Below are 56,515 nucleotides of genomic sequence, written 5' to 3'. Positions count from 1 at the left end.
CCATCTTCGCCGTGCTGCGCGGCTACGGGCTCACCGACGACGACTCGGTGGACGCGACCCGGGCGCTGCGCAGCGCTCTGCACGGGTTCGTCTCCCTGGAGGCTGCCGGCGGCTTCGGCCTGCCCCGCGACGTCGACCGCTCGTACCACCAACTCATCGCTGGCTTGGACGTCGCGTTCCGCTCCTGGCCCCGCGTTCGCGGCATCGTCGATCAGGCGGACCAGCCATGATCCGGGCGTTCGGGCTGTTCCTGGTCTTCCTGCTGGAGCTGGCCGTCCTGGCCATCGGCGCTCGGTGGGGCTGGTCCCTGGACGTGCCCACCGCCGTCCGACTGCTCGCCGCTGTCGGTGTGCCGCTGCTGCTCGCCGGGCTCTGGGGCGTCCTCGGCTCACCTCGTGCCCGGGTCCCGCTGCGCCCACCGGCCAAGCACGCCTTCCAGGCCGGCTGGTTCGTGCTGGGCGGCGGGATGCTCGCCCTGCTCGGGCAGCCGTGGCTCGGCCTCGCCCTGGTCGTCGTCTGGGCGGTCGTCACCATCCTGCTCCGCCGCGCTGGCCGCCAGGCCTGAGTGGCACCCCCCGGGCCCCGGCGGCGTCCCTGGCCGTGGTCCGCGGAGTGGGTCGGGGTCGTGCCGGCCTCGCCCGATCGGCCGGCAGGTCGTACCCTTCGCCGGGTGACCGACGGGGTGCATCAGCCATCACTACGGCGGCTCTGGCCACTGTGGACCGGGCTCGTGGTGATCGTCCTCCTGCTGGGCTGCGGCCTGCCGGCGTTGCTCGTCGCCGGAGTGATACGGGAGAGCGGCGCCCGGACCACGATCAGCCGGGCCGGTGCCTTGACGTCCGACGACCCCGCCACCGTGGCGGCCCGAGAGCTGACCGACCGGATGACCGCCCAGCTCGACCGGCAGTCCGCGGCGCTGCTCGGCGGCGATCGCGCCGGCTTCCTCGCGATCGCCGAACCCGCCGTGCACACCGAGCTGCGCCGACGCTTCGCCGCACTACGCGCGCTGAAGGTGACCGTCTGGCGGGCCGAACCGAGCGGCCTGCCCGCGCCGATCATCGGTAAGCCGGGGGAGTGGCGGCTCCTGGTGCGCTTCCAGTACTGCTTCGTCGCGCCGAACTGCCGACCCAGCCCGGTGCTGATCGGCACCCGCTGGCGGGAGAACGGCGACCAGCCCCGACTGGTCGCCATGGAGGAATCCAAGTCGGTGGAGACCGGCACCCGACCGTGGGAGATCAGCGACCTGGCCGTGGCGATCGGCGCGCGGACCATCGTCGCCACCACCCCGGCGCTGCGCGGCAAACTGCCCGGCCTGCTCGCCCAGGCCGAGGCGGCGGCCAAGGTCGCCGACGGGTACGTGGTCGCCGGCTCCCCGCCGGACCGCTACCGGATCTTCTACGCCGGCCGCGCCGAATGGAAGCGCTGGTACGGCGGCGACCGGCCAGGGTGGACCGGCGGTTACGCGGTGACCGTGGGCGGCGGCCACCACGAGGTGGTGCTCAACGCCGACGGGCTCCCCAGCAGCGGCACCGACGACCTGCTCCGGCACGAGTTGACCCACGCGGCCTCACTTCCGGAACGCGGCTACCCGGGCAAGACCACCTGGTGGCTGGTGGAAGGGCTGGCCGAGTTCGCCGGCACCGGCGGCCAGGCGGTCGACAGGTACGAAGGGCTCGCCGAGGTGCGCAAACTGGTCCGGGCCAAATGGGATGGCCAGTTGTCGGGCGTCAACCCGGCCGACGACGCCTCCGCCGAGCAGGTCGCCGGCAGCTACGGCGTCGGCTACCTGGCCGTCCGGCACCTCGTCGACAGGTACGGGCCACAGCGGTTGCTCACCTTCTTCAAGGCCGTGGTGCACGAGCGCAAGACCCTTGAGGTGGCCGCCGAGGAGGCGTTCGGCGAGCAGTGGTCGACGCTTCACGACGAGTGCGTCGCGTATGTCCGCGCCGCCACCGCCTGACGTGCTCGCGGGCGGCGCGACGGTGCGCCGTACCATCGATGGGTGCGCCGCCCTCAGTCACTTCGGCCGGGCAGCACCGTCCGGCCTCGCCTGCTCGCCGCCCTGACCGCCGTCGCCGTCCTCACCGCCACCACCGCCGCCTCGTGCGGCGACGACGGCCCCGACCTCGCGCTGGCGTCGGCGGCCCGTAACCCGGTGAGCGAGCTGATCGACGCCCCGGCGACAGTCACCGCCCGCGCCGCCGCGACCCTCACCGCTCCCGCCGACGGCACCCTGGCGAGCCTGCGTGTCCAACCCGGACAGCGGGTCAGGGCCGGTCAGGTCCTCGCCGTGGTCGACTCGCCGTCGGCTCGGCAGCGGCTGCGGCAGGCGAAGGAGGCGTTGGACGCGGCGAAGCGCGCCGGTCGGGGTGTCTCCACGGGCGACCTGACCGGCAGTCGACGCGGCACCGACAAGGCCGCCGACGAGGCGTTCGACGCCGCCCGCAAGGCCGCCGAGAAGATCGCCAACCCGCAGGTGCGTGACGCCCTGCTGACCCAGGTGACGTCGGCGCAGCGGCAGTATGCTGCCGCCGCGCGCAGCGCCGACCAGGCGGTCCGCGCGGTGCAGCGGGGGTTCAACGGGCTGAGTTCGGCCGTCGGCGCGCTCTCCGCGGCGCAACGGCTACAGGCCCAGCAGGCGTACGACCTGGCGAAGGCGACAGTCGACGCGCTGACCCTGCGCGCCCCGATCGCCGGCATCGTCCAGCCGGGCGGCACCCGGGCCGGCGGTGGCTCGACAGGTGGCCTCGCGGGGCTGTTGGAGCAGGCCGGTGGCGCCCAGGCGGCCGGCATCGACCCGTCCGCGTTGACGCCCAGCCAGGGCGGGACGCCCGCCGGGGTGGACGACGCGGTCGCGGTCGGCGGTCAGGTCACCGCCGGCACCCCGGTGCTGACAGTGGTGGACACCGGGCAGTTGGGGTTGCTCGCCGAGGTGGACGAGACCGACGTGCTGCTGGTCAAGGCCGGCGTGACCGCCACCGTCGAGTTGGACGCCGTCGGCGGGGCCAGCTACGACGCGACGGTCCGCTCGGTGGACGTGCTGCCCACCAACTCCGCCCAGGGCGGGGTGACCTACCGGGTGCGCCTCGCACTGGGCGTCGGGAAGATGGCCGAGGGCGAGCCGGCACCGAACCCCCGGCCGGGCATGAACGCGATAGTGCGCCTGCGGGTACGCGAGGCCGCCGACGCGGTGACCGTACCCGCCTCGGCGGTGTTCTCCGCCGACGGCCGGGACGCGGTCTGGGTGGTCCGCGACGGCCGGGCCGACCGGGCGGCGGTCACCGTTGGCGTACAGGGGTCGGATCTGGTGCAGATCCTCAACGGTGTGCAGCCCGGCGACCGGATCGTGGTGCGCGGCACCGACCAGGTGCGCGACGGCCAGGAGGTGCGGTGACCGGCACCCCGCCGGCGATCGAGGCGGTGGAGGTTTCCCGGACGTACCACCTGGACGGGGTGTCCGTCGAGGCGCTGCGCGGGGTGTCGCTCGTCGTGCAACCGGGTGACTACGTGGCCCTGGTCGGTCCGTCCGGCTCGGGCAAGTCCACCCTCATGCACCTCCTCGGCGGGCTGGACCGGCCGACCGGTGGCCGGTTGGTGATCGGCGGTCGGGACGTCAACGCTCTCGCGCCGCCGGAGATGGCCGCCCTGCGCAACGAGACGATCGGTTTCGTCTTCCAGGCGTTCCATCTGCTGCCGCGTACCTCGGCGGTGGAGAACGTGGCCCTGCCGCTCGTCTACCGGGGCGTGCCGGCGCGGCAGCGTCGGGCGCGGGCGGCGGCGATGCTCGGCCGGGTCGGCCTCGGGCACCGCCTGGACCACCGGCCCAACCAGATGTCCGGCGGGGAGCAGCAACGGGTGGCGATCGCCCGCGCGCTGGTCACCGAGCCGACGGTGCTGCTCGCCGACGAACCGACAGGCAACCTGGACAGCGTCACCGGCGCGGCGGTGCTGGAGTTGTTGGAGCAGTTGAACGTGGAGTCCGGGGTGGCGCTGGTGATGGTGACCCACGACCAGGAGGTGGCGGCCCGAGCCCAGCGCCGGATCACGATGCGCGACGGGGTGGTCGTGGCGGACAGCGACAACCCCCATGATCGACCGCCGTTCGTTGATCTCGGTCGACCTGCGACACTGGTCTCCGCTCCCAGCGCGGAGCCCCGGTCCGCGTCCGGAAGCGGCCCGGGGCACCCGTCCGGTGGCTCCGGTGGCGCCGCCGGAGCCACCGGGCGCCTTCCGCTCGAGCCCGACCCGGGCCGGCCCGAGGTCGAGCGCCCGGGGGGCGCGGCGTGAGGGTCGCCGAGGCGTGGCGGGTGGCGCTCGACGCCCTGCGGGCCAACCGGCTGCGCAGCGCGCTGACCATGCTCGGGGTGATCATCGGGGTCGCCTCGGTGGTCCTGCTGGTGGCCATCGGCACCGGCACCAAACAGAAGGTCGAACAGCAGGTCGAGGGCCTCGGCTCCAACCTGCTTCTTGTCGTCCCCGGCCGGATCGAGGTGGGCAACGCGCCGGTGGTCTCGCCGCTGACCCTGAAGGACGTCGACGCCGTCACCCGGGTGGTCGGCGACCCCGATCGGGTGGCGGTCACCATCGCCTCCGGGGCGACCGCGCGGGCCGGGTCCCGGACCGACTTCACCACCGTGCAGGGGGTGCTGGAGACCACCCCGACGGTGTTCACGCGGTCGCTTGCCCGGGGCCGCTACCTCACCGGCACCGACGTGGACACCAGCCGGCGGGTGGCGGTGCTCGGCGACTCGGTGGCCCGCACGCTCTTCCCCGACCGTGACCCGCTCGGCCAGCAGGTGACGCTGGCCGGGGTGCGGTTCCGGGTGATCGGCGTCTTCGCGCCACTCGGGCAGAGCCTCGGCGTCGACCGGGACGACGAGGTGCACGTGCCGGTCACCGCCGCGCAGCGGCTCTGGGGCACCCAGCGGGTGGACGGCATCGCCGTGAAGGCCCCGGACCGGGAACGCATCGACGAGTTGGGCGAACGGATCGTCGCCGAGCTGAGCCGCCGGCACCCGGACACCGAGTTCAGCGCGGTCACCCAGCAGCAGATCCTCGGTGTGCTCGGCGACATCCTCGGCGTTCTCACCGGCGTACTGGCGGCCATCGCCGGCATCTCCCTGCTCGTCGGCGGTGTCGGGGTCTCCAACATCATGCTGGTGAGCGTGCGGGAGCGGACCCGGGAGATCGGGCTGCGCAAGGCCGTCGGGGCCCGCCCCCGCGACATCGGTGTGCAGTTCCTGCTGGAGGCGGTGCTGCTCACCACGATCGGTGGGCTGACCGGGATGGCGCTGGGCGTGGGCACCGCCCTGCTTGTCGACGGGCTGTCGCCGATCCCGGCCGCGATCACCTGGTGGTCGTTGGCGCTCGCCTTCGGGGTGTCCGCGGTGGTGGGCATCGTCTTCGGGGTCGTCCCCGCGCAGCGCGCCGGCCGACTCGACCCGGTGGTCGCGCTGCGCGCCGAGTGAACAGCGTCGGAGCAACCGGGACGCCGGGCGCGGGCGGGGAGATTCCGGGAGTGTGGATCGGGTGAACGGCGAGAAGAAACATGATCAGTTGTACGAAGGGATCGCGCCGGTCACAGCCGCCCCGCTACCGTACTGGTAACACGCGCGTCGCCGCCCGGCCCGGAGCATCCGTCGGGTTGGCACGCGCCGGGCATGGGATGGGTTGGTGAGCCATGGCCGGGTCACAGTCCGACGGGCGGCTGTCGGAGGTCAGGTTCCTGACCGTCGCGGAGGTGGCGACGGTGATGCGGGTCTCGAAGATGACTGTCTATCGCCTGGTGCACAGCGGTGAACTCACCGCCGTCCGGGTCGGCCGGTCATTCCGGGTGCCTGAGCATGCGGTGCACGAATATCTCCGGGGCGCTTTCCAGGAGACCGCCTGAGCCACCGCTCGGCCTTCGGGGCGCCGCCCAACCGGCATCGACGGGGGCGCGTTGGTCCGGCTGAGGCCCTCCGGCTACCCTGGAGCCCGACCGAGACCCCACCGGTGCGCCCCGCCGCCCAGACTGGTCCGGTCCGTTGTCCGCAAGCGGTCGCCGTCGCCACCTGAGTGGTGTCATCCGGTCCGCCCCGCACGTTGTATCGAAAGGCTGTCGTATGGGCTCGGTGGTCAAGAAGCGCCGTAAGCGCATGGCTAAGAAGAAGCACCGCAAGCTGCTGCGTAAGACCCGCGTCCAGCGTCGCCGTCTCGGCAAGTGATCGCCGCCGGGCGTTGAGCCCGGCATTCGGCGGCACTTGCCAAACTGTCGACCCCCGGAGGCTCAGGTGATCAGGCCGTGGTCGTCCCGGCTCGGTCCTTCCTGCCGGGGTAGGTGCGTCAGATGACCCCCGGTGGCACCTCAGGTGCTCCGGGGGTCGTCCTCGTCACCGGGGTGGGCCGCTACCTGGGTGCCCACGTGGCGGCCCGACTGGCGGCCGACCCGCGTATCGAGCGGGTCATCGGCGTCGACGCACCGGATTCCGGCACCGAGTTCACCGACCTGCTGGACCGGGTCGAACGGATCCGCATCGACCCGGGTGCGCTCGGTGGCCTCCTCGCCGACCTGGACGTCGACGCCGTCGTGCACCTCGCCCTGGTCAGTTCCCCCGACCCGCAGCACGGTGGCCGGTCCGCGATGAAGGACCAGAACGTCATCGGCACCATGCAGTTGCTCGCCGCCTGCCAACGGGCACCCCGGCTGCGCAAGCTCGTGGTCCGTTCGTCGACAGCCGCGTACGGGGTGTCGTTCCGGGACCCGGCGGTCTTCACCGAGGAGACCGAGCCCCGCGAGGTGCCGCGCGGCGGTTTCGGCCGCGACATCCTCGACCTTGAGGGGTACGTCCGTGGCTTCCGGCGCCGCCGGTCCGACGTCACCGCGACGGTGCTGCGCTTCGCCCCGTTCATCGGCTCGACCGCCGACACCACGTTGACCCGCTACTTCGCGCAGCCGTTCGTGCCGACCGTCTTCGGCCGTGATCCCCGTCTGCAGTTCCTGCACTTCGACGACGCGTTGGAGGTGCTGCACCGGTCGATCGTGGAAGACCATCCCGGCACCTACAACGTCGCCGGTCCGGGGGTGCTGTCACTGTCGCAGGCGATCCGGCGGGCCGGTCGGGTCGCCGTACCGGTGCTGGAGCCTGGTCTCTCCGGTGCCGCCGCGCTGGCCCGCAGCATGGGCTTCGGCCGTTACGGCCTGGACCAGGTCGACCTCTTCGTGCACGGCCGGGTGGTCGACACCACCCGACTTGAGCAGGAGTACCACTTCACCCCCCGCTCCACAGCCGAGGCGTTCGAGGACTTCATTCGCGCCCACCACGGCGGGGTGGTGGTCACCCGGGGGCAGTTGGCCGCCGCCGAGCAACTCGTCCTGGACGGCATCCGGCAGGTCCGCTCCGCGGTTCGGGATCGGTCGTCGTGAGCGCGAGGAGTGAGCGGGGTTTGCGAGCCCCGCAGTCGCGAACCGAGGTGATGCCGTGAGCGGGCCGGGGGAGGGGCGCGACCCGCAGGGGGTCGGGCGTTTCGACGTACCGCAGCCGCCCGCGGCGGACGTGGAGCCGGCGCGGCGTAACGGACATCGACCGGCCGCCCAGGTCGCGCCGACCCCGACCCCGACGCCGACCGAGGAGATCGACACCGCGGCCACCGACGAGCCCGCGGGCGACCTGGTGGACGCTCCGCCGTCGGGTGGCACCGAGCCGGCGGTGCCGGACCGGCCGGGCGACCACTGGGATCGCAAGGTCGCGAACGGTCTGGCCTTCCTGCGCCGGCGTCTCTCCGGCGACTACGAGGTCGACGAGTTCGGCTTCGACCCGGAGTTGACCGACGCGGTCTTCCACCCCCTGCTGCGGCTGCTCTACCGGGACTGGTTCCGCACCGAGGTCAGCGGCGTCGAGCACGTGCCCGTCGACGGACCCGCCCTGGTGGTCGGCAACCACTCGGGGACGGTCGCGCTGGACGCGTTGATCCTCTCGGCGGCGCTGCACGACAAGCATCCCGCCCACCGCTACCTTCGGCTGCTCGGCGCCGACCTGGTCTTCCGGATGCCTGTGGTCTCCGAGCTCGCCCGCAAGACCGGTGGCACGGTGGCCTGCAACCCGGACGCGGAGCGGCTGCTCGGCGGCGGCGACCTGGTCGGGGTGTTTCCCGAGGGTTTCAAGGGCATCGGCAAGCTCTACGCCGACAGGTACAAGCTGCAACGGTTCGGTCGGGGCGGTTTCGTCTCGGCGGCGCTGCGCACCGGCACCCCGATCGTGCCGGTCGCCATCGTCGGCGGCGAGGAGATCTACCCGATGCTCGCCGACATCAAGCCCCTGGCGCGGCTGCTCAAACTGCCCTACTTCCCGGTCACGCCGACCTTCCCGTGGCTCGGGCCGTTGGGCATGGTGCCGCTGCCCAGCAAGTGGCTCATCGAGTTCTGCCCGCCGATTCCCACCGCGCACCTGACCGACTCGGCGGACGACCCGCTTGTGGTCTTCAACCTCGCCGACCAGGTGCGGGAGACCATCCAGCAGACCCTGCACACACTGCTGGAGCGACGGCCCGACCCGTTCGGCCCCTGACGCGTCTCAGCCGGCGCGGCGGCGGCGCTGCAACGCCAGCCCGGCGGTGACCGCGCCGACGACCAGCCCGGCCGCCGCGGTGGACGGTACGGCGATCTTGACCGCTCGACGACCGGTGCGGAAGTCCCGTACCTCCCAGCCGTGCTGGCGGGCCTGCCGCAGCAGGGCGCCGTCCGGGTTGACCGCCACCGCCCGGCCCACCGCGGAGAGCAGCGGCAGGTCGTTTGCCGAGTCGCTGTACGCCGCGCAGCGGACCAGGTCGAGCCCTTCCACCGCGGCGAGCTGGCTGACCGCCTCGGCCTTCGCCGGCCCGTGCATCAGGTCACCCACCAACCGCCCGGTGTACGCCCCGTCCCTCACCTCGGCCACCGTGCCGATGGCACCGGTCAGGCCGAGCCGGGCGGCGATCACCCGGCCGATCTCCACCGGGGCGGCGCTGACCAGCCACACCCGCTGGCCGGCTGCCAGGTGCCGTTGCGCGAGTTGGTGGGTGCCGGCCCAGATCCGGGGAGCCATCATCTCGTCGAAGATCTCCTCCGCGAGGTGCTCCACGTCGTCGACCCGCCAGCCCTGGACGAAGGCCAGCGCGGCCTCCTTGGCCAGGGACATGTCACCGGCGTGCTCCCGGGCCATCAGCCGGAACCGGAGTTGCTGCCAGGCGAAGCGGGCCAGGTCGGCGGTGGTGACGTAGTTGCGGGAGGCGAGCCCACGGGCGAACCAGTAGATCGAGGCGCCCTGCATCATGGTGTTGTCCACGTCGAAGAACGCCGCGGCCGTCGAATCCGGTGCGGTGGCGGGGGCCAGGTCGGTCTCCGCCCAGCCCGCTGTGTGCCCCGCGGCGTCGGTACTGACCGTCACCTTACGGCTGCGCGCCACGCGACTCCCTTCCTCACCGGTACGACGGATGCCCTAGCGAGGGTAGCCGCCGCGCACGGTCGACCGGCCGGGCACAGAACGAACTGCGGCGCGGCCGGTCGGACGTGCGGTATAGGGGGTGGGACGTCAGCGAGCGCCGGGGCAGGTGCTCGGGTGCGGGCCGAGGGTGTCGCTGGCGGTCGGGGCCGGCAGGCCGCAGGCGATCGCCGCGCGCAGCGTGTCCGAGCGTTCCCGGATGCTGTCCAGCAGGCGCAGGGACCGCTGGGTCCGTTCCCGGTCGACGCGGGTGCTTCCGTCGAGCAGACCGCTCACCGCCCGGCGTTGGCCGGTGACGAACGCGTTGAGCGTGTCCAGGCTGCCCGGCTCTGCCCGCTGCGCCGCGGCGGTGGTCAGCAGGCGAACACCCTGCCGGGTGTCGGCGTCCATGTCGTCGAGGACGGCGCTGTAGCCGATCCGGTCGCCGCGCAGCTCGGCGGCCTCGCCGAGTCTGGTCCGGGCGAAGTCCAGGAAGAGTTGACCGCGGCTGATGTCGGAGCTGGCCAGGGCGAGTTGAGCGCGTTCGGTCGAGCGCTTCATGCCGTACAGCGCGTCGCCGGGTACCGCGTTCTCGCTGGCGGCGGAGATGCCGGAGACGGCGATGGCACCGGCGGCGATGCCGACCAGGATCGCGCCCCGGGCTCGGGCCCGCCGGGCGGTGACCGCCGGCAGTAGCCGTCCCCGGGCGGTCGTGGCCGGACCCGTGGCGGCTGGTTCGCCGGCCGCCGGTGTGGTGCCCAGTCCTTCGCGTTCGGCGGTGGCGAGCAGCATCGCCCGCAGGCCGGTACGGAAGTCCTGGTCCACCTCGACAGTCGGGGGGTCGGTGCTGATCCGTTGGCCCACTGCGACGAGGGGCGCGAGTTGACCGTCCACCCGGGCTCGTACGTGGTGTCGCCGAGCGCCGTTGGCCTCGTCGAGAAGCTGCGCGAAGCGCTCGGCGCGCCGGCGGGAGAAGAGGATGTCGTCCACCGCAGGCACCTCCTCTCGCTGGTCACGGCCGGTCGGCCGCCGTCGTTGCCGGAGACCGGGCGGCAGTGTGACACCACGGAGGTGAGGCGCCGCCGGCTTGCCGGTCGGACCTCGGTGACCCGGCCTGCCGGGACAACCACCGGTCGCACCCGGAGAAACGCGGCGGACCGGGCACGGGTTACGGGCCTGGCGGGGCGGAAATTACAGAAAGTGATCGTCGTCACCGGGCGGGACCGACCTTGAGCTGCACGGACGTCGATCGACGCCCATCGGTCCCGCCGTCACAAACTACGGCTGGAAGCCGTCCGGGAGCAGTCGGGCGAGGGCGCGAACGGCCCGGTACTGGAGGGCCTTGATGGCGCCCTCGTTCTTGCCCATCGCACGGGCCGTCTCGGCGACCGAGAAGCCCTGGAGGAAGCGGAGCACGATGCACTCCTGCTGCTCCGGGTTGAGCTGCTTGACGGCGGTGAGCAGAGCGACGTTGGTGATGTGTTCCACCACTGCCGCCTCCGGGCTGCCCTCCGGGCCCCGGTCCTCCCGATCGGCGTCGAGCACGTCACCGGTGGTGACCTCCAGCCGGTACCGGCCCGACTTGAAGTGGTCAGCGACCAGGTTGCGGGCGATCGTCACCAGCCAGGCGCCGAGGTCGCGGCCCTGCCAGGTGAAGCTGCCGATCCGCTTGAGCGCGCGCAGGAAGGTGTCCGAGGTGAGATCCTCGGCGAGTTGGCGGTTGCCGACCCGGAAGTAGATGAACCGGAAGACGGTGTCCACATACCGGTCGTAGATCAGGCCGAACGCCTCGGACTCGCCGGCCTGGGCGCGCTCGATGAGCGTCCAGACCTCGGTGGCCGGGTCGGATGGGTCCGGGCGGCTCGGGAAGCCGGTCGGGGTCGTTGCGGTGGTGGCCGGCACCGCCGGGATCACCGCCGTCTCGCCCGCCGCCGCATCGGCGGTCACCGTCGGTGTTTCGCTGACCCGGCGGCCCTGCGCCGGCATGGTCGGTCGGGCCGGAACGGCGACCCGGCCGCCGGCTGGCCGCGCGTTTCCGCCGGGCACCACGGGCCGCGGCGGCGGCTCGTTGTGGTGTGGCCGGCTGCGGGTGCGTTGGGCCGCGCCGTCGCCCCGTACGGCGGCGCCGTGTGGTTCGTCAAGTGGGGCGCGGGCCGTCGGTCTCTCGTTGACGTGCGAGCGTGCCGGCTGACCGGTCAGGCCGACCGGGCGTTCCGCGTAACCGAAGGTGGTCACCGGGTTGCCCCCGTCCCGTCGGTCGCCGGATGGGCCGGTCTGTGCGTCGTTGGGGCGGACCGACCGGGCAGCCGGTCGGGCAGGACGGTCGCGGGGGTTGCCGATGGGCGGCAAATCCCCTGGAGGTGCTGGTCCAATGCGCTAACAGGCACGGGGGCCTCCTCGGGCTGAGGGGTGTCGACTCACGGCAAATGGGGTGAGCCGACCCGAGTGATGATAGGGCCAACGTCACCCGCGCGTGGCAAGTCCGTTACACAAGGCGGAAGTATTTCCCGCTCCGTCGCACCAGCGGCGGACCGGTTGTCCGTCGTGTGCGATTGACTTTCCGTCGACCCGGTGTTCCGCGGTGGATGCCCTGGTCGGGGCAGGTTGCCCGTTCGGCTGACCCCTTCGCCTCGGGCGGCCGCGCCGGCGTGGCCGAAACGTCTGCGGACGGCACCACCCATCCCATGGGCGGGACTTGATCGGAGCACCCATGGCACACCGGTCAGTCCCGTCAACGGGACTGCCCGGTCGGGCGGCCCGAGCACGGTCGTGGCCCGGTCGTCGGCCGCTGTGCCAGACTTGATCACCACGCGGGCCGAGTCGGCGGTACCGGGTGTGCCGTGCCCGCGAACCGGCGAGACTGTGCGGCGTACGTGGTGGCGGCGCTGGCGCGACCGGTGACGGTGCCGATCGACCTGCCGGCGAGCGCCGAAACCCCTACGGAGGTAACCGATGTCCAGTGACGCCCGGCTCGCCCTGATCACCCGACCCGGCTGCCACCTGTGCGACGACGCCAAGGCGGCACTCGACCGGGTGGTGGCGGTCACCGGCGACAAGTGGGTCGAGTGGGACGTCACCGACGACGAAGGGCTGGAGCGGGAGTACGGAGACCGACTGCCGGTGGTGCTGCTCGACGGCAAGGAGCACGGCTACTGGCGGGTCGAGGAGGACCGGCTGCTGCGGGACCTGACCACACCACAGCTCTGAGCGGTGCCTATGGTGCACCGATGACCCCTGCACACCCCCACCTCGTCTGGGACTGGAACGGCACCCTGCTCAACGACCTCAGTCTGGTGGTGTCCGCCACCAACGTCGTGTTCACGAGTCTTGGCGGGCCGACTGTCACCCTCGACGAGCACCGGGTGCGGTTCCGTCGGCCGATCGCCGAGTACTACGCCGAGGTCCTCGGGCAGGCCGTCGACGACGACGAGTTCGGCCGGCTGGACCGGATCTTCCACGAGGCGTACCGCACCGGCTTGACCACCTGCGAGCTGGCCGCCGACGCGCGTACCGCGATGGCCGCCTGGCCGGGCAGCCAGAGCCTGCTCTCCATGTGGTTCCACGAGGAGCTGGTGCCGACCGTGCACACCTACGGGTTGACCGGCCACTTCACCCGCGTCGACGGGCTGCGGGCCGCAGTCGGCGGCGACCGCAAGGCCGAGTCGCTCAAACTGCACCTGGCCGAGCTGGGGGTGGAGGGCACCTCGGTGGTGCTGATCGGCGACTCCATCGACGACGCGGACGCAGCGCTCGCGGTGGGCGGCCGTGCCGTTCTCTACACCGGCGGGTTCACCGACCCGGCCCGGCTGCGCGCCTCAGGTCACCCGGTGGCCGACACCCTCGTCGACGCGGTCGACCTGGCGCGCGAGGTCAGTTCCGCAGGTAGGTGAGGACGGCCAGCACCCGCCGGTGCTGCTCGGTGTCTGGCGGCAGGGTGAGCTTGGTGAAGATGTTGCGCACGTGCTTCTCCACCGCGCCGTCGCTGACCACCAGGGCGCGGGCGATGGCGGTGTTCGAGCGTCCCTCGGCCATCAGGGCCAGCACCTCGCGCTCGCGGGGGGTCAGCTCGCGCAGCGGGTCGTCCCGGCGGCGTCGGGCGAAGAGCTGGCCGACCACCTCCGGGTCGAGCACCGTGCCGCCGGCCGCCACCCGGCGTAGCGCGTCCAGGAACTCGTCGATCGCGGCCACCCGGTCCTTGAGCAGGTAGCCGATGCCGCCGCCGGCACCGCCGGTGGTGGCCAGCAGATCATCGGCGTACGAGACCTCGACGTACTGGGAGAGCACCAGGATCGGGGTACGCGGCACCAACCGGCGCGCCTCCACCGCCGCCCGGAGCCCCTCGTCGGTGTGGGACGGCGGCATCCGGACGTCGACGATCGACACGTCCGGCTGGTGCGCCACCACCGCCTCGACAAGCGCGTCGCCGTCCCCGACGGCAGCCACCACCTGGTGCCCACTCTCGGTCAGTAGCCGGACCAGCCCCTCCCGGAGCAGGACGGCGTCGTCGGCGATCACGATGCGCATGGCTGTGTTGTCTACCACGTCCGGACCGTCGTGGGGGTGTGGCGCGGGACTGATCACAGCGGGAGCTCAGCGCGGATCTCGGTGGGGCCGCCGGCCGGGCTGACCACCATCAGTTCACCGCCGGCGGCCCGGACCCGGTCGGCGATGCCGGCCAGCCCGTGCCCCTTGGCCAGGTGTGCGCCACCCTGCCCGTCGTCGCCCACCCGCACCTGGAGGTGGGCGCCCTGCCGGGCGACGGCCACCACGGCCTCGGTGGCCCGGGCGTGCTTGGCGACGTTCGTCAGCGCCTCGGAGACCACGAAGTACGCGGTGTTCTCCACCGCCGGGTCGAGCCGCCCGCCGGGCGTGCCGAGCTGCGGATCCACCTGGAGCTCGATCGGGATCAGCCCGCGCCCGGCGATCGCGGCCAGGGCGCTGGGCAGGCCCCGGTCGACAAGGATCGGCGGGGCGATGCCCCGGGACAGCGCCCGCAGCTCGGCAAGTGTGTCCCGGGTCTGGGTGACCGCCTCGTCGATGGTCCGGCCGGCGGCCTCCGGGTCGGAGGCGAGCTGCATCCGGGCCCGGCTGAGGTCCATGGCCAGGCGGACCAGGCGCTGCTGCGGGCCGTCGTGGATGTCGCGTTCCAACCGGCGCAGCGCGGACGCCTCGGCGGACACGGCGGCCCGTTTCTGCTCCTCCAGCACGGTGATCCGGTCGCGCATCTCGGCCACCCCGGTCAGCATGGCCTTGGCGAAGCTGGCCTGCAGCAGCGCGCAACCCCGGACCACGATCGGCAGGGTGATCAGGAAGAACACCCCGATCGCGGTGTTCAGGCCGATTCGGGCGGTGGTCGAGTCGCCGAGGCCGAGCAGTTGGGCCAGGTCCTCGTCGCCCTCGCCGTCGGCTCGGGGCAGGGCCCAGTCGTAGGCCCAGTACAGCGAGCCGGCGATCGCTCCGGCCCACCAGACCACGGCGACCAGGAAGGTGCCGCCCGCCGCGATCAGCCGCAGAATGCCGTGGGCCAGGTCGAGCCAGGACTGGGCGTCCCGCATCGGTACGAAGATCCGCCGCCACGCGTTCGCGCCCGCCTCGGGCAGCCGGTAGTGCGGCCGGATCCGGGGCTGCCGGAGCACCGCGGGCAGCCGTAGCCGTTCGATGTCGGCCAGCCCACGGGCGGCGTACAGGGTGCCGCTGAGGATCGGCAGACCGATCACCGTCACCACCAGGCCGATGCCGACAGCGGTGCCGAGGATGAGGACGACGAAACTGGCCACCGCCAGGGGCAGACCGAGCAGCACGTAACCGGAGTCGACGAAGAGTTGGCGGGGAATGCTCGGTGCCAGCGTCGGTTGGTCGCTGGTGGCGGCAACGGCGGTCATGGGAAAAGGCTAGGCATTCCAGCTTCCGGTCCCCATCCCGAAGCCCTGCCTCTCCCCCGTAGTGCTGCCCCTACCACCTGCGGAACGGCTCTGTGAGGCTCAGCGCGGGATTGGTCAGAGAAGTCGGGATTGAGCAATAATCGGCCGGGCGGCGCGGGCGGAAGTCGCTAAATCGATCTTGCGGAATAGGGGTGCTTGTGGAGTCGCGGCGCGCAGCGACAAGATCGCGATTTGTGCACGTCTTCACAAGCGCCTACTCTGTGACTCCGACGCGCCCTGCTAGCACAGCCGGCAACCTCGGTCGCCAGCGGGAGTCCATAAGCGGCCGACCAGCGGAGTTGGCCGAGGATCGCACCGCACGGAGTCTCATGAGTCAGCACCGTCACCCAGGCGCGCCCGGCCGCGCCGGTGCCGTACCAGCGCTCCCGGATCTGCCCGAGGCCACCGTCGCTCGGCTCCCGGAATACCTGCGCGCGCTGCACAACCTCGCCGACACCGGGCACGAGACGGTCTCCAGCGAGGAGCTCTCTGCCGCCGCTGGCGTCAACTCCGCCAAGCTTCGCAAGGACCTCTCCCACCTCGGCTCGTACGGCACCCGGGGAGTCGGCTACGACGTCGCGCTGCTGATCGAGCAGATCGAGAATGTGCTCGGGCTCACCCAACGGCGGGCGGTCGCCCTGGTCGGCGTGGGTAATCTCGGTCACGCTCTGGCCGGCTACGACGGCTTCGCGGGCCGGGGCTTCCGGATCGCCGCACTGCTCGACGCCGATCCCTCCCGCGTCGGTGAGGAGATCAACGGCCTGGTAGTCAGGCATGTCGACGAGCTGGCGACGGTCGCCGCGGAGGAATCCCTCGCGATCGGCGTGATCGCCACTCCGGCCGCCGCCGCCCAGCAGGTCGCCGACCAGTTGGTCGCCGTCGGCGTGACGAGCATCCTCAACTTCGCGCCGTGCGTACTCTCGGTGCCGGAGGGGGTCGACGTGCGCAAGGTCGATCTCGCCATCGAGCTGCAGATCCTGTCCTTCCACGAGCACCGCAAGGCGTCGCTGACCGCGCTGCCCGCCACCGGCGGGTCCGCTCTCACGGCCCTGCCTGGCGGGTTCGCGGCCACCGACACCCAGGAGGCGATCGGCACGTGAAACTGCTCGTCGTCGGCGCGTCCTACCGGACCGCCCCGGTCGCCACGCTGGAACAACTGGCCGTGCCTCCCGCCGACCTCACCCGCACCCTGGACCGCCTGGTCGCCCAGCCCTACGTGGCCGAGGCGGTGATCGTCTCTACCTGCAACCGGGTGGAGGTCTACGCCGCCGTGTCCGGTTTCCACGGCGGGCTCGGCGACGTGTGCGCCGTCCTGGCCGAGCAGGCCGGCAGCTCGCCGGCGGCGCTCGCCAGCCACCTGTACGTGCACTACGACACCGCTGCCGTGGACCACGTGTTCCGGGTCGCCACCGGTCTGGACTCGATGGTGGTCGGCGAGGCGCAGATCCTCGGCCAGCTCCGCGACGCGTACCACTGGGCCACCGGCGCCGACTCCGCCGGCCGTCTGCTGCACGAGCTGATGCAGCAGGCGCTGCGGGTCGGCAAGCGGGCCCACGCCGAGACCGGCATCGACCGCGCCGGCCAGAGCGTCGTCACCGCCGCGCTGGAGCTGGCCGCCGGGCACCTCGACGGCGACCTCGCCGGTCGCCCGGCCCTGGTGGTCGGCGCCGGCGCGATGGGCTCACTCGGGGTGGCCACGTTGTCCCGGCTGGGCGCCGGCCCGCTCACCGTCAGCAACCGGGGCGCCGACCGGGCCGTCCGGCTCGCCGAGTCGTACGGGGCGAGTGCCGCGCCGATGACCGAGCTGGCCGACACTCTTTCCACAGTGGACATCGTAGTGGCCGCCACCGCGTCCACTGAACCGGTCCTCACCCGGGCGGTGGTCAGCGCGGCGCTTGCCGAACGGGATCCTCTCCGGGGTCCGCTGGTCCTGCTCGACCTGGCCGTCCCGCGCGACGTCGAGGACGGCGTCACCGACCTGCCCGGCGTCGAGGTGATCGACATCGACCGGATGGCGGCGTTGCTCGCCGACGGTCCGGCCGCCGCGGACGCCGCAGCCGTCGAACGGATCGTGCTGAGCGAGGTGGAGAGCTTCCTCACCTGGCTGCGCGGCGCCGACGTGGCACCCACCGTGGCCGCGCTGCGCGGCCGGGCCGACGACGTGGTCACCGCCGAGCTGCGCCGGCTCGCCCAGCGTCGCCCCGACCTCGGCGACGACCTGCGCGCCGAGGTGGCCCGCACCGTGCACCGGGTCGTGCAGCGGCTGCTGCACCAGCCCACCGTCAAGGTCCGCCAGTTGGCCGCGGAGCCCGGCGGCGACCAGTACGCGGCCCTGCTGCGCGAGCTGTTCGACCTGGAGGTGCCGCAGACCTCTCCGGTGGACACCGTCCCGGACGTGCTGGCCGCCGACCTCGGCATGGCGCTGCCCGGCATCGACCCGGTGTCCGGAGCCGACGCCGCCGAGCCCACCCCACCCACCGGAGGTGCGCGATGACCGCCCCCCTGCGCCTCGGCACCCGGGGCAGCGCCCTGGCGATGGCCCAGTCCGGCCAGATCGCCGAGGCGCTGACCGCCGCCACCGGCCGTCCGGTCGAGCTGGTCGAGGTGGTCACCGCCGGCGACCGCTCCCACGCGCCGGTGCACCGGCTCGGTGTCGGGGTGTTCGTCTCCGCGCTGCGCGACGCGCTGACCGCCAGGACCATCGACTTCGCGGTGCACTCCTACAAGGATCTGCCCACGGCAGCCGCCGGTGGGCTGCACATCGCGGCGGTGCCGGCCCGACAGGACCCGCGCGACGCGCTTGTCGCCCAGGGCGGCCGGACGCTCGCCGAGCTGCCGCCCGGGGCCACCGTGGGCACCGGCGCGCTGCGCCGGATCGCCCAGTTGCACGCGCTCGGCCTGCAACTGGAGGTCACCCCGATCCGCGGAAACGTGGACACCCGCCTGGGTCGGGTGCTCGGCCCCGAGGCCGACCTCGACGCCGTCGTCGTGGCTCGGGCCGGGCTGGCCCGGCTCGGTCGGGCCGACGTCATCACCGAGACGCTGGACCCGATGCTCATGCTGCCCGCGCCCGCCCAGGGCGCGTTGGCCGTGGAGTGCCGGGTCGACGACCAGGACCTGGTCGAGCTGCTCGCGGTGCTGGACCACGCAGCGTCGCACGCCGCGGTCACCGCGGAACGCGCGTTGCTGGCAACCCTGGAGGCCGGGTGCAGCGCACCCGTCGCCGCCTATGCGGAAGTCGCCGAGGGCGATACCGGCGATGAGATCTACCTGCGCGGGGCGGTGATCAGTCCGGACGGCACTCGTGACCTCCGGCTGTCCCGCACCGGAACGCCCGCCGACGCGGCGGAGATCGGTAAGGCACTCGCCGCCGAACTCCTCGACCTCGGCGCCGACTCGATCCTCGGCCACGAAGGACACACCGGCCCGGGGACCCAGCAATTTGGGAGCACAGAATGACCCGCACCCGTAAGCCCGTCGGCCGTATCGCGTTCGTCGGGGCTGGCCCCGGTGACCCAGGGCTGCTGACCCGTCGGGCCCACGACGCCCTGGTCGACGCCGACCAGGTGATCTACGACCGGGGAGTCCCGGAGTCGTTGCTCGCCGTCGTTCGCGCCGATGCCAGGGACGATGCCGAGTTCACCCCCGCCGAAGGCGCGCCGGGGGACGTGGCGAAGGTGCTGATCTCCGCGGCCCGATCCGGGCTGAACGCGGTGCACCTGGTCGCCGGCGACCCGTTCGGCCACGACTCGGTGGTGAAGGAGGTGCAGGCGGTGGCCCGCACCGCCGCCCACTTCGAGGTGGTGCCCGGTGTCGGCCAGGCCGAGGGCGTGGCCACCTATGCGGGTGTTCCGCTGCCGGGTGTGCGTACCGCCGCCGACGTCGAGGACGTCAGCGCACTGGACTTCGAGGCGCTGGCCGCGGCCGTCGGGCGGGGTTCGCTCGCGCTGGCCGTGGACGCCGGTGACCTCGCCGCCGTCCGGGACGGGCTGCTCTCCGCCGGGGTCGACGGCACCACCGGCGTCGGGGTGACCGGCGACGGCACCGGCGAGACCCAGTACACGACCACGTCGACGGTGGACAGCTTCGTGGCCGCCGCGCTCGGCTTCACCGGCCGGGTGGTGCTCACCGTCGGTGTCGGGGTGGGTCAGCGCGACAAGCTGAGCTGGTGGGAAAACCGCCCGCTGTACGGCTGGAAGGTGCTCGTACCCCGGACGAAGGAGCAGGCCGGCGCGATGAGCGCGCGACTGCGGGCGTACGGCGCGATCCCGTGTGAGGTGCCGACCATCGCGGTCGAGCCGCCGCGTACTCCGGCGCAGATGGAGCGGGCGGTCAAGGGCCTGGTCGACGGCCGGTACGCCTGGGTGATCTTCACGTCGGTGAACGCGGTCCGCGCGGTCTGGGAGAAGTTCGCCGAGCACGGCCTCGACGCCCGGCACTTCGGCGGCGTCAAGATCGCCTGCATCGGTGAGGCCACGGCGGACGCCGTGCGCGCGTTCGGCATCCAGCCGGAGCTGATCCCCGCCGGGGAGCAGTCCTCCGAAGGGCTGCTGGCCGAGTTCTCCCCGCACGACGAGATCCTCGACCCGGTGGGCCGGGTGCTGCTGCCGCGCGCCGACATCGCCACCGAGACGCTCGCCGCCGGGCTCACCGAGCGCGGCTGGGAGGTCGACGACGTGACCGCGTACCGGACGGTGCGCGCCGCGCCGCCGCCCGCCGAGATCCGCGACGCGATCAAGTCGGGCGGGTTCGACGCGGTGCTCTTCACCTCGTCCTCCACCGTGCGCAACCTGGTCGGTATCGCCGGGAAGCCGCACGCCCGGACCGTTGTTGCCGTCATTGGGCCCAAGACGGCGGAGACCGCGACGGAGTTCGGCCTGCGGGTCGACGTCCAGCCGCCGCACGCCTCGGTGCCCGACCTGGTGGAGGCGCTCGCCGCCTACGCCGTCGAGCTGCGCGAGAAGCTGGCCGCCATGCCGGCCAAGCAGCGCCGTGGCTCGAAGGTGCAGGGCCCCACCGCCCTGCGCTTCCGGTAGTCGTTCGAGGAGGCCTGCCATGTCGTACCCCGAGATCCGGCCCCGCCGGCTGCGCCGCACCCCGGCGGTCCGCCGGCTGGTGTCCGAGACCCGGGTCGACCCGGCCGAGCTGGTCGTGCCGATGTTCGTCAAGGAGGGGCTGACCGAGCCCCGCGCCATCGGGTCGCTCCCGGGGGTGCTCCAGCACTCCCGGGACTCGCTGCGCAAGGCGGCGGCCGAGGCGGTCCAGGCCGGCGTCGGCGGGATCATGCTCTTCGGCGTGCCGGAACGGCGGGACCCGACCGGCTCCGGCGGCATCGATCCGAACGGCATCCTGAACGTCGCCATCCGCGACGTGGTGGCCGAGGTGGGCGACGCCACTGTGGTGATGAGCGACCTGTGCCTGGACGAGTTCACCTCGCACGGGCACTGCGGGCTGCTCACTCCCGACGGTGAGGTCGACAACGACTCCACCCTGGCCGCGTACGCCGAGATGGCGGTCGCCCAGGCCGCCGCCGGCGTCGGCATGGTCGGGCCGTCCGGGATGATGGACGGCCAGGTCGGCGTGGTACGCAAGGCTCTCGACGCCGCCGGCTACCAGGACGTGGCCGTGTTGGCGTACGCGGCGAAGTACGCCTCCGCCTTCTACGGCCCGTTCCGCGAGGCGGTGGAGTCGGCGCTTGAGGGCGACCGGCGCACCTACCAGCAGGACCCGGCCAATCTGCGTGAGTCGCTGCGCGAGGTGGCGCTCGACGTCGCCGAGGGTGCCGACTTGGTGATGGTCAAGCCGGCGCTGCCCTACCTCGACGTGGTGTCGGCGGTGCGGGCCGCGGTGGACGTCCCGGTCGCCGCCTACCAGGTCTCCGGCGAGTACGCGATGGTCGAGGCCGCCGCCGCGAACGGCTGGATCGACCGGGAGCGCGTGATGATGGAGACGCTCACCTCGATCAAGCGGGCCGGCGCGCAGGTCATCCTCACCTACTGGGCCGTCGAGGCCGCCGGGCTGCTGCGCCAGCGCTACTGACCCCCAGGTCCGACCCTGGCCGCGCTTGTCCTCCCAGCGTGCGGGGAGGCACCGGCTCGCGCACGGCCGGCGCCTCCTGACCGCGTGTCCCGTCGCCGGGCGGCGCGGTAGAGCTTCCCGGACCTACCGGCTCGTGGACCGACCGACCCGGGGACCTGTGGACCCGCGGACCTGTGGACGTGTGGACCTGCCCGGCAATAACGGCTCGCGGAGCGTAACCACGTGACGAGCCGTCACCACCCCCCTCCCCGCCTTTGCTCTGCACCCACGACGGCGACGCTCACCCTCCGCTCTCGGCGCATATCGAACTGCAGAGCAAAGGGGGCGGGCGGGGGGTTGCGTGTCTGCCGGCGAGGATGAGGATTTCCCTGGTCAGTCCGGTGGTGTGTCTGGCCGGGTCTGGCCGCTCGACGGGGCAGCGTAGAGCCCTGTGACGCGGTGTAGTGGCCGTGTAATTGGTGCCGCGAGCACGGAAAGTGATCCGCCGGGCCGTGGAGATGTCCACAGGTCAGCTGGTTGTCCACAGGCTCGGCAAGCGGGATTGCGGCCAGCTCCACCAGGCGGGACGGTGGCGGCATGAGTGATTCGTCAACCTCAGCCGAGCCGGTCCTGCTCACCGAGCCTTCCGACGCGCCCTGGCCGGCCGCCGGTATCGTCCGGGCGGTCCGCCGTCGCGCCGACCTGAGTCAGCGCGAGCTGGCCCGGTGGGCGGGTGTGCACCATGCCACCATTGGCCGGATCGAGGCCGGCCGCATGGTGCCGAGCATCGTCCTGCTCCGGCGCATCATCGGTGTGGTGGGCTGCCGGTTGGCCGTGGTGGACGAGTTCGGCCGGGTGCTCAAACCGATGCAGGACTGGCAGGACACGTACAACGGCGCCGAGCGTCGCTACCCGTCACACCTCGACACCATTCTCGACCCCGAGTTGGGCGAATGGTGGGCGGACATCTACGGGCTGGCCCGCCCGCCCGAGACGTTCCACCGCGACCGGGCAGTTCGGGACGCGATGCGGCGCCGTAGCCAGTGGGAGGTGCGGGTGGCCCAACATCGGCACCTGCCCCGACCGCCGTGGCCCCCGCGCGGGGTGGTCTGACCTGGACACGGGCGAGGCCCGCCGATCCGGAACGGATCCGCGGGCCTCGCCGGGAGCGCGCGACGTCAGTCGTCGTTGGTGATCGTGCCGACCGCGAGCGGGTCGGCCAGCCGCAGACCGGGCACGCCGGCCACCAGCAGCGTCAGCTTCTCGTCGGCCTCCCGCTTACGGTCGCCACGCACGGCCACCGGGAAGGCGACCGACGTCTGCCCGGCGGCCAACACCTTGCAACCGGCGTACGGGTCGAAGTCCGAACCACCCTGCGCCGTGAGGCCGACGGTGGTGGCGCAGAGCAGCACCGGCTGGGACAGCGGCCGGGACACCGTGGCGGTGAAGGTGAGCTGCGTGCTGCCCTGGTTGCCCTCGGCCACCGCCGTGTCGGCGACGGTCAACGACGCCCGGGACCGGAACCGGGCGACCTGCGGGTCGTGGTCGCTGGAACCCCGCGACCCGTCGCCGGTGAACTCCGCCGGCCAGTCGGCGTTGATGTGCGCCGCCCGCACCTGCACCAGGTCGCCGTAGAGCGCGTCGTTGACGAACAGGTGGTCGAGCGTCTGCGCCTGCCCCTCGAAGCTGTACGAGTAGGCCGACGCCGGCACGTCCGCCACCAGGTTGTCCCACAGGTTGTGCAGGCCCGCCTCGTACAGCGGCGCGAGCTGGTCCGATGGCGTGGGCTGGCTGCCGGTGGCGATGGGATCGTCCGGGCGGGGGAAGACGTTCAGGTCCCCGCCGTAGACCACCCGGGCGCTCTGGTCTGCCGCCTCGATCGCGGTGACGATCGCCGCGCCGTAGCGCGCCTGCTCCCGCCGCTGCCCGACCCGACCGTCCGGGCCCGAGGAGTAGTGGTTGCTGAGCGCGTACAGGGTGAACCGCTCGGTCGAACCGGGCGACGCCGCCACGCTGAACTTGCCCAACTGGGGAGCGCGGGTGAAGACGTTGTTGCCGTCCCGACCGGTCGAGGTGTCCACGTCCGCCGGCAGCACCGCGTTGAGGGCCTTCGGGTTCTGCACGTCCGCGTTGGCCGGCAGGCCGGCAGCGCGGTACTGGACTGTCGGTGCCGAGCCCAGCAGCGGGTCGTTCGCCGTCGCGGCCGCAAGCGACAACCGGTCCGTGCGGTACAGGAAGGCGGCGGTGATCCCGCGGGCGTCCGCGCCGGTCCGGTCATAGGCGGCGGCGTACGCCGGCCCGCCCACCGCCGCCACCCTGAGCGCCAACTCCTGGATGCTGTCCGGGGCGCCGTCCGCGTTGTTGGTGTCGCCGCAGCTCAGCGCAGTGCCGGAGACCGTGCAGATGTCCTGGTCCTCGGCTTCCTGCACCAGGATCAGGTCCGGTGCGTGCAGATCCTCGACGATCTGGTCGGCGAGCGCGCCGAGCTGCTGCTGGTAGTCCGCCTCGCTGGTCGGCACGTAGTCGAACGGCGGGTCGACTCCCGGGCAACCGGCGTTACCTGTGAAGTCACAGCCGTCGAACGGGTCGTCCCGGTAGTCGTACAGGTTCTCCACGTTGTAGGTGGCGACGGCCACCTCCTGCGACCGGTCGGCCGGCTTCGGCGGGTTGTTCTTCGACGGGTCGGCCCCGGCGGCGAACTCCGCCCGCTCGACCTGGACGCCGTACTTCTCGAACGAGTAGTAGACCCCGCCCACCGCGTCCGTGCGCAGGGTGTCGAAGGTGTGCGCCGGCGGGAGCAGCGCGGCGCTGTCCCCGGCGGTGGCCTTCACACCCATGCTGCCGAGCAGCGTCCGCTGGCCGTTGCCGTCGTCGAAGCGGCGCGTCGGGTCGTTGTCCAGCGGGTGCGAGTCCCGGAAGACCCGCCGGGCGTACGGGTCGGCGCGGTCCAGCAGCGGGTCGTCCCGGTCGACCACCCACAGCTCGGCGTCGGCGGTGGAGGAGAAGACGTCCCGTCCGCTCACCGCGCCGCTGCCCGCGCGTACCCGCATCCGGGCACCCTCGTGCCGCTCCCAGAAGCGTTGCGCGGCGGTCAGCTCGACCGGCGGCACCGCGTCGGTCACCGCGACCGTCGTGTCCACGTTCAGGCCGGTGGCGATCCGGCGGACCAACGACGCGCCGGAAAGCTGGGTGAGGTTGTAGTACTCCGACACCCGGGCGCGCAGCACGACCTCGTCGCCGACCGTCGGGACGTAGCCGCCGACAAGCGAGGTGAACGCGCCCATGAACACGAAGACGCCGTCGGAACTGGTCGGGTCGCCGTCGGTGTCGCCGCTACGGCTCTGCAGGAAGAAGCCGTGCTGCTCCGCACCGGCCGACGTGCGGGCCAGGGTCAACTGGGTGATGACGCCGCGCACGTCGTACAGGCTGCTGCTGGTGCCGTTGCCGCTCGCCGGTGCCAACGGCGACCGGTCGGCGGGGCCGGACTCGGTGTCGGTGGTCGGACCCTGCACCTCGCCGACGGTCAGCTCCCGGGTCACCTGCACGGCCAGCGCGCAGGTGGCCGTGCCGGCGTCCGCGTCGGTCGCGGCGAGGGTGACGGTGTACGCCCCGGCGGCGAGGTCGGCGCTCGCGCCGACCGTGGCACGGGCGGTGCCGCCGATGCCGTCGGCGGGAGTGAACGCGGTGCGGGTGATCGAGCCGGTGGACGGGGTCGGGCTGACCGACGTCACCTCCAGCTCGACGATCGTGTCATCGGGGTCGGTGGCGGTGACCTCCCGGCTCGCCGCCGTACCCGCGCTGGTGACCAGCGGGCCTCCGCAGGTCAGCGTGGCCGGGACGTCGACCGGGCCGCCGCCGTCCACGGTGTGCGTGCCGAGACCGTCGAAGGTGTCCACCGGGAAGCCGGCCCACTGGCCCGCGGGGTCGAACGCATCCGTCGGGTCGGTGTCGCCGCTCGTCACGGTCGGCAGCCGGCGCAGCGTGTTGTCCGCGGTGCTGGTGACGCCCGCACCCCACTCGGTGCCGGGGTCGACGCCCACCTGCCCGATCGAGTCGAGCACCGTGGTGCCCCGGAGCAGCACGATCGCGTCGTCACCGTTGAACAGGCTGGCCCCGGTGGTCTGGTCGGCCTGGGCGAGGATGGCGGCCCCGGCCGAGGCGCTGGCGAACACGAACGCGTCACCGGCGGACACGTTCCCGGCCAACGCGATGGTGGTGGCCGTGGTCGAGCCGTTGAAGTAGAGCTGGAGCCGGTAGCCGCCGGCGGCGAGGTCGACCGGGGTGCCGGTGCCGTTGAACAGCTCGATCGCCTTGTTGTTCGACGAACCTTCGACGTACTCCGAGATGAACAGGTCGGTGGGCGCGGCGCTGGCCGCGGTGGGTGCGACGCCGAGCGCCGTGATGGTCACGGCGGCGGTGGCGGTCGCGAGCGCGGCGATTGAGCGGCGCGGGCGCATAGGGCCTCCACGATGGGTGGATGGGGGTCAACGCACGTTAAGGTGCGCGGTGGTCCACCGTCCATCCCCTAGTGGACAGTTGCGTGAATTCCCTCAGCGCGGCGGATCGAGTCGGTGCACCAGCTCAGCGACGTCGACGCTGTATTCGCACCAGTCGCGGTCGGGCCGGTAGCCCAGCTCCGCGTTGACCTTCAGCATCGCCTCGTTGGCCTGCGCGTTCCAGGTCTGCACCTCGATCAGCTCCGGCTCGGCGGAGCGCAGCTCCAGCAGCATCCGGGCCTTGATCGCCCGGTCGATGCCGTAGCCCCGGTGGTCCTGCGCGACGATCGTGTCGTACTGGTCGGCGCGGGTCGGGTGCTGCGCGGGCACCACCACCTCGGTCAGGCCGGCCACCTCGCCGCTTTGCTCGTGCCGGGCGAGCACGATGTACGGTTTCATGCCCCGCCGGTGCAGGGTGTCGAGGCTGTCGCGCAGCCGCTCCGGCTCGTAGGAGCTGGGGCGCAGCTCACCGTCGTCGACGTCGCGCACCTCGGCCTTCGCCCGCGCGTACGCCTCGATCAGGTCGTCCGGTGGCCCGCCGGGGTAGAACTCCAGGTGGTAGCCCACCGCGATGCCGGTGGCCATCTGCGTCAGCTCGGCCCAGTCGACCGAGGTGAGGTCGAGCACGCTGCGCGTCTCCACGTACTCCCGGATGAAGCCGAGCGACTCGTAGAACCCGACCGAGGGCGTGTCGCCGACCACCTCGACCCCGATCGAACGGAAGCCCTCCTGGTAGACCCGGCGAGCGGCACGCAGAACCAGGTCACGCCCGAGGCCGCCGCGCCGCACGGACGGGTGCACCAGCACCTCGAGCACGCCGATGTCGCCAAGGAGCAGCACGTGCACCTGGCCGAGCACCGCGCCCGGATCACCGGGGCCGGTCGGCTCGGCCTGGGCGATCCAGGAGATCCGGCGTTCGCCGGGCATCACCTCGGCGAGGTATTCGCGCAGTGAGGTCTCCCGCCACGGCGGATCCTGCGGCAGATCGGCCGCCAGCACCGCGTTCAGCGTGACCAGCAGCGACGCGATCTCGGCGGACGACGCGGTCCTCGGGTCCCACTCGCGCACCATCACCCGTCTAGCTTGCCGCTAACAGAGGCCCGGGGGAAGTGTCCAGTTCTCCAACGTATCGAGACGATCACTTCACAGGCGACTGGCCCGTCCGTACCGGTTGGCGGTGTCGTAGACGTCCTGGGCGTACCGCCGTACATCGTTGTAGGACAGGATCGCGTTCCACCAGTCGCCCGGGATGCTCAGGTTGCGACCACCCTTGCAGAGGTAGTTTCCCGCTGCCAGGGCGGCGTCGTCCAGGTCGTGCGGGTCCTTGACCCCGTCGTTGTCGGCGTCCGCGCCGATCTCCTGCCAGGTGGTCGGGATGAACTGCATCGGCCCGATCGCCCGGTCGAGGGTCATGTCCCCGTCGAGCACCCCGCGGTCGGTGTCGATGATCCGCATCCGGCCGCCGTTGCCGTCCAACGGCAACCCGATGATCTTCGGTAGCGCCTTGCCGTCCTGCCCCAACCGCGCGCCGTTGGCCGAGCCGTGCCCCGACTCGACCTGCCCGATCGCGGCCAGCGTGGTCCAGCTCAGCGCGCAGCTCCGGTTGGTCTGGGCGAGCATCAGCTCGGCGTAGCCGTACGCCTGCATGGCGACGGCCGGAATATTCACCTTGGCGCCGACCTGCTGGGCCCAGCCAGCCAGGGCGTCGGACGGTCGCCCTCCGACCCCCGGCCCGCTGGGCAGTCCGCCGTTCGGGAGCCCGCCGCTGGGCAGTCCGCCGCTCGGGAGCCCGCCGCTTGGGAGCCCGCCGCTGGGCAGCGGACCGGTGGGGCCCAGCCCGCTGGGCAGTGGGCCGGTGGGCAGGCGGGACGGCGCCCCTGGCGGCACGGTGGGCGTCCCGGAGGCGTCTGCCGCGACCGGGCGGGGTGCGCGGATCGTGGCCGGCACGAGCAGGGCGCCCGCCGCCGCGGTCGCGGCCACAAGCGCCAGCAGGAAGAGGCCGGGCAGGGTCAGCCGACCACTCGGTCGGCGAGCCCAGGCTCGGGTCGCACGGGCGGCCGAGGCTGCTGCCTGGCGCGGTGGCACCCGCAGCGCGTGCGCGAATTGCACCCGCCGTCGCCGGGCGGTGCGGGCCGCCGGCACGGCGGACAGTTCGTCCACACTGGTCTTCGCCGGATCCGCGGCGACCACTGTGACGGTCTTCGCGTCGTCGACCGGCACGCCGGTCTTGGCGTCGCCGGGCGTTGTGTCGGTCTTCGCGTCTCCAGTCGGCGCGTCGGCGTTCGGCCCGGTGGCCGACCGCGGCGAGCCCGGACCTGTGGCGCTGCCGGTCGCCTTCGCGTCTCCGGTCTTCGCGTCTTCGACCTTCGGGCCTGCGACCGTCGGGTCTTCGGTTTTCGGGTCTTCGACTTTCGGGTCTTCGACTTTCGGGCCGTCGGTCCTGAGGGCCGCTACCCGCGTGCCGGCGCTGTCGTCGGCGACCGGATCGGGCTCGGCCGGGTCCTTCGTGCCGACACCGGTCGCGCCCGCGGCCGATCCGGACCTGATCGCGTCGGCCGGGCCGGACCCGCCAACGACGGCCGGGCCGGATTTGGCGGCATCGGCCGGGCCGGATTTGGCAACGTCGGCCGGGCCGGATTTGGCGGCAGCGGTCGGGGTGGCGTCGGTCCGGCTGGATGTGGTGGCCGGCGCACCCCCGCTCCGGCCGCTCAGCCAGGGCCGGCGGGGGCGGGGCACCGCGCGTACCGGGTCGGGCGCGGCCCCCGAGCCTTCAAGTGGCCCGTCCAGCGGCGCGGCCGGTCGTAACGGTTGCACACGCGTGTCGTCCTCGCCGTCCACCACCCGTCGAGTATCACCCATCCTCCGCCGAACGCCAGATCCACGTACCCTGGGCGCATGCCCCGGTACGAGTTCCGCTGCCGCGCCTGCGGCGACACTTTCGAGGTCAACCGTCCGATGGCGGCGGCCACCGACCCGGCCGCCTGCCCGCAGGGACACGCCGACACGGTCAAGCTGCTCTCCGCGGTCGCGGTCACCGGCCGGGGTGGGGCCGCCGGTGGCGCCCCGGCGTCCGCCGGTGGTGGGTGCTGCGGAGGCTCCTGCGGCTGCTGATCGGACCAATTCACCGCCACCTGGTGGGCTGGCCTTGCCGTGAGCGGGCCCGAGTGGCACTTTGAGGCGGCATCTGCCCGACCGTTCTCACGATGCGTTACCGCTCGGACTCAGGCAGCATGAACCCGACGTCACGGGCGGAGGTTCCACGCATGTCGCCACGGATCCAGCTCCCGAGCGGTTGGGTGACCTTCGTTTTCACCGATATCGAGGGCTCGACCCGGCTGGCCCAGTTGCTCGGCCCGGACTACCGCCCGGTGCTCGCCGAGCACCGACGGCTGCTGCGCCGAACGTTGGCCAGCACGGGTGGCGCGGAGCTGCTGACCGAGGGCGACTCGTTCTTCCTGGCCTTCGAGGACGCGGCAGCGGCGCTCACCGCCTGCCTGACCGCCCAGCGGGCGCTGTCCAACCACGACTGGCCCACCGCCGAAGCCGCACCCCGGGTGCGGATGGGACTGCACACCGGCTACGCCGAGCCGCGCGACGGCGACTACGCCAGCCCCGAGGTGCACCGGGCCGCCCGGGTGGCCGCCGCGGCGCACGGCGGGCAGGTGCTCTGTTCGGCGTCCACCGCCCGCCGGGCCGAGCCGTTGCCACCCGGTGCGACCCTGCTCGACCTCGGTCTGCACCGGCTGCGCGGCTTCGACGACAGGGAACGACTCTTCCAACTGGTCGCGCCGGGTCTGGAGCGGCAGTTCCCGCGCCCCCGGACCGCCGACGCGGTGCCGCACAATCTGCCGACGCAGGTGACGTCGTTCGTCGGTCGGCAGGCCGAGCGCGTCGAGTTGGGCCTGCTGGTGGAGCAGCACCGCCTGATCACGGTGCTGGGCGCGGGCGGGGCGGGCAAGACCCGGCTCGCTGTGGAGTTGGCGAGTGGGGTCGTCGAGGCGTACCCGGACGGGGTGTGGTTCGTCGACATCGCCTCGGTGACCGACCCGGGGCTGGTGGCGTTCGCGATCGCCGCGGTGCTCGGCCTGCGACCCGAGCCGGGCCGGCCGATGCTGGACACCCTTGTCGAGTACGCGGCCGGCCGCCGCATGCTTGTCGTCCTGGACACCTGTGACACCCAGCCGGCCGCCTGTGCGGAGGTGATCGCGCGGTTGTTGTCCGGCGGGGTTGGCGTGCGGGTGCTGGCGACCAGCCGTGAGTCGTTCAGCCTGCCGGGCGAGGTGGTGTGGCGGATCCCGCCGCTCTCGGTCGACCCGCGGGCGGACGGTGCGGAGAGCGACGCGGTGGCGCTCCTGCTGGACCGTACGGCGGCGGCGCGGGGCGGTCGGCGGCCGGACCCGGCCGAGTCGGCCGATCTCCGCCGGGTGGTGCAGCGGCTGGACGGGTTGCCGCTCGCCATCGAGCTGGCCGCCGCGCGGTTGCGGGTGCTCTCGGTGGGCCAGCTCGCGGAGCGCCTGGACGACGTTCTCGGCACGTTGGACGCCGGTCGGGAGGACCCGGATCCGCCGCCGGTGGAGCGCGGTTGGTCCGGCAACCAGCAGGACACCGTGGATCTGGTCGCCGCGGCGTCCGGGGCGTCGCCGCCCACCCCGGCGAGCAGGGCGGTGCAGCGGTCGGCCACGGAACGGCACATGACCATGCAGGCGACCGTCACCTGGTCGTACCGGACGCTGGGGCCTCGGGCCGCCCGCCTGCTGCGCTGGCTGTCGGTCTTCGCCGGGCCGGTGGACCTGGCGACGGTGGAGTGGCTGCTGGGTGACGATCCGCTGGATCCACTCTCGGTGCTCGTGGACAAGTCGATGGTGCTGGCCGAGCCGCGGGCCACCGGCAGCACCTACCGGATGCTCGACCCGATCCGGGCGTACGCGGCGCGGCGGCTGGCCGAGGCGGGTGAGGAGCAGGCCGCGCGGAACCGGCATGTGGCCTGGTCGGCGCATGCGGTGGACCGGGCACACCTGGGTCAGGACGGCCGTCCGGTGACGCTGTCGCTGTATGCCCTCGACCCCTTGGCCGGGGAGGTACGCGCGGCGTTGCGGTGGTGCGCCACCGGCGGCAGCGCCCGTGCCGGTCTGGGTCTGGCTGGCGGCCTGGACCAGTGGTGGCTTGAGCGGGGCCTGGCCCGGGAGGGGCGGCTGTGGCTGTTCCGGTTGTACGGGCGGATCGCCGAGACGGGTGAGCGGATCCCGGAGGCGGAGCTGGCTGCGGTTTACCACATGCATTCGCTGCACGCCGGCGCGGACGGTGAGTTCGCCGAGGAGCTGCGCTACTCCCAGCGGGCGGAGGCGGCCGCCCGGCAGGCCGGCGATGCCGGGCTGCTGGCCCGGGTGCTCGCCGGCAGGGCGGCGCCGCTTGTGGACATGGGGCAGTTCGTCGAAGCCGAGCGGGTGTGCCGGGAGGTCATCGACTGGGCGCACGGGCAGGACGTGGTCGGCGAAGCGCTGTTGGCGGTGTTCAGCCTGGCTGAGCTGCTCTGGCGGCGAGGCGCCCTGGAGGAGTCGGCGGACCTGCTGGGGGCGGTCCGTCCGGTGGAGGCGGCCCGTCCGGTGGAGCGGGGCCGGCGGTCGGTGGACATGCTGCTCGGGATGGTCGCGCTGGCCCGGGGTGACGTGATCGCCGCGCACGAGCACCTGCTGGTGGCGTTGCGTTCGCGGATGGGCCATGGCTACCACGGTCGGGCGTGTGACACGTTGAACGCGGTCGCGGTGCGCTGCGCGATCGGCGGGGACCGGTTGACCGCGGCTCGCCTGTTCGGAGCGGCGCAGGCCACCCGGGCGAGCATGCGCGCGACCCCGGGCATCTACGGCGGCTACTGGGCCGAACAGCAGGCGGAACTGCGCGCGCAGTTGGGCGACGCGGTGTTCGACGACGCGTACGGCGAGGGCGCCGAGTTGGGGTTGGACGAGGCCGCTGCGCTGGCACTGGACGTGGAGCACCCGGACCTGGCCGCGGATTCGACCCGCTTCAGCACCGGCCTGTCCCAGCCCACCCCCCGCCGCCCCGCCGACCCCGACCGCCACCCGGCAACCCGCACCGAACGCGCCTGACCCCACCCCACCTCCACCCCCACCCCTCGCCTTGTTGATCAAGAGGTTTGCGTCAGGAACCGGGCGTCCGCTGACGCAAACCTCTTGATCACCGTGCCGGTGGGGTGGGTGGGGTGGGTGGGTGGGGGTGGGTTAGCGGGGGGTGAAGGCGGGCGGGCTGGTGGGGCTTTCGTTTGCCAGGCGGTCCAGGGCGGTGAGCTGGTAGGTGTAGCGCTGGCCGGGCACGGCCGAGGTGTCCACCCAGGACTGCGACCCGCCGGGCGTGGCCCGGACGGTGTCGACCAGGTGCGCGGCGTCGGCAGTGGCGCACCGGCCGGGCAGCGTGGTGCCGTCGAACCGGTAGATCGCGTACGAGGTGGCGGTGCCGAGTGGCCCGACGCCGTCGGCCGGCTGCCGCCAGGTGAGCCGAACCCCGTCGTTCTCCCGGGCCGCCCTGGTGATCACCGGGAAGAGCAGTGGCTTGGCCGGCAGGTGCGGCATGGCCGGCACGAGAGCCGGGCGGGAGTAGTGCTCGGCGGCGTAGTTGTCGGTGGCGCCGAGCCGGTTGGCCCGCACCTGGACGGCCGAGAAGTGCACGTTGCCCTGCACCTCGGGGTAGGACCGGTTCAGCGTCAGGTGGTCGGACAGTTCACGTGGGTTCTGCCAGTACGGCCCGTACGCCGGATCGCCGCTCTTGTAGTCGGCCTGACCGATGTAGAGCTGCACGCGGGTGCCGCGCACCGTCTCGGCCCACCACGGCACGAGGCGCGCGTAGTCCGCGGCCGGGTACTGGCCGATGTACCAGTAGAGCTGCGGCACCACGTAGTCGATCCACTCCTGCTTGATCCACTTACGGGTGTCGGCGGAGATGATGTCGTACGACTGGCTGCCGGTGGTGTCCGAACCGAGCGGGTCGGCTGCCTTGTTGCGCCAGATCCCGAACGGGCTGACGCCGAACTTCACCCACGGCTTCGCCGCCTTGATCTTGCCGTTCATCTCCTGGATCAGCAGGTTGATGTTGTCCCGCCGCCAGTCGGCCCGGTCGGTGAAGCCCCGGTTGTACGCGGCGAAGGTGGCGTCGTCGGGCACCTGGTAGGTGCCGCTGGGGTAGGGGTAGAAGTAGTCGTCGAAGTGGACGCCGTCGATGTCGTACCGCTTGACCGCGTCCATCATCGCGGTCTGTACGAACTCGCGGACCTCGGGGATGCCGGGGTTGTAGTAGAGCCGGCTGCCGGCCACGCCGGCCGGCGGGTAGGCGAAGGTCCAGTCCGGGTGTTGCCGGGCCGGGTGGCCGGGGGCGAGCTGGGTCAGGTCGGCGCCGGCGCCGCCGGGGGCCGGCATGGAGACGCGGTACGGGTTGAACCAGGCGTGGAACTCCAGGTTGCGCTTGTGTGACTCGTCGACGAGGAAGGCCAGCGGGTCCCAGCCGGGGTCCTGTCCACGGACGCCGGTCAGGTACTCCGACCAGGGCTCGTACGCCGAGGGCCAGAGCGCGTCGGCGGTGGGCCGGACCTGCACCACGACTGCGTTGTGGTGCAGCCGTTCGGCGAGGTCCAGCAGGTCCCGATACTCGGCCTGCTGGGTGGCGACCCGGTCCGGGCTGGTCTGGGACGCCTTGCTGGGCCAGTCGATGTTGACCACCGACGAGATCCACATGGCCCGGAACTGACGCTTCGGCGTGGCCGGGTCGGTGGTGCAGGTGGTGGTGGCTGCCGCGCTGGGCGCGGCGTGCGCGGGGGTCGTGGTGACGAGGGTGCCGAGCAGGGCTGCGACCAGCCCGGCGGCACCCAGTCGTGTGGCCTTCATGCGGTGTGTCCCTTCGGTGGGGCTCCCGGTGTGCGGGGGAGGGTCGGCAAGATTCGCCGCTGCCTATCTGTCCCTGGAAGGAAATTTTCATACTCGGGGTCCCCGCCGCAAGGGTTCGCGCCCGATCACGTCGATCGGCGGGTCTCACGCCCTCCGATGCCGATCGTCCGGTTGCTCCTCGTGACCGGGCTCGCACGCGCTGTCGAGGGGCCTACGAGATTGGCGGAACCCGCCGCTGGGTAGCAACCCCGATCGCCGGCCGTCACGGTGGTGGTCGAGGGGTGGGAGGGGTGAGCGCATGTCCGTGCTGCGAACCAAACCAATCAAGGACGTCATAGCCCAGGGCGACGCCGACGGCAGCGACGGCAAACTCGGGCTGAAGAGACGGCTCGGCGCGGTCGACCTCACCGGCTTCGGCATCGGCATCGTGATCGGCACCGGCATCTTCACGCTCACCGGCATCGAAGCCCGCGACAGCGCCGGACCGGGCGTGGTGATCTCCTTCGCCATCGCCGGCGTGGTCGCCCTGCTCGCCGCCCTCTGCTACGCCGAGCTGGCCTCCAGCGTGCCGACGGCCGGCAGCGCCTACACCTACGCGTACGCCACCATGGGCGAGATCGTCGCCTGGATCATCGGCTGGGACCTGCTGCTGGAGTTCGCGCTCGGCGCGGCCGTGGTGGCCCGCGGCTGGTCCGGCTACCTCGCCGAACTGCTCGACCTGCCGACCCGGTGGTTCGGCGAGGAGGGCAGCACGGTGAACGTCGGCGCGATCGCGATCGTGCTGATCCTGGGCATCGTGGGGATCATCGGCATCCGGGAGTCCGCCCGGGTCACCAACCTGCTGGTGCTGGTCAAGGTGGCGATCTGCGTGTTCGTGGTGGTCGCCGGCCTGTTCTTCGTCAAGGCGGCCAACCTCAGCCCGTTCATCCCGTCGGCCGAGCCCGCCGGCAGCGGTGACGACGGCATCAAGCAGCCTGTCACGCAGGCGCTCTTCGGGTTGGAGCCGTCGGTCTTCGGCTTCGTCGGGGTGCTCAGCGCCGCCGCCGTGGTGTTCTTCGCGTACACCGGCTTCGAGGCCGTGGCCAACCTGGGCGAGGAGACGCGCAAGCCCAAGCGGGACCTCACGCTGGGTCTGCTCGGCACGTTGCTGATCTCCACAGTGCTCTACATCGGCGTCTCCCTGGTGGTCGTCGGCATGGTGCCGTACACCGAGATCGACAGGGGCGCCCCCATCGCGTCGGCGTTCGAGTCGGTGGGCGCCGGCTGGGCGGCGACGCTCGTCTCCATCGCCGCCGTCGCGGGCCTGACCAGCGTCATCCTTGTCGACCTCGTGGCGATGGGCCGGATCGGCTTCGCCATCGCCCGGGACGGGCTGATCCCGCCGTCGATCGCGGCGGTGCATCCGCGCTGGGGCACCCCGTACCGGATCTCGGCGATCATGACGGTGGCGGTCGCGCTGCTGGCCGGCTTCCTGCCGCTGTCCGCGCTTGCCGACCTGGTCAGCATCGGCGCGCTCTGCGCGTTCGTGCTGGTGTCGATCGCGGTGCCGATCCTGCGCCGCAAGCGCCCGGACCTGGAGCGGCCGTTCCGGGTGCCGTTCTCCCCGGTGCTGCCGATCGTCTCGGCGCTTGCCTGCTTCTACCTGATGCTCAACCTGTCGGTGGAGACCTGGCTGCGGTTCCTGGCCTGGATGCTGCTCGGCGGGATCATCTACTTCGGCTACGGCTACCGCCGCAACCGGCTGGCCCGGCACGAACCGGCGGTCGCCCCGACCCCCCGCGAGCCGATCGCCTGACCGATGTGCGGAGGGGCCGAGGGCCCCTCCGCACGATCAGCTCAGGGGCGGGGTTGCGGCGTGGCGGTCGGGCCGTTGACCACGGGCCTGCCGTCGACCCAGGTCACCTCGTCGAGCCAGACCTGCCGGCCGGGGTCGGTGCTGCCCTCCTGGCCGGGCGGCCAGGCGTGGTACAGCAGCCAGGTCCGGCCGTCCTTGACGACCATCGAGGCGTGACCGGGCCCCGAGGCGGCCTCGGTGCTCTTCAGGATCGGGTTCTCGGCGGCCTTCACACACGGGCCGGTCGGGCTCTCGCAGACCGCGTAGCCCTCGGCGTACTCCGCCCTGTCGTAGGCGTTGGCGGCGAAGAAGAGCAGCAGCCGACCGTCCTGGCGGTGGAAGAACGGCCCCTCGATCAGGGTGCCCTCCCACGGCTCGGTCTGCTTCAGCAGCTTCGTCGGCTCGCCGACGAGGGTCAGACCGTCGTCCGCGAGGCGCTGCGACCAGAGCCAGGTGTCCACCCCGATGGCGTTGCCGTCGTTCTTCCACAGCAGCCAGAGACTGCCGTCGGTGTCCCGGAACGGGCTGGCGTCGATCGCCCCGCCCAGGTCGGCCTGGCAGATCAACGGGCCGGCCGCGTCGTCCGAGTACGGCCCCTGCGGCGCGCTGGCCACCGCCCGCCCGACACACTGCCGGCCCGACTCCCGGCCGGCGACCGTGTAATAGAGCGCGAACCTGTCCGGCGCCAACTGGATGACCTCCGGCGCCCAGGTCTTGCCGGCGTCCGCCCAGTCCGGCAGCGTCGGCAGGGCGTCCCCGGCCTCGGTCCACTCGACCAGGTCCGTGGAGGTGAGCACCGGGACGTTGCGGCCACCGGAGTTGGTGTGGAACAGGTACCAGGTGTCGCCCACCTGGATCGCCTGCGGGTCCGGGCCGTCGGTCTTCACGATCGGGTTGGTGAACATGCTGGGGTCGCTCCCGCTGCTCGTGGTGGGGGTGGGTTCGGTGTCGTCGGCACAACCCGTAACGAGCAGCGCGGCGGCGAGAACGATCGCCGCCGCGCCACGTCGCCGGGCGGTCGTACGCGTCATCCCTTCAGGCCGCTGCGGGAGACGCCCTGGATGATGTGCCGCTGGGCCAGCACGAAGAGGATCAGCACCGGCACGCTTGCCAGCACCGCGCCCGCCATGATCACCGGGTAGTCGGTGACGTACGAGCCCTGGAGCAGGCCCAGGCCCGGCGGCAGGGTGAGCTTCTCCGGGCTGAACAGCACGAAGATCGGCCAGAGGAAGTCGTTCCAGTTGGTGAGGAACGACAGCACGGCCAGGGTGGCAAGCGCCGGCTTGGACAGCGGCAGCACCACCTTGTAGAAGATCTGCCACTGGTTGGCGCCGTCGAGCGTGGCGGCCTCCTCCAGCTCGTTCGGCAGGGAGAGGAAGAACTGCCGCAGGAAGAAGACCCCGAACGCGCTTGCCGCGCCGGGCACGACCACCACGGCGAGGGTGTCGATCCAGTTGAGCTGGTCGACGATCAGGAAGTTCGGAATGATCAGCGAGGTCGGCGGGATGAACAGCGTCCCGACGATCAGGGCGAAGGTCACCCCACGGCCCCGGAACTTCAGCCGGGCCAGGGAGTACGCGGCCATCGAGGCGGTCACCAGCACCAGCAGCGAGTGCAGCGTGGCGGCCACCATGCTGTTGAGGAACCACCGCAGCACCGGGTTCGCCGAGTTGTTGAGGATCTGCTCGTAGCCGTAGCCCGCGAGCGGATTCGGCAGCCAACTCGGCGGGATCTCCTGAGCGGCCGGGTAGGTCTTCAGCGAGGTGAGGACCATCCACACCAGCGGAACCAGGAAGACCAGGGTCAGCGCGACCAGGGTGGCGTAGAGCCCGACCCGGCGAAGCCCCGATCCGGAGCCGTCGGTGGTCGGCGTGGGCGTCGTCATGGCGATCCCCTCAGTCTTCCTTGTAGCGGAAGAGGCGGAAGTTGGCGATGCTCACGACCGCCAGCAGCAGGGCGAACACGATGCTCATCGCGGCGGCGCGGCCGGCGTTGTTGTTGCGCAGGCCCTCCTCGACGATGAACCACACCACCGTGCGGGTCTCCGTGCCGGGCGTCCCCTGGGTGATCAGGAACGACTGGCCGAACATGTTCGCCGAGGCGAGCACGGTCGTCGTGATCACGAAGAGCAGCACCGGACGCAACCCGGGCAGTGTGACGTTGCGGAACCGCTGCCACGCGCTGGCCCCGTCCATCCGGGCCGCCTCGTACAACTCCGGCGAGATGTCCTGTAGCCCGGCCAGGTAGATGACCGCGTTGAAGCCGGAGGTCCACCAGACGGTCACCCCGACCAGCGAGATCCACGCCCACGGCATGTTCGTCACCCAGGGCGTGTCCGACGGCAACCCGACCACGCCGAGGAGCCGGTTGACCAGGCCCAGGTTGGCGTCGAGCAGGAACCGCCAGAGCAGGCCGATCACCGCCACGCCCAGCACGTACGGCGCGAAGTAGACCGCCCGGAAGAACGTCCGGCCCGGGAAGGAGCGGTTGAGCAGCAGCGCCAGTCCCAGCGGTACGACCACCAGCAGCGGCACCGACAGCACCGTGAAGATCGCGGTGGCGCGGACGCTCTGCCACCAGTCGCCGTACACGGCGGAGTCGCTGGAGAAGAGCTGCTTGTAGTTGTCCAACCCGACGAACGGCCGGTTGGGCAACTGGAAGTCCCACTGGTGCACGCTCAGCCAGAGGCCGAGGACGATCGGCAACAGGCCGAAGACCCCGAACAGGACCAGATACGGGGCAAGGAACAGATATGGCGTCGCCCGTCTGGTCCGACCCGCCGAAGCGGTCCGGCGGGCTGCGTTGGCCGCCGGGGGCGGCGCGTCACCGCGCGCCGCCCCGACCTCGATCACGTCCGCCACTGGTTATCAGCTCCCGTACTTCTTGCGGTTTTCCTCGAGCTGCTTGTTGGCCTTGGTCACGCCCTCGTCGAGCGCCTGCTTGGGCGTCTTCTTGCCGAGCGCGGCCACGTTGAACGAGTCGTAGAAGGTCTTGATGACCTCGCCGAGGCCCGGAGTCGCCGGCGGGAACGCCGCGTACTCCAGCTCGGGGGCGAGTGCCGAGATCGCCGGCAGCGCCTTGAACTCGGCGCTCTCCCGGACGTCCTTGCGGGCCGGGATCTGGCCGCCCTTGGCCCAGTCCAGCGAGTGCTGGCTCAGCCAGTTGATGAAGACCTTCGCGCCGGAGACCTTGTTGGCGTTCGCGGCCCGCTGCTTCACGATCGTGAAGTTGTGCGAGTTGGCCCAGGCCGCCGGCTTGCTGCCGAGCTGGGGGAGCGGGGCGACACCCCACTGCACCTCGGGGCTCTTCAACAGATCGTTGATCTGCCAGATGCCGTTGAACGTGAAGGCGTTCTTGCCACTCTTGAACGCCAGGTACTCGGCGTCCTGACCCACGTTGGCCGGCGAGTGGCCCTGCTTGATCATGTCGACCAGCCAGGTGCACGCCTCGACCGCCGGGTCGGAGTTGAACGTGGCCTTGGCCACCTCGGCGTCGAAGAGGCTGCCACCCCACTGGTTGAGCAGGGAGTAGAACGTCATGCCGCCGGTGAACTGGAACGGGCTGACCCAGAAGCCCTGCACGCCCGACTTCTTGAACTCGGTGAGCGCCGCGGTGAAGTCGTCCTTGGTGGTCGGCGGCTTGTTCGGGTCCAGGCCGGCCTTCTGCATGACGGCCTTGTTGTAGTAGAAGCCCAGCGGGTGCATGTCCAGCGGGATGCCGTACCGCTTGTTGTTGTAGAGCCCGCCCTGCCACACGGTGGGCGCGAAGTCCGCCTCGGAGAGCTCCAGGTTCTTGGCCACGTCGTCCAGCTCAGTGATCACGCCGCGGGCGGCGAAGGTGGCGAGCTGGTCCATGTGCATGACCGCGATGTCCGGGCCGTTGCCGCTGGAGGCCGCACCGGGGAGCTTGTTGTAGTAGTCCTCCCACTGGTACGTGGCCACCGACACGGCGATGTTCTTGTGCTCGGTGTTGAACTGGTTCACGAGCGTCTTGAAGATCTCGCCGTCACCGCCGGTGAAGCCGTTCCACAGCTTCAGGTCCACCTTGGGGCCGGTGTACTCCTTGCCGCCGTTGCCGGCCGCCGGCCCGGAGGCGTTGTCATCGCCGCCGCCGCAACCCGCGAGGGTCAGCGAGGCCGCGGCGCCGAGTCCGAGACCGAGGCCGAGCAGGCGCCGCCGGCTCATATCGTTCTGGATCATGCTTTATCTCTCCTTGAGGGGGGACGGTATGAATTGTGCCTGCTCAGACCGGTGCGACAGTCAGGCGCTGGCCGGGCCGAAGCGGAGCACGCTCCAGGACACGGCGGGCAGGAGCACGGTGCACCGGCCGCCGTCGGGGGTGGGGATCGGTAGGTCACGAGGCGTCACCCGGTCGGGCTCGGCCTCGGTGTTCGTCGCTGACGGGTCAGACCCGGCAGCGATGCATTGGAATGACAGGCCGGACATATCCGGCAGTCCGCGCAGGTCGATCTCCAGCGGAAGCTCGGTGGAGTCCCGGTTGACCGCGAACACGGTCAGTTCGCCGGTCTCCTCGTCGTGCACGGCGACGGTGTCGAGCACCGGCACGTCCCCGTACCTCTTCGTGTCGTAGCGCGGCGACACCGGTTCGGTGCGCAGCACGGTGCCCCGCGCGTACCGGGCGGTCAGCGCGAACGGGTGGAAGATGCTCTGCCGCCAGGCCGGACCGCCGTTGCGGGTGCGGATCGGCGCGATCACGTTCGCGAGCTGGGCCTGCGCGGCCACCCCGACGCGGTCGGCGTGCCGGAGCAGCGTGATCAGCAGGTCACCGACGACCACGGCGTCGACCGCTGTGAAGTCGTCCTCGATCAGCGCCGGGGCCTCGACCCAGCCGCGCCGGTCCAGGTCGGCCTGGAGGCGGGACTCGTACCAGACGTTCCACTCGTCGAAGGAGATCTTCAGCTTGCGCTTGTGCCGCTGCTTGGCGGCCACGTGGTCGGCGGTCGCGACGACCTCGGTGATGAAGTTGTCCATGTCGACGGCCGAGGCCAGGATGCTGGCCTGGTCGCCGTCGGACGGGTCGTAGTAGGTGTGCGCCGAGATGTAGTCGACGTGTTCGTAGGTGTGCTCCAGCACCGTCGCCTCCCACGAGGCGAAGGTGGGCATCCGCCGGTTGGAGCTGCCGCAGGCGATCAGGCTGATCGACGGGTCGATCATCTTCATCGCGCGGGCGGCCTCGGCGGCGACGCGGCCGTACTCGTCGGCGGTCTTGTGGCCGACCTGCCACGGGCCGTCCATCTCGTTGCCGAGGCACCACAGTCGCACCCCGTACGGATCCTCGGCACCGTGCTTGCGGCGCAGGTCGGAGAGCTCGGTGCCACCCGGGTGGTTGGCGTACTCCAGCAGGTCCAGGGCCTCCTGCACGCCGCGGGTGCCGAGGTTGACCGCCATCATCGGCTCGACGCCGGCCTCGGCGGCCCAGGTCATGAACTCGTCCAACCCGAACGCGTTGGTCTCGATCGTCTTCCAGGCCAGGTCGAGCCGGCGTGGCCGGTTGCCGACCGGGCCGACCCCGTCCTCCCAGCGGTAGCCGGAGACGAAGTTGCCGCCCGGGTAGCGGACCACCGAGACGCCCAGCTCGCGGGTCAGGTCCAGCACGTCGCGGCGCAGGCCACGGGAGTCGGCGTTGGGGTGACCCGGCTCGTAGATGCCGCCGTAGACGCACCGCCCCATGTGCTCGACGAAGGAGCCGAAGAGGCGTCGGTCGGCCGGGCCGATGGAGAAGGCCGGGTCGACCGTGAGCTGCGCGGTCCGCAAGGGGGTGCCACCTTTCCTCGTGCCGATGCCCGGGTGAGCGCAGTCACCGTTCACCCGGCGTCCACCGTTTCTACAACGTTGTAGGCAACGTTGTAAAGAGCTGGTGGCGAGGTATGGTGCGCTGGGTTACATCGGGGAGGTTGCGAATGCGACACAGGCTCAAAGACGTGGCCGAACGGGCCGGCGTGTCGGTGAAGACCGTCTCCAACGTCGTCAACGGCTACGTCCACGTTCGGCCGGACACCCGTGCCCGCGTCGAGGAGGCGATCGCCGAACTCAACTACCGGCCCAACCTCTCGGCCCGCCACCTGCGCAAAGGCCGCACCGGCGTGATCGCCCTCGCCGTTCCGGAACTGGACATCCCGTACTTCGCCGAGCTGGCCCGCCATGTGGTCACCGCCGCCGCCGCGTACGGCTGGACGGTGCTCATCGACCAGACCGGCGGTCGACGCGAACAGGAACGGGTGGTCGCCTCCGGCATCACCGACCACCTGATCGACGGGCTCATCTTCAGCCCGTTGGCGCTCACCGCCGAGGACCTGGCCAGCCTGGACGGCACCCCGATGGTGCTGCTCGGTGAGCGGGTCGAGCACGGCCCCGCGGATCGCGTGGTGATCGACAACGTGACCGCCGCCCGGGAGATCACCGAGCACCTGATCAAGCTCGGCCACCGACGGATCGCGGCCATCGGCTCGCAGCGCACCGACGAGGGCGCCAGCGCCCGGCTGCGCCTCGCCGGCTACACCGACGCGCTGCGCGCCGCCGGGCTCGACTACGACGAAACCCTTGTTGCGCCCGCGTCGGCCTGGCATCGCGCCGACGGCGCGGCCGCCATGCGGGCCCTGCTCACCTCCGGCGTACGCCCCGACGCCGTCTTCTGCTTCAACGACACGCTCGCCCTGGGCGCCCTGCGCGCCCTGCACGAGGCCGGCCTGCGGGTGCCCGAGGACGTGGCGGTGGTCGGCTTCGACGACATCGAGGACGGCAGGTTCTCCATCCCCACGCTGAGCACCGTCGCCCCGGACAAGGAGCGGATCGCCCAGTTGGCTGTCGAGCTCCTCGCCAACCGCCTGGATGGCGACCGCGCCGCCCCGACAAAAGAACTCTCCGCCCCCTACCGACTGGAGATTCGCGAATCCACCCAGGGTCGGTGACCCCCGGTCCGGGTGGGTCAGTCGAAGAAGCGGGCCAGGTGGGGTTTTGAGGCGGTTTCGGCGTCCGGGGGGAGCGGAGTCAGGTCGGCGAAGATCGAGGCGCCGTCGCAGCCGGCGTGCAGGGGATACCAGCGCGGGGTGCCCGGCGGCCGGCCCTGGCAGATTCCCTTGAACGTCTGTACGTCCATCAGCCGGACGTGAGTCGGGTCGGCCACCGCGTTCACGTGCCCCCACCAGGGGCTCATCACGTGCAGCACGCCGCCCGGACGCAGCACCCGGTGGCACTCGTCCACGAGCGGCAGGAAGTCGATCAGGTGCTCCAGGATGTGCACCGCGAAGAGGACATCCACCGAATCGTCGGCGAGCGGTAGCGAGCCGGACAGGTCCGCTACCGCGTCCACCCCCGGCGCCGGGTAGATGTCCAGCCCCAGGTTGCTCGACCACTGCTTGGTCGGGCCGCACCCGAGGTCCACCACCACCGGTGCCCGCCCGCCGACGCCGACCCGGCACCAGACGCCGTAGACACCGGCCAGCCGCCCCACCAGGTCCCGCACCAGCCGCAGCTCGGCGGGCTCGGCGACGTCCCCGCTGAGATGGGCCACCCCCCGGTCGAACCGCACCTCGACCGCCAGGCCCCGCAGCCGGTCGTCGTGCCGAGCCTGGTCCGACCATGCCTGGGCGAGGGAATCGTCTATCGCCCGCAGCCGGTCGGCCGAGGGTGGAGTCTGTGCCAAAGCGACCATTCGGGCCACCTCCCGCCGCGCGATACCCGCAATCACGCCCGGTATGCCCGGCTGCTCCACCTCGTTGCCTGCTCGGCGCGGCCGACCTGTGGGCGTGTCGCAGCACGCGGGGCAGCTACGCGGTCACCGTGATGCCACACAGGCATCATGATGACTCACCGGCATCACGCTCAATGCCGACACCGGTCCCACGCCGGCCGCGAAGCCGGTCGGTCAGCCCGAGAGGGTCCGGCGGCCTCCACGCACCCGCTGGCGGGGTTGCGGGGCCGCGGGCTTCGGCCGCTTCAGGTGATAGCGGTGCAACTCGTGGTTGCCGGGCAGGGACGGGTCCTCGCTCATCGCAACCAACTCCCAGCCCTGGTCACCAGCCCGGTTCAGGTGAGCCAGCGCGGTGTCGCCGTACGGCGTCACGTCGACCATCGAGCCGTCCGGGCCGTACCAGACGAAGACGACCTCCCAGCCGAGGTCGTTGCTCGCCGCCTGGCGGCGGCGGACCAGCAGGGCGTACTCCCACTTGAGCATGGCGTCATTCTCACCCCGCGCCGGCCCGCCGGCACGGATCAATCCTCGGCGATCCGCCCGCCGTCGACCCGGAGCCGCCGGTTCGTCTCGATGGCGGCCAACATCCGTCGGTCGTGCGTGACGAGCAGCAGCGTTCCGGGGTAGCTGGACAGCGCCGACTCAAGCTGCTCGATGGCGGGCAGGTCCAGGTGGTTGGTGGGCTCGTCGAGCACCAGCAGGTTGACCCCGCGCCCCTGGAGCAGCGCCAGCGCCGCCCGGGTCCGCTCACCGGGGGACAGGGTGGCCGCCGGTCGTGGCACGTGCGCCGACCGAAGCCCGAACTTGGCCAGCAGGGTCCGCGCGTCCGCCGGCGACATGTGCGGTACGGCCGCGTGGAACGCGTCGATCAGCGGCGCGTCGCCGAGGAACAGCCCTCGGGCCTGGTCGACCTCGCCCACCACCACCCCCGGTCCGAGCGAGGCGGTGCCGGCGTCCAGCGGCAGCCGCCCGAGCAGCGCGGCCAGCAGGGTGGACTTGCCCGAGCCGTTCGCCCCGGTCACCGCCACCCGGTCCGCCCAGTCGATCTGGAGGTCGATCGGGCCGAGGGTGAAGCCGCCCCGGCGTACCACAGCACCTCGCAGCGTGGCCACGACGGCGCCGGCGCGGGGTGCGGCGGCGATCTCCATCCGCAGCTCCCACTCCTTGCGGGGCTCCTCGATTACCTCAAGGCGTTCGATCAGCCGTTCGGTCTGCTTGGCCTTGGCGGCCTGCTTCTCGCTCGACTCACTGCGGAACTTGCGGCCGATCTTGTCGTTGTCGGTGGCCTTGCGACGGGCGTTCTTCACGCCCTTCTCCATCCAACCGCGCTGCGTGCGGGCCCGAGCCTCCAGCCCGGCCTTGGTGTCGGCGTACTCCTCGAAGTCGGCGCGGGCGTGCCGGCGGGCCACCTCGCGCTCCTCCAGATAGGCCGCGTAGCCGCCGCCGTAGTGGTGCACCTGCTGCTGCGGCAGGTCCAGCTCCACCACCCGCGTCACCGTGCGGAGGAGGAACTCCCGGTCGTGGCTGACCAGCACCGTGCCGGCGCGCAGCCCGGTGACGAACTCCTCCAACCGCTCCAGACCGGCCAGGTCCAGGTCGTTCGTCGGCTCGTCGAGTAGGAACACGTCGTACCGGCTGAGCAGCAACGAAGCCAGCCCGGCGCGGGCCGCCTGGCCGCCGGACAGCCCGGTCGTCGGGTGGTCCAGGTCGACCGCGAGCCCCAGGTCCGCGCTCACCTGCTCGGCGCGTTCGTCCAGGTCCGCGCCGCCGAGGGCGAGCCAGCGCTCGAGCGCGTCGGCGTACGCGTCGTCGGCGCCCACCGCCCCGGCGGTCAGCGCCTCGGTCGCCTCGTCCAACGCCGCCTGCGCGGCGGTCACCCCGGTCCGGCGGGCCAGGAAGTCACGCACCGTCTCACCCGGCCGCCGTTCCGGCTCCTGCGGCAGGTGCCCGACGCTCGCCGTGGGCGGGCTGAGTCGCACACTGCCGGCCTCGACCGGCAGCAACCCGGCGAGGGTACGCAGCAGCGTCGACTTGCCAGCCCCGTTCGGCCCGACCAGGCCGACCACGTCACCGGGGGCCACCACCAGGTCCAGCCCGGCGAAGAGTGGGCGGTCGCCGTGCCCGGCGGCCAGGTCCTTCACGATCATCGTGGCGCTCATCAGAACGGGAGCCTATCCGGCTGCCGGCATACGATCCGACGGGAGCGGGCAGACTCAACGGCGTGGTGACCACACTGGCGATCGACTGTGGCGGCGGGGGCATCAAGGCCTCCGTGCTCGACGAGGCGGGCACGATGCGGGCCCGACCGTTGCGGGTGCCGACCCCGTACCCGTTGCCGCCTGCGCTTTTCGTCCGGACCCTGTTGGATCTGGGCGGGCGGCTGCCGACGGCGGACCGGCTGACGGTAGGCGTACCCGGGATGATCCGGCACGGGGTGGTGGTGACCACACCGCACTACGTGACCCGCAGCGGCCCGCGCAGCCGGGTCGATCCGGACCTGCTCGCCGAGTGGTCCGGCTGGGACGCGCGCGGCGCGCTCGCCGAGGCGTTCGGGGTGCCGGCACTGGTGCTCAACGACGCCGAGGTGCACGGTGCCGGGGTGGTCGCCGGCACCGGCTGCGAGCTGGTGCTGACCCTGGGCACGGGGCTGGGGAGCGCGCTCTACGACGGCGGGGTGCTCGCACCGCACCTGGAGCTGTCGCACGCGCCGGTGCGCTGGGGCACCACCTACGACACGTACGTGGGTGAGCCGGAACGGCGGCGGCTCGGCGACGCCTTCTGGTCCCGCCGGATCCGGCAGGTCGTCGACGGGCTCCGCCCGGTGTTCCGCTGGGACCGGCTCTACCTGGGCGGGGGCAACTCCCGACTGATCCGACCCGAGCAGTTGGCCCGGATGGGCGACGACGTGGTGGTGGTGCCGAACACGGCGGGGATCGTCGGTGGCGTCCGCGCCTGGGAGTTGGCCGCCAGCCGCCGCGACGCCCGAACCTGACCCGGTTTCGACAGCGGGAACAGTCGCCAAACGCCTGACGTTGTGCCAGCGTCGGAACAGGTGACGGTGCGACCCGAGGAGGTGGGCAGATGGATCTTCTGGCGGACTACCGGCGGGCGACCATGTTCTTCGAAACCGGTGACCCGAGCGGGGCGGCCCGACTGTTGGAGCCGATCGTCGACGCCGAACCCGGCAACGCTGCGGTCCGGCAGTTGCTGGCTCGGGCGTACTTCCAGTCGGCCCAGCTCAACCGGGCCGAGGAGCACCTGCGCGAACTGGTCGAACGGGACCCGAGCGACCACTACGCGCACCACGTGCTCGGTCGGACGCTGGAGCGGCTGAACCGGCACACCGACGCGCTGCGGCACCTGCGGATCGCCGCCGCCATGTACGCGACGAACGACGACTACCGGATCGCGCTGGAGCGGGTGGAAACCCGCGTGGGCGGCACGCGCTGAGCGTGGACCGATGACGGTGCGAGGGGCGGTCCTCCGGGGCCGCCCCTTCGTCGTCCGGCTCGTCGTCCGGCGGGCGGGCTCTTCCTCGTCCGATGGGCCGGCCACCGGGCGTGCCTAGGATGGCGGACATGGGACCTGACCGGGCGGGGGCCGCGGCATGAAGCTCAAGCTGGACCTGCACGAGATCTTCAACAAGGGGCAGGACATCGACCGCGCGTTGCGCGGGATCATGGACGAGGCGGTGGCGAAGAAGGCCACCCTCGTCGAGATCATCCCCGGCAAGGGGTCGGGGCAGCTCAAGAAGCGGGTGCTGCGGTTCCTCGACCAGAAGGACGTCAAGCAGCTCTACCACCGCGTGGAAAAGGACTCCAAGAACTTCGGCCGCCTGTTCGTCCACTTCCGCTGGAAATAACGGCGACATAGCCTCTGACCTGCATAGCAGGCAGCTACCAGGGCCGCTGATCCATGATCATGCCGTGTCCAGGCCCTCAAGGTCTTGCGGAGCATCGTTGCCGGCTTGGTCTTCACCGAGTGCCTTGTCGATGGCCCGGCGTGTGCGATCCTCGCTGGCTGGCAGTAGGTGGGTGTAGGTCCGGAGGGTGAAGCCCGGGTCCGCGTGACCCAGGTAGGCCGACAGAGCCTTGATGCTCTCTCCGGCGTCCAGGAGGACCGAGGCGTAGGTGTGCCACAGGACGTGTATCCCGTTGTGTCGATCATCAGGGATGCCGGTCGCCCGGATCGCGGGCTTCCAGACACCGTCAGAGACCAGTTGGGCTCCCTAAGCCGAGTAGTGCTGTCTCGGGCTCCACCTGATGCGTGACATGACACAGCGGCTCCACTTGATGAATGACCATCCCGAAGCAGCAACGGCTCAGCCTGGGGCACACTCGCCGCATGGATGAGATTGTGTTGTCGGTGCCCGGCTACGACAGCGCGCATGGCGTCGTCGCGCCCGTGGAGGGTGGCACAGTGTCCGTCGAGATCGTGGACGGCTCAGTTGAGATCTTCGGCGATCGCGCCGGCCTGCGGGATCTCGCACGGTGGTGCCTCGCCCTCTCGGACGAACGGGCACCGTCTGGGGCTCACATCCACCTCGACCCAGGGACCTTCCCGCTAAGCCTCGAATCAGCTCCTCTGATGCTGGCTCGCGACCCGCAGGAGCGGTAGGTCGGGGTCATGTCACCCATCATGTGAAGCCAGCCTGTAACGCATCTACTGCCATAAGCCGAATAGTGTGTCTAGCCCACCACATGCTTGACAGATCCGTCCCGGGACATGCCTTACGGTCGGCCTAGATCTATCCGTCCTGGGTTGTAGATGGGTTGCTGGTGTTGTCAGCGTTCACCCGCGCCGCTCACGCTGAGGAATCACGTTGGCGTGCGGCCAGACTTGGGTTAGCACAGCGCGCATGTGTGGGTCTTTGCTGTCAATCAGCAGCGGCACCAGGTCCGGCTCCGAGACGGCGACCGACACAATGGGGCGGTAGATCGTGGGCCATGGCCTTAGCCTGTTAGCGAGGACGCCGGTGAACTTCAATGACGCCCAGGCGTCGCCGGCGGAGCGCCCACCGGCCATGACCTGCTGAACGTCGTCGACAATCGAGACCCAAACGCCGATCCGGGCGATTGCGCCTTTGTCGAGGCGAATCGGCGCGATGCAGCGGAGGAAGCTACCGACCTCAGATAGGACGACCACGCGGCTGCGATAGCTGATCTCATCCTGGTCATCCGCGAGTTCGTCTGGAAACTCGTACTCCCAGCGGAGATTCTGGTCGTCCAGTACCTCACCGCAGCAGTGACAACGTTTCACGTTGATCTTACTCCACGACGGAGTGAACCGTACCGGGGGGACCAGAAGCGCGCTCGGTACCGGTGTGCGAACGACGCTGCGATCTTGTCAAGCATCTGGTGGGACGCGACTGTCAAGCATCAGCCGTGACGGGACAATAAGCCGAATAGTGCATGTGTGACAACTTTCTGTACGAGATCAAGGCGGCCCGCTTCGCAGGCCGCGCGCGCCGCCGAACCTGGGCCGGGCCGATGGCCCGCCGCCGCGCCTCTGGCCTTCGGCCGCCAGCGCGACGGTGATAGCCCGCCGGCGACGCGACATACGAAGGAGGCCTGGGCCGCCATGATCATGGCAGTTCCGGAGCTTCAAGTTGGTCGAGACACAGGCAGTGCCTCCGGCGGGGCGCTCTGGTGCTCTGGGATGAGCAGGCCGATTAGGGGGAGTGGGCGAGCGCGGGCGAAGATTCAGGCAAGTCGTGCAGGCTGCCGATCCCTCCGAGGGTGACCAAGATTGATCACTACCTCTACGCGCAGATCGGTGGGCGGACAGTCATCCGCCGATAGTGGTCCTGGTCGGCGGCGAGTACTGGCAGCCGTGTGCATTGGCGGCTGACCTCAGCACCTTGGCAATTCGTTCGACCTGACCCCTGGTGAAGCCGCGGAAATCGATATAAGCGTGGGCCTTCGGTGTCTCAGGCTTCGCGGAGTCATCTACTACACGGGAGCCGGCCTCCGCGACCTCACCGACACGAACGCTCCATGTGCCAGCAGAAGAATGCTCGTATTGCTCGAAGGCCTCCTCCGCAGTCACTGACTGGCGGATCACCGAGAGCTTGCCCTCATCCTTGGGAGTTGGTTTGAAGGCTTGGCTCGACGGCTGACCGTCCGACAGGAATTGCGGGTGCACCTGTCGCCAAACGAACTCGGCAGAGTCCTCCACCAGAAGCTCGTCGTCGTCCAGCCGAACTGAGGGGCCAGGTTGATTCATACGGTGACACCGCCGAGGAGGATGTTGGTGAGGGATTCATCGTCTAGCGACTTGTACAGCCGTTCGCGGAAGTCGTCCGATGCCGTATCAACTTGGACGACATATGCGCTCAGGTCTGGGTGAAACTCGATGCTGTACTCGTGTGTTTCGTTCGTCCACTCCAGTTGCACCCCGCCCTCCGGGGTGGGATAGATGCGCACCGGCGGGTGGATTGGGGCAGCCAGCACCAGGGCGAGATGGCGGAGGCGAGCCAGCACCTCTCGTGCCGGAGGCTCTCCTTCGCCATCCAGCCATCCCGGCTCAAGCGACTCAAGTGCGTCGATACGACGGTTGACCTTGGCTGCGGGATCGCTCTGACGGGGGATGGTAGCCGAGGTTCGCGGCGGGGGTATGTCTGCCGGATCAGCATCGATGCTGAGGGTGTCTGATTCCTCATCGGCGTCGTCCGCGTATCCCGCCTCCGTTACCTCCATCCGGACAACTTTGTCGATCCTGTCGAGGACTGCTTCACCGCTGACTCTGACTGCGGGACCCGCGCCATCGGGCAGCAGTGCGTTGCGAATGAATGGGAATAGTTCAGACTCGAAATGGCATCGGACCACACTGTTAGACGTGCGAAGGTTGAAGGCGGCGTCTTCAGCATCTATCTCAACGATCCGACCCGCGAGAGTGGCGTTGACGCGATAAGTGCTCGACCGTGACAACAACAAGCGACGTCGGACGTTGGCGGTATAGACCGCGCCCCGCTCACGGCCGGGCTCTCGCAACTCGATGGAATCGCCGGGCAGCAGGCTGCGTCCGAATCGGTTGAAATACCCGACTACGTCCTCGGGAAAGTCCGGCGGGAGGGTATCCGCACTTGCCACGGATGAGATGGCAGCCTCTATCAGGCGACGCGCAACTGCGAACTCGTCGTCTCTCGGGAAGAAGCCTTCGGCCTCGGTATCAAGTCGTTCGAGCACCGGCAGTGCGCTGCCCTCGTCCACCCGTCTCAAGCGCAGGCGCAGTCGCTCGACAAATCCCTTTGGGACGCGTTGCCTGCCGGGATGGCTGCGGAGGAACAAGGCCTTCGCCACCTCGACGAGAAGCTCTCTGTATGCCACAAGCTCCGAGAGGGCTTCGACGGGCATGCCAGGATGATCGAACCGCTGTCCTCTCATGCGCAGCTCGACGAAGGGCTCGGGCTCTGTCACGTCCCGACTCTACTGCGTGAGCACTAGCCGTGGGTGCTCCTGCGGAGGCGTGCCCGATCCGTGCCCAATCGGCGACGAATGCTGCCTGTCGGGTGGGCGAAATGCCGACACGGACGATGGCTAGGGAAGATCATTGGACCCGGACCCGGCACAACCGAGACTGATAAGCCGTGTCAAACGTCCATAGTCGTTGGCGACGGTTGTGCAGGTCAGCCCGGCGATCCCTCCAATAGGAGATGATCTATCGAGACCGAAGGTGTAAGGGGTTCAGATACCCGAGGAATCCTGCTCTGGATCGTCATCCGCACCGCCGCTAGCGTTGCCTCCGTGACGAGTGAGGTCGAGCCGGAGGTGCAGCGGCTGCGGGACCAGGCGCTGACGAGCGTTGGTCGGTCCTCTGGTCGTACGCCGATCCGGTCCGCGCTCTACCACCTGACGCGAGGTCGGGTGGATAGGCGCCCGCGCTATACCCTCGGCCAGCTTCCAACACTGGGAACACCTTGGCAAGGCACCGTCTCCGGTCGGTACTTCGGTTGGCGCTGTAGGGAGGCGAACTTGAACGGCCAGTTCGCCTTCGCGGTCGAGTACATCGTGTGCCAGTACTGCCGAGCAGTATGGGTGGACAAGCCGTATACCGCTGAGGAGTACCAACGGCAGGGACTTGCCTCAACCGCCTTGAGGGCGCTTCGGGAAGAGAACCCGGGGATGAGCTGGTTCACGGGTAGTGGACACATGAGAGACGCGAACGCCTTTTGGATCGCTGTCGGCACGGGTGTTTCTGGCGGATACAAGCAACGCGAGTTGTGCGAGCACATCGACAGGCACGGGGGATTGAAGCCGCGCTGGCTGCTCAGGCGGCAGCGGCGACAGCCTGCGTGATCGCCGGTTCTGTGGCTGATCAACTGAGCTTCCGGGCGGTCGGGGCTAGACGGATTGCCGCACCAAGATCATGCCGTTGCCAGGGCGTGTAAGGTGGACCAGTGGCGACAGAGGTTGACCAACGTTGACTGTCTGCGTCCCAGGTCGGGAAGCGTGAAGCCCGCCTTGGCCGTCCCTGCCGTCCATCGAGATCAATACGGCTGGAAGTAGCCGCATCCCGGGTGGCTGGAACCCCAGGTGGGCACTCCATCGGCGTGGGAGTGATCTCGCGGGGGCCGCTGGTCTCCCGGCGAACGTCGAAGCGTACGCAGACGTGGTAGGACATCTCCTCGTCGGCCAGCCAGCCCTCGGATGCGTGGCCCACCATCATCACCTCGACCGTGGCCAGCAGGCCCACCCCACGCTCGTCTGGATCGTGGACCGAAGAGGCGAGGCGTTCGCCTCCGGTTTCGGCGACGAGCCTGTCGAGTACGGACTGGTTGCTCTTCCAGCCCTTCAGGCTGTGTGAGTCGGTCGCCCACGGCTCGGTCTCGTGGGCGACCTGTTCGGCCCTCTGCAAGACCGAGTCCCGAGCCCTGTCGTGGCCCGACGGGGCACATCCAGCGGAAGGCAGCACGACGAGGCAGGCCAGCAGCGCGCCAACGCCTGTCCGCCCCCAGCGGGCCGGATCGAGTGCCCGCCGACTGTCGATGATGTGTCGCGACATGCCGCTAGAACATCGTTGATTCGGTCGGCGCGCATCCGTCCCGGTACTCAGGGCGGGCCGCTGGTGGTTATTTCTCCAGAACCCTGCCTACCAGGACGAGGCCAGCCATTCCGATCGCCACGAGCGCGCTCGATGTCACCAAGAGTCTGACGGCGATCTTCCAATGCTGCCGGAAGGGATAGTAGGCGGCTCCGACAAGTCCGGCGAGGACAAGTACGACCATGGGGATCAGGCGTAACTCATCCGGGCCCTCGATGGCTATCCCGAACACGCCGATAAAACCAAAGAAGATCGCGACGTTGGCGACCGCGGAGCGGAAGTTGGCGTAGGCACTCTCCTGGAGGTCGGCGATCGCACCTCGGATGTCCCGCTCCGCCTGCGCCCGCTCCTTAACGGACATCGGCCTGCGCGGCTTGCCCAGACCCTTGTTGCTCCCCGCGGCCATGCGACGACGGTAACAACCACCGGTCGATCCGGGCTGCCCGAATGCCGGCCAGCCGTGTCGCAGCACCTCAATGTGCACAAGGGCTGGGCCTGGTCGTTGACCCGTCGGTGGGAACCGCCGTGTCTCGGGGACGGCAGGCTCGGCGCGGCTACCGAACAGCCTTCAGCGCGTCGCGGAACTCTGCGGTGGCGTGCTCACGGGGGTGGCGGCGCTGAAGCTCGACGTCGACCTCTCCGGCGACGAGCAGCAGCGAGGGCAGGGAGCGGCGAGTAGCGGTGAATGCTGCCACCCCCTGCTCGACGGCCCGGTCCAGCTCGCCGGCGCGCAGGGCTGTGACGGCGAGAGTGAGTCGGGCTTCGGCCGTCCGCATGGGCGACCGATCGACGCCGTCCGGTCCGGTGCCGAGACGCAGAACCTCGTTGGCATAGTGCTCGGCGAGAACGTCGTGTTCGGCGAGTCGGTAGGCGTCCATCGCGTAGAACAGCCATTTGCCGGGATCGACTTCGAAGTGGTTGTCGGGCCGATCGGGCGCGCCCAGGTCGTCGAGGAACTGCCGGCCTCGATCGAGCGCCGTTCGCGCACCGTGGAGGTCGCCGAGCCGGGCCAACGCCTTGGCTTCCTGCGCGATCAGTTGCACCCCCACCCGCTGCCGTCCGGCAGCTTCTTGCCCGGCCCGAGCGGCGGTCAGCGCCGCTTCGTGCCGGGACTGGGTGAGTGCGATCCAGGCCGTCATCTCCCACGCCCAGCCGGTGATGTCCGCGTGGTCGGCTTCGTCGCCGAGCTGTCGGGCAGCAGTGCGGGTGGCCTCGGCGCTGGCGCGCATGCCGAGGTCGTACTCGACACAGCCGATCAGCAGTGCCAGCCAGCCCGCGCACACCAGTAATTCGCGGTGCTGTCGTAGCCCAGTGGGTCGCTGTAGCAGCCGCACGACCTCACGCAGCCAACCCTGGCCTTCGGCGCGGAGTTCCGCAGCGTCGCGCCACCCGTATTGGCAGGACAGCTCGGTCACGGTCGCGTGCAACGTCTCGATGGTGGCGGGGGCGGTGTCGCTGGCATGCATCCGACGTAACAGCTCGACGGTTTCCGACGGTCGGCTGTCGGCAGCGGCAGCGGCATCCAGGGCGGCGCAGGCGATCAGCTCGCCGCGGGTGCCGAGCACCTCGTCGATCCGACGGGTGAGGTCTTCGCCCGGGCGGCGACGGCCGTTCTCAAGCCGGGAGAGATGCCCCTTGTCAGCGGGCAGCAACTCGGCAAGGGCGGCAAGGCTCAGCCCGCGCGCTTCCCGCGCTGTCCGCATACGGGCGCCGAACGTTGGCATGTCTCGCGCCTCCCGCCGAGGTTGCCGGGTTGCCGGTGCGGGCTGGCAACGCGCAACCCGTCGACCGATGTGAGCGTACCGCCGCAGGGTGTACCGGACGAGCACGCGCAGTGACCGGCGGGAGGCGTGGTGACAGTTCGGGAAACGTTCAAGCGCTGGTGGCGCAGACGGTATCTCGTCCAGTTGACGAGACCGGAGCAGCGACCTACTACCCACAGCGGTCCGGCGCGCATCGGATCACGAAGCGGGACGGCAGTGTCGACCAGCGGGGCGGCTCTGTGATGGCCGGCGTGCCCGAGATGGCACGTGTGAGCAAGGCTGAGCGGTTGGTGTCAGCACTGGATCGCCGGATGAAAGGGGAGCATCTGCCGCGCCGGCCGCAATGGCAGTGTCAGATGTGCGCGCCGGAGGCACCCTGGCCGTGCCATCCCGCGCGGGTGCGGCTGGCCGAGGCGTACGCGCGTGACCGCATCGGCCTCTCCATGTATGTCGGTGGCCTGCTCTTCATCGTCGCCGCCGAGTTGCCCGACGTGGCACCGGCGGAGCTGTACGAGCGGTTCGTGGCATGGACGCGCTGATGGGCCGCGTCCACCGGGGTGACGAGGGCATGCATTACTCCGACTGGTCGCGGCGAGGCGGCGATGAAATCTCCATAGGATGTTTCGGCAGGCCCACCGACGACTGTCGACTGGTCCTCCCGTCGTAGTGAAGGGCGTTTCCCATGGTGAACAGAAGCGACGTCGAGGCGGCCGCCGCGCTGGTGCAGGGGCGGGTGCGGGAAACCCCGGTCATCGCCGTCGATGGTGCCGACCTGGGGGTGCCCGGCCAGCTCAGCCTCAAGCTGGAGTTGCACCAGCACACGGGTTCGTTCAAGCCGCGTGGCGCGTTCAACCGGATGCTTCAGGGGGCGCTGCCGACGGCCGGGGTGATCGCCGCCTCGGGTGGCAACCATGGCCTCGCCGTCGCCTACGCGGCCCGGTCGTTGGGCGTGCCGGCGGAGGTCTTCGTGCCGGTGACGTCCTCGCCGGTGAAGGTGCAGCGGTTGGCGGGGTTGGGCGCGCAGGTGCGTCAGGTCGGTCAGCACTACGCCGAGGCGTTGGCGGCGAGCACCCAGCGGGCCGGGGAGACCGGCGCGTTGGTCGTGCACGCGTACGACCAGCCGGAGGTGGTGGCCGGTCAGGGCACCGTCGGCCGGGAGTTGGAGCGGCAGGTGGACGGGATCGACACCGTGCTGGTGGCGGTCGGCGGCGGGGGCCTGGTGTCCGGCATCGCCAGTTGGTTCGACGGGTCGGTACGCGTCGTCGCCGTCGAACCCGAGCGGATCCCCACCCTGCACTCGGCGTTGAAGGCGGGTCGGCCGGTCGACATCGAGGTGGGCGGGATCGCCACGGACTCGCTGGGTGCCCGGCGGATCGGCGAGATCGCCTTCGACACCGCCCGCCGGACCGGCGTGGTCTCCGTGCTGGTCCGGGACGAGGACCTGGTGCGGGCGCGCCGGCTGCTCTGGTCGGAGCTGAGGGTCGCCGCCGAGTTCGGTGGTGCCGCTGCGCTGGCCGCGCTCGTCGGCGGCGCGTACGTGCCGCAGGCGGGGGAGCGGGTGGCGGTGATCGTCTGCGGCGGCAACACCGACCCGAGTGACCTGGGTCCCGCCGCGCCGCACTGACCTGGTCCGGCGGGAAACAATCCCCGCCGGACCATCGGCGTGTCCGTCAGAGGGGATACGTGCGGGCGACCGCCAGCATCTCGGAGCTGTGCGACCCGACGACCCCGACGTCCGGCGGCCGGGGGCGGAAGCCGGGCAGCCCGTCCAGACCGTCACTGGCGTCCATGGCTCGCAGCGCCACCTGCCCGGCGATGGGCCGCAGGGTCAGCGTGACCTCGATGCCCTCGGCGGGCGGGGCGTGGAACACCAGCCCGAAGCCCCACCTGCCCTCGCGGGGCTCCACCGGCACCGACCGCCCGGCCACCTCGGCCCGCAGCACGGTGGCGGTCGACGTGTCGACGTGCAGGGTGGCGAGCCGGGCCGCTCGCTGCGGGGTGAGCCGCAGCCGCAGTGTGCGTTCGCCGCCAGCGGTGGCCTCGGCCACCACCTCCAGCTTCGGCGCCGGCAGATTCGCCGACTGTGCCGGCCCGGCCCGCAGCTCACCGTCGCCGAGCCCGGGGAAGTCGTCGCCGACGTCGGCAGTCCCGTCCACGTAGCCGTCCGTCCACGACTGCGGGTCACTCTCGTGGCTGAGCCAACGGGCCTGGCCGGTGCCGGCGTCCATCGCGTACATCAGGTGGGTGGGCGCGGGGTGGGCGGCGTCGAACCGGTCGACGCCCAGCCCGACCCCGGCGAGCACCACAGCCGCCACGGCGGCGGCTGCCGTGGGCAGCACGCCGAGCCGGCGGGCCCGCAACGCCCGCAGGCCGCGCTGGCCGCCGGCCTGCGGGTGCAGCAGGTC

General features: G+C 71.1%; 52 protein-coding genes (2 of these 52 only partly in view). 28 read left to right on the top strand and 24 right to left on the bottom strand.

The features are described from left to right. The 10 genes from AB0F61_RS12765 to AB0F61_RS12720 form a co-directional block, all read left to right on the top strand. Positions 1-230, top strand: partial view of a WHG domain-containing protein gene (locus tag AB0F61_RS12765; protein ID WP_357807882.1) — the 3' portion only. The gene continues 370 nt to the left of window position 1, outside the view; only the last 230 of its 600 coding nucleotides appear in the window; its start codon lies beyond the left edge, outside the window; its stop codon occupies positions 228-230. Continuing rightward, positions 227-565, top strand: a complete 339-nt coding sequence (locus tag AB0F61_RS12760; RefSeq protein WP_357807879.1) for a YrdB family protein — start codon at positions 227-229, stop codon at positions 563-565. Before AB0F61_RS12765 ends, AB0F61_RS12760 begins: the two co-directional genes overlap by 4 nt. Before the next feature lie 105 nt (positions 566-670). Beyond that, positions 671-1,960 carry a hypothetical protein gene (locus AB0F61_RS12755; protein WP_357807877.1) on the top strand — a complete coding sequence of 430 codons (1,290 nt, stop codon included), beginning with the start codon at positions 671-673 and terminating at the stop codon, positions 1,958-1,960. A 42-nt stretch (positions 1,961-2,002) separates the two neighbouring features. Continuing rightward, positions 2,003-3,394, top strand: a complete 1,392-nt coding sequence (locus AB0F61_RS12750; RefSeq protein WP_357807874.1) for an efflux RND transporter periplasmic adaptor subunit — start codon at positions 2,003-2,005, stop codon at positions 3,392-3,394. Further along, on the top strand, positions 3,391-4,287 hold the full coding sequence (locus AB0F61_RS12745) for an ABC transporter ATP-binding protein (RefSeq protein ID WP_357807871.1): 897 nt from the start codon (positions 3,391-3,393) through the stop codon (positions 4,285-4,287). Before AB0F61_RS12750 ends, AB0F61_RS12745 begins: the two co-directional genes overlap by 4 nt. Then, complete coding sequence (locus tag AB0F61_RS12740; protein WP_357807868.1) at positions 4,284-5,468, top strand: ABC transporter permease; 1,185 nt, start codon at positions 4,284-4,286, stop codon at positions 5,466-5,468. Before AB0F61_RS12745 ends, AB0F61_RS12740 begins: the two co-directional genes overlap by 4 nt. A gap of 212 nt (positions 5,469-5,680) precedes the next feature. After that, positions 5,681-5,890: a helix-turn-helix domain-containing protein gene (locus AB0F61_RS12735; RefSeq protein ID WP_110563213.1), complete on the top strand. Its 210-nt coding sequence runs from the start codon at positions 5,681-5,683 to the stop codon at positions 5,888-5,890. Positions 5,891-6,104: 214 nt separating this feature from the next. After that, the gene (locus AB0F61_RS12730) at positions 6,105-6,206 is read left to right on the top strand and encodes an AURKAIP1/COX24 domain-containing protein (RefSeq protein WP_007465623.1); all 102 of its coding nucleotides are present in this window, start codon (positions 6,105-6,107) and stop codon (positions 6,204-6,206) included. Between the two features lie 122 nt (positions 6,207-6,328). After that, entirely contained in the window at positions 6,329-7,405 is a 1,077-nt protein-coding gene (locus tag AB0F61_RS12725) for an NAD-dependent epimerase/dehydratase family protein (RefSeq protein ID WP_357807865.1), read from the top strand. 247 nt (positions 7,406-7,652) lie between these two features. Next, positions 7,653-8,546, top strand: a complete 894-nt coding sequence (locus tag AB0F61_RS12720) for a lysophospholipid acyltransferase family protein (protein WP_357808129.1) — start codon at positions 7,653-7,655, stop codon at positions 8,544-8,546. 6 nt (positions 8,547-8,552) lie between these two features. Here the strand turns inward: AB0F61_RS12720 and AB0F61_RS12715 are convergent, their stop codons facing one another. From AB0F61_RS12715 to AB0F61_RS12705, 3 genes are all read right to left on the bottom strand, one after another. Beyond that, the gene (locus AB0F61_RS12715) at positions 8,553-9,422 is read right to left on the bottom strand and encodes an HAD-IB family hydrolase (RefSeq protein WP_357807861.1); all 870 of its coding nucleotides are present in this window, start codon (positions 9,420-9,422) and stop codon (positions 8,553-8,555) included. Positions 9,423-9,548: 126 nt separating this feature from the next. Beyond that, positions 9,549-10,436 (bottom strand): DUF5667 domain-containing protein, encoded by an 888-nt coding sequence (locus AB0F61_RS12710; protein WP_357807858.1) that lies wholly within the window; start codon positions 10,434-10,436, stop codon positions 9,549-9,551. Between the two features lie 279 nt (positions 10,437-10,715). After that, the gene (locus tag AB0F61_RS12705) at positions 10,716-11,672 is read right to left on the bottom strand and encodes an ECF subfamily RNA polymerase sigma factor, BldN family (RefSeq protein WP_357807855.1); all 957 of its coding nucleotides are present in this window, start codon (positions 11,670-11,672) and stop codon (positions 10,716-10,718) included. A 717-nt stretch (positions 11,673-12,389) separates the two neighbouring features. On the opposite strand from AB0F61_RS12705, the gene AB0F61_RS12700 reads away from it, so the two are divergent. Further along, positions 12,390-12,644 (top strand): glutaredoxin family protein, encoded by a 255-nt coding sequence (locus AB0F61_RS12700; RefSeq protein ID WP_357253871.1) that lies wholly within the window; start codon positions 12,390-12,392, stop codon positions 12,642-12,644. A gap of 20 nt (positions 12,645-12,664) precedes the next feature. Further along, the gene (locus AB0F61_RS12695; RefSeq protein WP_357807852.1) at positions 12,665-13,327 is read left to right on the top strand and encodes an HAD hydrolase-like protein; all 663 of its coding nucleotides are present in this window, start codon (positions 12,665-12,667) and stop codon (positions 13,325-13,327) included. On the opposite strand, the gene AB0F61_RS12690 is transcribed toward AB0F61_RS12695, so the two are convergent. Both AB0F61_RS12690 and AB0F61_RS12685 read right to left on the bottom strand, forming a co-directional pair. Then, the gene (locus AB0F61_RS12690) at positions 13,308-13,961 is read right to left on the bottom strand and encodes a response regulator transcription factor (protein ID WP_357808126.1); all 654 of its coding nucleotides are present in this window, start codon (positions 13,959-13,961) and stop codon (positions 13,308-13,310) included. The genes AB0F61_RS12695 and AB0F61_RS12690 overlap by 20 nt on opposite strands. Before the next feature lie 53 nt (positions 13,962-14,014). Then, on the bottom strand, positions 14,015-15,319 hold the full coding sequence (locus tag AB0F61_RS12685) for a sensor histidine kinase (RefSeq protein WP_357807849.1): 1,305 nt from the start codon (positions 15,317-15,319) through the stop codon (positions 14,015-14,017). A 368-nt stretch (positions 15,320-15,687) separates the two neighbouring features. Between AB0F61_RS12685 and AB0F61_RS12680 the strand changes: the two genes are divergently transcribed. From AB0F61_RS12680 to AB0F61_RS12655, 6 genes are all read left to right on the top strand, one after another. Continuing rightward, the gene (locus AB0F61_RS12680) at positions 15,688-16,458 is read left to right on the top strand and encodes a redox-sensing transcriptional repressor Rex (RefSeq protein WP_357807847.1); all 771 of its coding nucleotides are present in this window, start codon (positions 15,688-15,690) and stop codon (positions 16,456-16,458) included. After that, a complete protein-coding gene (locus AB0F61_RS12675; RefSeq protein ID WP_357807845.1) occupies positions 16,455-17,852 on the top strand; it encodes a glutamyl-tRNA reductase in 1,398 nt (465 codons plus the stop codon). Before AB0F61_RS12680 ends, AB0F61_RS12675 begins: the two co-directional genes overlap by 4 nt. After that, positions 17,849-18,817, top strand: a complete 969-nt coding sequence (gene hemC / locus AB0F61_RS12670; protein ID WP_357807842.1) for a hydroxymethylbilane synthase — start codon at positions 17,849-17,851, stop codon at positions 18,815-18,817. The genes AB0F61_RS12675 and hemC overlap by 4 nt, the downstream gene beginning before the upstream one ends. After that, positions 18,814-20,394, top strand: coding sequence for a uroporphyrinogen-III synthase (locus AB0F61_RS12665; RefSeq protein WP_357807839.1), 1,581 nt, complete (start codon positions 18,814-18,816; stop codon positions 20,392-20,394). The genes hemC and AB0F61_RS12665 overlap by 4 nt, the downstream gene beginning before the upstream one ends. A 19-nt stretch (positions 20,395-20,413) precedes the next feature. Further along, entirely contained in the window at positions 20,414-21,397 is a 984-nt protein-coding gene (gene hemB / locus AB0F61_RS12660) for a porphobilinogen synthase (protein ID WP_357807836.1), read from the top strand. A 576-nt stretch (positions 21,398-21,973) separates the two neighbouring features. After that, positions 21,974-22,489 (top strand): helix-turn-helix domain-containing protein, encoded by a 516-nt coding sequence (locus tag AB0F61_RS12655; protein ID WP_357807834.1) that lies wholly within the window; start codon positions 21,974-21,976, stop codon positions 22,487-22,489. Positions 22,490-22,554: 65 nt separating this feature from the next. Here AB0F61_RS12655 and AB0F61_RS12650 read toward each other — a convergent pair whose 3' ends face one another. The 3 genes from AB0F61_RS12650 to AB0F61_RS12640 all read right to left on the bottom strand — a co-directional run bounded on the left by AB0F61_RS12650 (position 22,555) and on the right by AB0F61_RS12640 (position 28,713). Then, on the bottom strand, positions 22,555-25,833 hold the full coding sequence (locus AB0F61_RS12650; RefSeq protein WP_357807831.1) for a lamin tail domain-containing protein: 3,279 nt from the start codon (positions 25,831-25,833) through the stop codon (positions 22,555-22,557). 93 nt (positions 25,834-25,926) lie between these two features. Further along, positions 25,927-26,943: a GNAT family N-acetyltransferase gene (locus AB0F61_RS12645; RefSeq protein WP_357808123.1), complete on the bottom strand. Its 1,017-nt coding sequence runs from the start codon at positions 26,941-26,943 to the stop codon at positions 25,927-25,929. Positions 26,944-27,015: 72 nt separating this feature from the next. Next, complete coding sequence (locus tag AB0F61_RS12640; protein ID WP_357807828.1) at positions 27,016-28,713, bottom strand: lytic murein transglycosylase; 1,698 nt, start codon at positions 28,711-28,713, stop codon at positions 27,016-27,018. 54 nt (positions 28,714-28,767) lie between these two features. Between AB0F61_RS12640 and AB0F61_RS12635 the strand changes: the two genes are divergently transcribed. Beyond that, the gene (locus tag AB0F61_RS12635; protein ID WP_357807825.1) at positions 28,768-28,983 is read left to right on the top strand and encodes a zinc ribbon domain-containing protein; all 216 of its coding nucleotides are present in this window, start codon (positions 28,768-28,770) and stop codon (positions 28,981-28,983) included. A gap of 152 nt (positions 28,984-29,135) precedes the next feature. Then, positions 29,136-31,976 (top strand): adenylate/guanylate cyclase domain-containing protein, encoded by a 2,841-nt coding sequence (locus AB0F61_RS12630; protein WP_357807822.1) that lies wholly within the window; start codon positions 29,136-29,138, stop codon positions 31,974-31,976. Positions 31,977-32,108: 132 nt separating this feature from the next. Here the strand turns inward: AB0F61_RS12630 and AB0F61_RS12625 are convergent, their stop codons facing one another. Beyond that, positions 32,109-33,761: a family 10 glycosylhydrolase gene (locus AB0F61_RS12625; protein WP_357807819.1), complete on the bottom strand. Its 1,653-nt coding sequence runs from the start codon at positions 33,759-33,761 to the stop codon at positions 32,109-32,111. A gap of 298 nt (positions 33,762-34,059) precedes the next feature. Between AB0F61_RS12625 and AB0F61_RS12620 the strand changes: the two genes are divergently transcribed. Continuing rightward, a complete protein-coding gene (locus AB0F61_RS12620; protein ID WP_357807816.1) occupies positions 34,060-35,556 on the top strand; it encodes an amino acid permease in 1,497 nt (498 codons plus the stop codon). A gap of 41 nt (positions 35,557-35,597) precedes the next feature. Here the strand turns inward: AB0F61_RS12620 and AB0F61_RS12615 are convergent, their stop codons facing one another. Genes AB0F61_RS12615 through AB0F61_RS12595 form a run of 5 tightly spaced genes read right to left on the bottom strand, consistent with a single transcriptional unit; the run spans position 35,598 to position 41,369 of the window. After that, the gene (locus AB0F61_RS12615; RefSeq protein ID WP_357807813.1) at positions 35,598-36,626 is read right to left on the bottom strand and encodes a glycoside hydrolase family 43 protein; all 1,029 of its coding nucleotides are present in this window, start codon (positions 36,624-36,626) and stop codon (positions 35,598-35,600) included. Continuing rightward, positions 36,623-37,480, bottom strand: coding sequence for a carbohydrate ABC transporter permease (locus AB0F61_RS12610; protein ID WP_357807809.1), 858 nt, complete (start codon positions 37,478-37,480; stop codon positions 36,623-36,625). The genes AB0F61_RS12615 and AB0F61_RS12610 overlap by 4 nt, the downstream gene beginning before the upstream one ends. Before the next feature lie 10 nt (positions 37,481-37,490). Further along, a complete protein-coding gene (locus AB0F61_RS12605) occupies positions 37,491-38,456 on the bottom strand; it encodes a sugar ABC transporter permease (protein WP_357807806.1) in 966 nt (321 codons plus the stop codon). Positions 38,457-38,462: 6 nt separating this feature from the next. Further along, entirely contained in the window at positions 38,463-39,794 is a 1,332-nt protein-coding gene (locus AB0F61_RS12600; protein ID WP_357807803.1) for an ABC transporter substrate-binding protein, read from the bottom strand. A gap of 60 nt (positions 39,795-39,854) precedes the next feature. Continuing rightward, on the bottom strand, positions 39,855-41,369 hold the full coding sequence (locus tag AB0F61_RS12595) for an alpha-N-arabinofuranosidase (protein ID WP_357807798.1): 1,515 nt from the start codon (positions 41,367-41,369) through the stop codon (positions 39,855-39,857). A gap of 146 nt (positions 41,370-41,515) precedes the next feature. Between AB0F61_RS12595 and AB0F61_RS12590 the strand changes: the two genes are divergently transcribed. Continuing rightward, the gene (locus tag AB0F61_RS12590) at positions 41,516-42,523 is read left to right on the top strand and encodes a LacI family DNA-binding transcriptional regulator (RefSeq protein WP_357807795.1); all 1,008 of its coding nucleotides are present in this window, start codon (positions 41,516-41,518) and stop codon (positions 42,521-42,523) included. A gap of 17 nt (positions 42,524-42,540) precedes the next feature. Here the strand turns inward: AB0F61_RS12590 and AB0F61_RS12585 are convergent, their stop codons facing one another. The 3 genes from AB0F61_RS12585 to AB0F61_RS12575 all read right to left on the bottom strand — a co-directional run bounded on the left by AB0F61_RS12585 (position 42,541) and on the right by AB0F61_RS12575 (position 45,464). Beyond that, positions 42,541-43,266 (bottom strand): methyltransferase domain-containing protein, encoded by a 726-nt coding sequence (locus AB0F61_RS12585; protein WP_357807792.1) that lies wholly within the window; start codon positions 43,264-43,266, stop codon positions 42,541-42,543. Positions 43,267-43,479: 213 nt separating this feature from the next. Beyond that, positions 43,480-43,788, bottom strand: coding sequence for a hypothetical protein (locus tag AB0F61_RS12580; protein ID WP_357807790.1), 309 nt, complete (start codon positions 43,786-43,788; stop codon positions 43,480-43,482). A gap of 38 nt (positions 43,789-43,826) precedes the next feature. Next, positions 43,827-45,464, bottom strand: a complete 1,638-nt coding sequence (locus tag AB0F61_RS12575) for an ABC-F family ATP-binding cassette domain-containing protein (RefSeq protein WP_357807787.1) — start codon at positions 45,462-45,464, stop codon at positions 43,827-43,829. 62 nt (positions 45,465-45,526) lie between these two features. Between AB0F61_RS12575 and AB0F61_RS12570 the strand changes: the two genes are divergently transcribed. The 3 genes from AB0F61_RS12570 to AB0F61_RS12560 all read left to right on the top strand — a co-directional run bounded on the left by AB0F61_RS12570 (position 45,527) and on the right by AB0F61_RS12560 (position 47,167). Then, positions 45,527-46,297, top strand: coding sequence for an ROK family protein (locus tag AB0F61_RS12570; protein WP_357807785.1), 771 nt, complete (start codon positions 45,527-45,529; stop codon positions 46,295-46,297). A gap of 89 nt (positions 46,298-46,386) precedes the next feature. Next, a complete protein-coding gene (locus AB0F61_RS12565) occupies positions 46,387-46,755 on the top strand; it encodes a tetratricopeptide repeat protein (protein ID WP_357370359.1) in 369 nt (122 codons plus the stop codon). A 157-nt stretch (positions 46,756-46,912) separates the two neighbouring features. Then, a complete protein-coding gene (locus AB0F61_RS12560; protein ID WP_007465523.1) occupies positions 46,913-47,167 on the top strand; it encodes a Smr/MutS family protein in 255 nt (84 codons plus the stop codon). A 57-nt stretch (positions 47,168-47,224) separates the two neighbouring features. Here AB0F61_RS12560 and AB0F61_RS12555 read toward each other — a convergent pair whose 3' ends face one another. Further along, the gene (locus tag AB0F61_RS12555) at positions 47,225-47,524 is read right to left on the bottom strand and encodes a tyrosine-type recombinase/integrase (RefSeq protein WP_357808121.1); all 300 of its coding nucleotides are present in this window, start codon (positions 47,522-47,524) and stop codon (positions 47,225-47,227) included. 77 nt (positions 47,525-47,601) lie between these two features. Here AB0F61_RS12555 and AB0F61_RS12550 point away from each other — a divergent pair, with 77 nt between their 5' ends. After that, positions 47,602-47,922, top strand: a complete 321-nt coding sequence (locus AB0F61_RS12550) for a hypothetical protein (protein ID WP_357807780.1) — start codon at positions 47,602-47,604, stop codon at positions 47,920-47,922. Positions 47,923-48,096: 174 nt separating this feature from the next. Here the strand turns inward: AB0F61_RS12550 and AB0F61_RS12545 are convergent, their stop codons facing one another. The 5 genes from AB0F61_RS12545 to AB0F61_RS12525 form a co-directional block, all read right to left on the bottom strand. Next, on the bottom strand, positions 48,097-48,564 hold the full coding sequence (locus tag AB0F61_RS12545; protein WP_357807777.1) for a DUF2199 domain-containing protein: 468 nt from the start codon (positions 48,562-48,564) through the stop codon (positions 48,097-48,099). Positions 48,565-49,092: 528 nt separating this feature from the next. Beyond that, positions 49,093-49,530 (bottom strand): hypothetical protein, encoded by a 438-nt coding sequence (locus AB0F61_RS12540; protein ID WP_357807774.1) that lies wholly within the window; start codon positions 49,528-49,530, stop codon positions 49,093-49,095. Next, on the bottom strand, positions 49,527-50,723 hold the full coding sequence (locus AB0F61_RS12535; protein ID WP_357807771.1) for a hypothetical protein: 1,197 nt from the start codon (positions 50,721-50,723) through the stop codon (positions 49,527-49,529). The genes AB0F61_RS12540 and AB0F61_RS12535 overlap by 4 nt, the downstream gene beginning before the upstream one ends. A 1,652-nt stretch (positions 50,724-52,375) precedes the next feature. After that, positions 52,376-52,753 (bottom strand): hypothetical protein, encoded by a 378-nt coding sequence (locus tag AB0F61_RS12530; protein ID WP_357807768.1) that lies wholly within the window; start codon positions 52,751-52,753, stop codon positions 52,376-52,378. A gap of 148 nt (positions 52,754-52,901) precedes the next feature. Continuing rightward, positions 52,902-54,071, bottom strand: coding sequence for a helix-turn-helix domain-containing protein (locus tag AB0F61_RS12525; protein ID WP_357807765.1), 1,170 nt, complete (start codon positions 54,069-54,071; stop codon positions 52,902-52,904). 350 nt (positions 54,072-54,421) lie between these two features. Here AB0F61_RS12525 and AB0F61_RS12520 point away from each other — a divergent pair, with 350 nt between their 5' ends. Beyond that, a complete protein-coding gene (locus tag AB0F61_RS12520; protein ID WP_357807762.1) occupies positions 54,422-54,649 on the top strand; it encodes a hypothetical protein in 228 nt (75 codons plus the stop codon). A 143-nt stretch (positions 54,650-54,792) separates the two neighbouring features. Continuing rightward, positions 54,793-55,734, top strand: a complete 942-nt coding sequence (locus tag AB0F61_RS12515) for a threonine/serine dehydratase (RefSeq protein WP_357807759.1) — start codon at positions 54,793-54,795, stop codon at positions 55,732-55,734. Positions 55,735-55,780: 46 nt separating this feature from the next. Here the strand turns inward: AB0F61_RS12515 and AB0F61_RS12510 are convergent, their stop codons facing one another. Further along, a protein-coding gene (locus AB0F61_RS12510) for a M28 family peptidase (RefSeq protein ID WP_357808117.1) crosses the window boundary here: on the bottom strand, positions 55,781-56,515 show its 3' end. The gene runs 1,584 nt beyond the window's last position; 735 of the gene's 2,319 nt are visible here — the last part of the coding sequence; its start codon lies off the right edge, out of view; it ends in the stop codon at positions 55,781-55,783.

Source organism: Micromonospora sp. NPDC023888, from assembly GCF_040639415.1.
In the GTDB taxonomy this organism is placed as follows: domain Bacteria; phylum Actinomycetota; class Actinomycetes; order Mycobacteriales; family Micromonosporaceae; genus Micromonospora.
This window is presented reverse-complemented; position numbering and strand designations above follow the sequence as displayed.

Excerpts from the sequence above, each read along its gene's own strand:
- AB0F61_RS12760 (WP_357807879.1), top strand. The coding sequence starts at position 227 with ATGATCCGGGCGTTCGGGCTGTTCCTGGTCTTCCTGCTGGAGCTGGCC.
- AB0F61_RS12735 (WP_110563213.1), top strand. The coding sequence starts at position 5,681 with ATGGCCGGGTCACAGTCCGACGGGCGGCTGTCGGAGGTCAGGTTCCTG.
- AB0F61_RS12730 (WP_007465623.1), top strand. The coding sequence starts at position 6,105 with ATGGGCTCGGTGGTCAAGAAGCGCCGTAAGCGCATGGCTAAGAAGAAG.
- AB0F61_RS12725 (WP_357807865.1), top strand. The coding sequence starts at position 6,329 with ATGACCCCCGGTGGCACCTCAGGTGCTCCGGGGGTCGTCCTCGTCACC.
- AB0F61_RS12700 (WP_357253871.1), top strand. The coding sequence starts at position 12,390 with ATGTCCAGTGACGCCCGGCTCGCCCTGATCACCCGACCCGGCTGCCAC.
- AB0F61_RS12695 (WP_357807852.1), top strand. The coding sequence starts at position 12,665 with ATGACCCCTGCACACCCCCACCTCGTCTGGGACTGGAACGGCACCCTG.
- AB0F61_RS12690 (WP_357808126.1), bottom strand. The coding sequence starts at position 13,961 with ATGCGCATCGTGATCGCCGACGACGCCGTCCTGCTCCGGGAGGGGCTG.
- AB0F61_RS12685 (WP_357807849.1), bottom strand. The coding sequence starts at position 15,319 with ATGACCGCCGTTGCCGCCACCAGCGACCAACCGACGCTGGCACCGAGC.
- AB0F61_RS12680 (WP_357807847.1), top strand. The coding sequence starts at position 15,688 with ATGAGTCAGCACCGTCACCCAGGCGCGCCCGGCCGCGCCGGTGCCGTA.
- hemC (WP_357807842.1), top strand. The coding sequence starts at position 17,849 with ATGACCGCCCCCCTGCGCCTCGGCACCCGGGGCAGCGCCCTGGCGATG.
- AB0F61_RS12665 (WP_357807839.1), top strand. The coding sequence starts at position 18,814 with ATGACCCGCACCCGTAAGCCCGTCGGCCGTATCGCGTTCGTCGGGGCT.
- hemB (WP_357807836.1), top strand. The coding sequence starts at position 20,414 with ATGTCGTACCCCGAGATCCGGCCCCGCCGGCTGCGCCGCACCCCGGCG.
- AB0F61_RS12655 (WP_357807834.1), top strand. The coding sequence starts at position 21,974 with ATGAGTGATTCGTCAACCTCAGCCGAGCCGGTCCTGCTCACCGAGCCT.
- AB0F61_RS12650 (WP_357807831.1), bottom strand. The coding sequence starts at position 25,833 with ATGCGCCCGCGCCGCTCAATCGCCGCGCTCGCGACCGCCACCGCCGCC.
- AB0F61_RS12645 (WP_357808123.1), bottom strand. The coding sequence starts at position 26,943 with ATGGTGCGCGAGTGGGACCCGAGGACCGCGTCGTCCGCCGAGATCGCG.
- AB0F61_RS12635 (WP_357807825.1), top strand. The coding sequence starts at position 28,768 with ATGCCCCGGTACGAGTTCCGCTGCCGCGCCTGCGGCGACACTTTCGAG.
- AB0F61_RS12630 (WP_357807822.1), top strand. The coding sequence starts at position 29,136 with ATGTCGCCACGGATCCAGCTCCCGAGCGGTTGGGTGACCTTCGTTTTC.
- AB0F61_RS12625 (WP_357807819.1), bottom strand. The coding sequence starts at position 33,761 with ATGAAGGCCACACGACTGGGTGCCGCCGGGCTGGTCGCAGCCCTGCTC.
- AB0F61_RS12620 (WP_357807816.1), top strand. The coding sequence starts at position 34,060 with ATGTCCGTGCTGCGAACCAAACCAATCAAGGACGTCATAGCCCAGGGC.
- AB0F61_RS12615 (WP_357807813.1), bottom strand. The coding sequence starts at position 36,626 with ATGACGCGTACGACCGCCCGGCGACGTGGCGCGGCGGCGATCGTTCTC.
- AB0F61_RS12610 (WP_357807809.1), bottom strand. The coding sequence starts at position 37,480 with ATGACGACGCCCACGCCGACCACCGACGGCTCCGGATCGGGGCTTCGC.
- AB0F61_RS12600 (WP_357807803.1), bottom strand. The coding sequence starts at position 39,794 with ATGATCCAGAACGATATGAGCCGGCGGCGCCTGCTCGGCCTCGGTCTC.
- AB0F61_RS12590 (WP_357807795.1), top strand. The coding sequence starts at position 41,516 with ATGCGACACAGGCTCAAAGACGTGGCCGAACGGGCCGGCGTGTCGGTG.
- AB0F61_RS12585 (WP_357807792.1), bottom strand. The coding sequence starts at position 43,266 with ATGGTCGCTTTGGCACAGACTCCACCCTCGGCCGACCGGCTGCGGGCG.
- AB0F61_RS12580 (WP_357807790.1), bottom strand. The coding sequence starts at position 43,788 with ATGCTCAAGTGGGAGTACGCCCTGCTGGTCCGCCGCCGCCAGGCGGCG.
- AB0F61_RS12575 (WP_357807787.1), bottom strand. The coding sequence starts at position 45,464 with ATGAGCGCCACGATGATCGTGAAGGACCTGGCCGCCGGGCACGGCGAC.
- AB0F61_RS12565 (WP_357370359.1), top strand. The coding sequence starts at position 46,387 with ATGGATCTTCTGGCGGACTACCGGCGGGCGACCATGTTCTTCGAAACC.
- AB0F61_RS12560 (WP_007465523.1), top strand. The coding sequence starts at position 46,913 with ATGAAGCTCAAGCTGGACCTGCACGAGATCTTCAACAAGGGGCAGGAC.
- AB0F61_RS12550 (WP_357807780.1), top strand. The coding sequence starts at position 47,602 with ATGACCATCCCGAAGCAGCAACGGCTCAGCCTGGGGCACACTCGCCGC.
- AB0F61_RS12540 (WP_357807774.1), bottom strand. The coding sequence starts at position 49,530 with ATGAATCAACCTGGCCCCTCAGTTCGGCTGGACGACGACGAGCTTCTG.
- AB0F61_RS12530 (WP_357807768.1), bottom strand. The coding sequence starts at position 52,753 with ATGGCCGCGGGGAGCAACAAGGGTCTGGGCAAGCCGCGCAGGCCGATG.
- AB0F61_RS12525 (WP_357807765.1), bottom strand. The coding sequence starts at position 54,071 with ATGCCAACGTTCGGCGCCCGTATGCGGACAGCGCGGGAAGCGCGCGGG.
- AB0F61_RS12520 (WP_357807762.1), top strand. The coding sequence starts at position 54,422 with ATGAAAGGGGAGCATCTGCCGCGCCGGCCGCAATGGCAGTGTCAGATG.
- AB0F61_RS12515 (WP_357807759.1), top strand. The coding sequence starts at position 54,793 with ATGGTGAACAGAAGCGACGTCGAGGCGGCCGCCGCGCTGGTGCAGGGG.